Annotated in this window: 54 protein-coding genes and 1 tRNA gene (1 of these 55 cut by a window edge); 26 read left to right on the top strand and 29 right to left on the bottom strand. The window is 69.9% G+C overall.

Going from position 1 to position 55,531, the window contains the following annotated elements:
- Positions 1–817 carry the 3' portion of a TauD/TfdA dioxygenase family protein gene (locus ACFW16_RS15515; protein WP_380306452.1) on the top strand. It extends 56 nt beyond the left edge of the window, so only the last 817 of its 873 coding nucleotides appear in the window; the start codon falls outside the window, past its left edge; its stop codon occupies positions 815–817.
- A 152-nt stretch (positions 818–969) separates the two neighbouring features.
- On the opposite strand, the gene ACFW16_RS15510 is transcribed toward ACFW16_RS15515, so the two are convergent.
- From ACFW16_RS15510 to ACFW16_RS15495, 4 genes are all read right to left on the bottom strand, one after another.
- Positions 970–1,365, bottom strand: coding sequence for a RidA family protein (locus ACFW16_RS15510; protein ID WP_380306450.1), 396 nt, complete (start codon positions 1,363–1,365; stop codon positions 970–972).
- Between the two features lie 8 nt (positions 1,366–1,373).
- The gene (locus tag ACFW16_RS15505) at positions 1,374–2,195 is read right to left on the bottom strand and encodes a carbohydrate ABC transporter permease (protein ID WP_380306448.1); all 822 of its coding nucleotides are present in this window, start codon (positions 2,193–2,195) and stop codon (positions 1,374–1,376) included.
- Between the two features lie 173 nt (positions 2,196–2,368).
- The gene (locus ACFW16_RS15500) at positions 2,369–3,262 is read right to left on the bottom strand and encodes a carbohydrate ABC transporter permease (RefSeq protein ID WP_380306446.1); all 894 of its coding nucleotides are present in this window, start codon (positions 3,260–3,262) and stop codon (positions 2,369–2,371) included.
- A gap of 187 nt (positions 3,263–3,449) precedes the next feature.
- A complete protein-coding gene (locus tag ACFW16_RS15495; protein ID WP_380306444.1) occupies positions 3,450–4,688 on the bottom strand; it encodes an ABC transporter substrate-binding protein in 1,239 nt (412 codons plus the stop codon).
- A gap of 316 nt (positions 4,689–5,004) precedes the next feature.
- Here ACFW16_RS15495 and ACFW16_RS15490 point away from each other — a divergent pair, with 316 nt between their 5' ends.
- From ACFW16_RS15490 to ACFW16_RS15455, 8 genes are all read left to right on the top strand, one after another.
- A complete protein-coding gene (locus ACFW16_RS15490; protein ID WP_380306442.1) occupies positions 5,005–5,793 on the top strand; it encodes an SDR family oxidoreductase in 789 nt (262 codons plus the stop codon).
- A gap of 14 nt (positions 5,794–5,807) precedes the next feature.
- On the top strand, positions 5,808–6,875 hold the full coding sequence (locus tag ACFW16_RS15485; RefSeq protein ID WP_380306440.1) for an ABC transporter ATP-binding protein: 1,068 nt from the start codon (positions 5,808–5,810) through the stop codon (positions 6,873–6,875).
- A 175-nt stretch (positions 6,876–7,050) separates the two neighbouring features.
- A complete protein-coding gene (locus tag ACFW16_RS15480) occupies positions 7,051–8,373 on the top strand; it encodes an amino acid deaminase (protein ID WP_380306438.1) in 1,323 nt (440 codons plus the stop codon).
- 169 nt (positions 8,374–8,542) lie between these two features.
- Positions 8,543–9,478: an SIS domain-containing protein gene (locus tag ACFW16_RS15475; protein WP_380306436.1), complete on the top strand. Its 936-nt coding sequence runs from the start codon at positions 8,543–8,545 to the stop codon at positions 9,476–9,478.
- Entirely contained in the window at positions 9,471–10,925 is a 1,455-nt protein-coding gene (locus tag ACFW16_RS15470) for an amidohydrolase family protein (RefSeq protein WP_380306434.1), read from the top strand. The genes ACFW16_RS15475 and ACFW16_RS15470 overlap by 8 nt, the downstream gene beginning before the upstream one ends.
- Before the next feature lie 215 nt (positions 10,926–11,140).
- Positions 11,141–11,920, top strand: a complete 780-nt coding sequence (locus ACFW16_RS15465; RefSeq protein ID WP_380306432.1) for a WYL domain-containing protein — start codon at positions 11,141–11,143, stop codon at positions 11,918–11,920.
- Between the two features lie 247 nt (positions 11,921–12,167).
- Positions 12,168–13,313 carry a hypothetical protein gene (locus ACFW16_RS15460; protein WP_380306430.1) on the top strand — a complete coding sequence of 382 codons (1,146 nt, stop codon included), beginning with the start codon at positions 12,168–12,170 and terminating at the stop codon, positions 13,311–13,313.
- 93 nt (positions 13,314–13,406) lie between these two features.
- On the top strand, positions 13,407–14,300 hold the full coding sequence (locus ACFW16_RS15455; RefSeq protein ID WP_380306429.1) for an ATP-grasp domain-containing protein: 894 nt from the start codon (positions 13,407–13,409) through the stop codon (positions 14,298–14,300).
- A gap of 89 nt (positions 14,301–14,389) precedes the next feature.
- On the opposite strand, the gene ACFW16_RS15450 is transcribed toward ACFW16_RS15455, so the two are convergent.
- Complete coding sequence (locus ACFW16_RS15450) at positions 14,390–15,898, bottom strand: argininosuccinate lyase (protein ID WP_380306427.1); 1,509 nt, start codon at positions 15,896–15,898, stop codon at positions 14,390–14,392.
- A gap of 196 nt (positions 15,899–16,094) precedes the next feature.
- Between ACFW16_RS15450 and ACFW16_RS15445 the strand changes: the two genes are divergently transcribed.
- A complete protein-coding gene (locus tag ACFW16_RS15445; protein ID WP_380306425.1) occupies positions 16,095–16,550 on the top strand; it encodes a DUF4126 domain-containing protein in 456 nt (151 codons plus the stop codon).
- Between the two features lie 12 nt (positions 16,551–16,562).
- On the opposite strand, the gene ACFW16_RS15440 is transcribed toward ACFW16_RS15445, so the two are convergent.
- From ACFW16_RS15440 to tpiA, 7 genes are all read right to left on the bottom strand, one after another.
- Positions 16,563–17,066, bottom strand: coding sequence for a DUF4262 domain-containing protein (locus ACFW16_RS15440; RefSeq protein WP_380306423.1), 504 nt, complete (start codon positions 17,064–17,066; stop codon positions 16,563–16,565).
- A gap of 60 nt (positions 17,067–17,126) precedes the next feature.
- Positions 17,127–17,561 (bottom strand): MAPEG family protein, encoded by a 435-nt coding sequence (locus ACFW16_RS15435; protein WP_380306421.1) that lies wholly within the window; start codon positions 17,559–17,561, stop codon positions 17,127–17,129.
- 29 nt (positions 17,562–17,590) lie between these two features.
- Entirely contained in the window at positions 17,591–18,208 is a 618-nt protein-coding gene (locus ACFW16_RS15430; RefSeq protein WP_380306419.1) for a YqaA family protein, read from the bottom strand.
- Positions 18,209–18,427: 219 nt separating this feature from the next.
- Entirely contained in the window at positions 18,428–19,060 is a 633-nt protein-coding gene (locus tag ACFW16_RS15425) for a 2-dehydro-3-deoxy-6-phosphogalactonate aldolase (protein ID WP_380306417.1), read from the bottom strand.
- A gap of 1 nt (position 19,061) precedes the next feature.
- The gene (locus ACFW16_RS15420) at positions 19,062–19,961 is read right to left on the bottom strand and encodes a 2-dehydro-3-deoxygalactonokinase (protein WP_380306415.1); all 900 of its coding nucleotides are present in this window, start codon (positions 19,959–19,961) and stop codon (positions 19,062–19,064) included.
- A 21-nt stretch (positions 19,962–19,982) separates the two neighbouring features.
- A tRNA-Pro gene (locus tag ACFW16_RS15415) sits at positions 19,983–20,059 on the bottom strand.
- Between the two features lie 95 nt (positions 20,060–20,154).
- Entirely contained in the window at positions 20,155–20,910 is a 756-nt protein-coding gene (gene tpiA / locus ACFW16_RS15410) for a triose-phosphate isomerase (protein WP_380306413.1), read from the bottom strand.
- Between the two features lie 166 nt (positions 20,911–21,076).
- Here tpiA and ACFW16_RS15405 point away from each other — a divergent pair, with 166 nt between their 5' ends.
- The 10 genes from ACFW16_RS15405 to ACFW16_RS15360 all read left to right on the top strand — a co-directional run bounded on the left by ACFW16_RS15405 (position 21,077) and on the right by ACFW16_RS15360 (position 32,171).
- Complete coding sequence (locus tag ACFW16_RS15405) at positions 21,077–22,948, top strand: peptidyl-prolyl cis-trans isomerase (protein WP_380306411.1); 1,872 nt, start codon at positions 21,077–21,079, stop codon at positions 22,946–22,948.
- Positions 22,949–23,155: 207 nt separating this feature from the next.
- Positions 23,156–24,694 (top strand): anthranilate synthase component I, encoded by a 1,539-nt coding sequence (gene trpE / locus ACFW16_RS15400; RefSeq protein ID WP_380306409.1) that lies wholly within the window; start codon positions 23,156–23,158, stop codon positions 24,692–24,694.
- Positions 24,695–24,803: 109 nt separating this feature from the next.
- Entirely contained in the window at positions 24,804–25,388 is a 585-nt protein-coding gene (locus tag ACFW16_RS15395; protein ID WP_380306407.1) for an anthranilate synthase component II, read from the top strand.
- Positions 25,385–26,410: an anthranilate phosphoribosyltransferase gene (gene trpD / locus ACFW16_RS15390; protein ID WP_380306405.1), complete on the top strand. Its 1,026-nt coding sequence runs from the start codon at positions 25,385–25,387 to the stop codon at positions 26,408–26,410. Before ACFW16_RS15395 ends, trpD begins: the two co-directional genes overlap by 4 nt.
- The gene (gene trpC / locus ACFW16_RS15385; RefSeq protein ID WP_380306403.1) at positions 26,407–27,228 is read left to right on the top strand and encodes an indole-3-glycerol phosphate synthase TrpC; all 822 of its coding nucleotides are present in this window, start codon (positions 26,407–26,409) and stop codon (positions 27,226–27,228) included. Before trpD ends, trpC begins: the two co-directional genes overlap by 4 nt.
- A complete protein-coding gene (gene moaC / locus ACFW16_RS15380; protein ID WP_380306401.1) occupies positions 27,225–27,707 on the top strand; it encodes a cyclic pyranopterin monophosphate synthase MoaC in 483 nt (160 codons plus the stop codon). The genes trpC and moaC overlap by 4 nt, the downstream gene beginning before the upstream one ends.
- Positions 27,704–28,903, top strand: a complete 1,200-nt coding sequence (gene glp / locus ACFW16_RS15375) for a gephyrin-like molybdotransferase Glp (protein ID WP_380306399.1) — start codon at positions 27,704–27,706, stop codon at positions 28,901–28,903. Before moaC ends, glp begins: the two co-directional genes overlap by 4 nt.
- Before the next feature lie 130 nt (positions 28,904–29,033).
- Positions 29,034–29,762: a transcriptional repressor LexA gene (gene lexA, locus ACFW16_RS15370; RefSeq protein WP_380306397.1), complete on the top strand. Its 729-nt coding sequence runs from the start codon at positions 29,034–29,036 to the stop codon at positions 29,760–29,762.
- A 122-nt stretch (positions 29,763–29,884) separates the two neighbouring features.
- Positions 29,885–31,126 carry a PQQ-dependent sugar dehydrogenase gene (locus tag ACFW16_RS15365; RefSeq protein ID WP_380306395.1) on the top strand — a complete coding sequence of 414 codons (1,242 nt, stop codon included), beginning with the start codon at positions 29,885–29,887 and terminating at the stop codon, positions 31,124–31,126.
- 28 nt (positions 31,127–31,154) lie between these two features.
- On the top strand, positions 31,155–32,171 hold the full coding sequence (locus tag ACFW16_RS15360; protein WP_380306393.1) for a LacI family DNA-binding transcriptional regulator: 1,017 nt from the start codon (positions 31,155–31,157) through the stop codon (positions 32,169–32,171).
- On the opposite strand, the gene ACFW16_RS15355 is transcribed toward ACFW16_RS15360, so the two are convergent.
- The gene (locus ACFW16_RS15355; protein ID WP_380306391.1) at positions 32,168–32,788 is read right to left on the bottom strand and encodes a TetR/AcrR family transcriptional regulator; all 621 of its coding nucleotides are present in this window, start codon (positions 32,786–32,788) and stop codon (positions 32,168–32,170) included. The two genes, ACFW16_RS15360 and ACFW16_RS15355, sit on opposite strands and share 4 nt — an antisense overlap.
- A gap of 84 nt (positions 32,789–32,872) precedes the next feature.
- Here ACFW16_RS15355 and ACFW16_RS15350 point away from each other — a divergent pair, with 84 nt between their 5' ends.
- The gene (locus tag ACFW16_RS15350; RefSeq protein WP_380306389.1) at positions 32,873–33,583 is read left to right on the top strand and encodes an NIPSNAP family protein; all 711 of its coding nucleotides are present in this window, start codon (positions 32,873–32,875) and stop codon (positions 33,581–33,583) included.
- An 80-nt stretch (positions 33,584–33,663) separates the two neighbouring features.
- On the opposite strand, the gene ACFW16_RS15345 is transcribed toward ACFW16_RS15350, so the two are convergent.
- The gene (locus ACFW16_RS15345) at positions 33,664–34,791 is read right to left on the bottom strand and encodes a Gfo/Idh/MocA family protein (RefSeq protein WP_380306388.1); all 1,128 of its coding nucleotides are present in this window, start codon (positions 34,789–34,791) and stop codon (positions 33,664–33,666) included.
- Between the two features lie 115 nt (positions 34,792–34,906).
- On the opposite strand from ACFW16_RS15345, the gene ACFW16_RS15340 reads away from it, so the two are divergent.
- Positions 34,907–35,764 carry a phytanoyl-CoA dioxygenase family protein gene (locus ACFW16_RS15340; protein WP_380306386.1) on the top strand — a complete coding sequence of 286 codons (858 nt, stop codon included), beginning with the start codon at positions 34,907–34,909 and terminating at the stop codon, positions 35,762–35,764.
- A gap of 4 nt (positions 35,765–35,768) precedes the next feature.
- Here the strand turns inward: ACFW16_RS15340 and ACFW16_RS15335 are convergent, their stop codons facing one another.
- Complete coding sequence (locus ACFW16_RS15335) at positions 35,769–37,898, bottom strand: ComEC/Rec2 family competence protein (protein ID WP_380306384.1); 2,130 nt, start codon at positions 37,896–37,898, stop codon at positions 35,769–35,771.
- A 104-nt stretch (positions 37,899–38,002) separates the two neighbouring features.
- Between ACFW16_RS15335 and gltX the strand changes: the two genes are divergently transcribed.
- From gltX to ACFW16_RS15315, 4 genes are all read left to right on the top strand, one after another.
- Complete coding sequence (gltX, locus tag ACFW16_RS15330) at positions 38,003–39,409, top strand: glutamate--tRNA ligase (protein WP_380306382.1); 1,407 nt, start codon at positions 38,003–38,005, stop codon at positions 39,407–39,409.
- Positions 39,410–39,594: 185 nt separating this feature from the next.
- Positions 39,595–40,911 carry a citrate synthase gene (locus tag ACFW16_RS15325; protein ID WP_380306380.1) on the top strand — a complete coding sequence of 439 codons (1,317 nt, stop codon included), beginning with the start codon at positions 39,595–39,597 and terminating at the stop codon, positions 40,909–40,911.
- Positions 40,904–41,116, top strand: a complete 213-nt coding sequence (locus ACFW16_RS15320; protein ID WP_380306378.1) for a hypothetical protein — start codon at positions 40,904–40,906, stop codon at positions 41,114–41,116. Before ACFW16_RS15325 ends, ACFW16_RS15320 begins: the two co-directional genes overlap by 8 nt.
- Before the next feature lie 91 nt (positions 41,117–41,207).
- A complete protein-coding gene (locus ACFW16_RS15315; RefSeq protein ID WP_186002474.1) occupies positions 41,208–41,345 on the top strand; it encodes a hypothetical protein in 138 nt (45 codons plus the stop codon).
- 10 nt (positions 41,346–41,355) lie between these two features.
- Here the strand turns inward: ACFW16_RS15315 and lpxB are convergent, their stop codons facing one another.
- From lpxB to rpsB, 14 genes are all read right to left on the bottom strand, one after another.
- Positions 41,356–42,522: a lipid-A-disaccharide synthase gene (lpxB, locus tag ACFW16_RS15310; protein WP_380306375.1), complete on the bottom strand. Its 1,167-nt coding sequence runs from the start codon at positions 42,520–42,522 to the stop codon at positions 41,356–41,358.
- Positions 42,522–43,349, bottom strand: a complete 828-nt coding sequence (locus ACFW16_RS15305) for an LpxI family protein (RefSeq protein ID WP_380306373.1) — start codon at positions 43,347–43,349, stop codon at positions 42,522–42,524. The genes lpxB and ACFW16_RS15305 overlap by 1 nt, the downstream gene beginning before the upstream one ends.
- Entirely contained in the window at positions 43,339–44,148 is an 810-nt protein-coding gene (gene lpxA, locus ACFW16_RS15300; RefSeq protein WP_380306371.1) for an acyl-ACP--UDP-N-acetylglucosamine O-acyltransferase, read from the bottom strand. Before lpxA ends, ACFW16_RS15305 begins: the two co-directional genes overlap by 11 nt.
- A complete protein-coding gene (gene fabZ, locus ACFW16_RS15295) occupies positions 44,145–44,618 on the bottom strand; it encodes a 3-hydroxyacyl-ACP dehydratase FabZ (protein ID WP_380306369.1) in 474 nt (157 codons plus the stop codon). Before fabZ ends, lpxA begins: the two co-directional genes overlap by 4 nt.
- 1 nt (position 44,619) lies before the next feature.
- Positions 44,620–45,642: a UDP-3-O-(3-hydroxymyristoyl)glucosamine N-acyltransferase gene (gene lpxD / locus ACFW16_RS15290; RefSeq protein ID WP_380306367.1), complete on the bottom strand. Its 1,023-nt coding sequence runs from the start codon at positions 45,640–45,642 to the stop codon at positions 44,620–44,622.
- Positions 45,643–45,766: 124 nt separating this feature from the next.
- Positions 45,767–48,058: an outer membrane protein assembly factor BamA gene (bamA, locus tag ACFW16_RS15285; RefSeq protein ID WP_380306365.1), complete on the bottom strand. Its 2,292-nt coding sequence runs from the start codon at positions 48,056–48,058 to the stop codon at positions 45,767–45,769.
- A 151-nt stretch (positions 48,059–48,209) separates the two neighbouring features.
- A complete protein-coding gene (gene rseP, locus ACFW16_RS15280; protein ID WP_380306363.1) occupies positions 48,210–49,325 on the bottom strand; it encodes an RIP metalloprotease RseP in 1,116 nt (371 codons plus the stop codon).
- 48 nt (positions 49,326–49,373) lie between these two features.
- On the bottom strand, positions 49,374–50,534 hold the full coding sequence (locus tag ACFW16_RS15275; RefSeq protein ID WP_380306361.1) for a 1-deoxy-D-xylulose-5-phosphate reductoisomerase: 1,161 nt from the start codon (positions 50,532–50,534) through the stop codon (positions 49,374–49,376).
- Positions 50,531–51,346, bottom strand: a complete 816-nt coding sequence (locus ACFW16_RS15270; RefSeq protein ID WP_380306359.1) for a phosphatidate cytidylyltransferase — start codon at positions 51,344–51,346, stop codon at positions 50,531–50,533. The genes ACFW16_RS15275 and ACFW16_RS15270 overlap by 4 nt, the downstream gene beginning before the upstream one ends.
- On the bottom strand, positions 51,336–52,070 hold the full coding sequence (locus ACFW16_RS15265; protein ID WP_380306357.1) for an isoprenyl transferase: 735 nt from the start codon (positions 52,068–52,070) through the stop codon (positions 51,336–51,338). The genes ACFW16_RS15270 and ACFW16_RS15265 overlap by 11 nt, the downstream gene beginning before the upstream one ends.
- 8 nt (positions 52,071–52,078) lie before the next feature.
- Complete coding sequence (gene frr / locus ACFW16_RS15260; protein ID WP_380306550.1) at positions 52,079–52,600, bottom strand: ribosome recycling factor; 522 nt, start codon at positions 52,598–52,600, stop codon at positions 52,079–52,081.
- A gap of 38 nt (positions 52,601–52,638) precedes the next feature.
- Positions 52,639–53,364 carry a UMP kinase gene (gene pyrH / locus ACFW16_RS15255; protein ID WP_380306355.1) on the bottom strand — a complete coding sequence of 242 codons (726 nt, stop codon included), beginning with the start codon at positions 53,362–53,364 and terminating at the stop codon, positions 52,639–52,641.
- 40 nt (positions 53,365–53,404) lie between these two features.
- The gene (tsf, locus tag ACFW16_RS15250) at positions 53,405–54,331 is read right to left on the bottom strand and encodes a translation elongation factor Ts (protein ID WP_380306353.1); all 927 of its coding nucleotides are present in this window, start codon (positions 54,329–54,331) and stop codon (positions 53,405–53,407) included.
- Positions 54,332–54,436: 105 nt separating this feature from the next.
- A complete protein-coding gene (rpsB, locus tag ACFW16_RS15245; protein WP_380306351.1) occupies positions 54,437–55,231 on the bottom strand; it encodes a 30S ribosomal protein S2 in 795 nt (264 codons plus the stop codon).
- Positions 55,232–55,531 lie beyond the last annotated feature (300 nt).

Genomic DNA, 55,531 nt, shown 5'->3' with positions numbered 1-55,531 from the left:
CGACATCGATCTCGCCGGCCCGGTCGACGACACGCTCTTCGCCGCGATCCGCCAGGCCCTGGACGACCATCTGGTGATCCATCTGCACGGGCTCGACCTGGCGCCGGAGGATCTGGTGGCGCTGACCCGCCGCTTCGGCCCCATCAGCCGCGCGCCCTACATCCGGCACATGGACGAGCATCCGGACGTCGTCGCCGTGAAGAAGGCGGCCGACGAGCGCAAGGTCAGCACCTTCGGCAACGCCTGGCACTCCGATTTCAGCTTCCTCGACCAGCCGCCGATGGCGTCGCTGCTCTATGCCAGCCAAGTGCCGAGCCATGGCGGCGACACGCTGTTCGCCAACATGGTTGAGGCTTACGAGGCTCTGTCGGACGGGCTGAAGGCGGTGCTGGACGGGCTCGACGCCCTGCATGCCGGCAAGCCCTACGGCACCGGCGGCGTGCCCGGGAACGTCGCCGTCTCCCGCTCGATCGGCATCGAGCGCAACCGGCCGGAGGCGGACCGCGAGGTCGCGCATCCGGTGGTGCGGGTGCATCCCGGCACCGGCCGCAAGGCGCTGTTCATCAATTCCATCTACACCCAGCGCTTCGCCGGCATGACGGTGGAGGAGAGCAAGCCGCTGCTCGACTTCCTCTACGCCCATGCGATCCGGCCGGAATTCACCTGCCGGCTGCGCTGGAAGGCGGGCGACCTGGCGATCTGGGACAACCGCTGCACCCTGCACTACGCCGTCAACGACTATGACGGCCAGGACCGGCTCCTGTACCGCACCATGGTGCAGGGCGAGCGGCCGGTCCCGGCGGTGCCGCGGGCTTAAGGACTCATCGCGAGGCGTCCCTTTCTATTGTCATTGCCGGGCTTGACCCGGCAATCCAGGGGCCACCGAGAACCGCTCTGGCCGCCCCTGGATCCTCGGGTCAAGCCCGAGGATGACAATGAAAATGGAATAAAGACCTAAGCCAACGCGCCTCAGCCCGCCGGCTTGTATGCGATCGCCTCGATCTCGACCTTGCAGTCGATCATCATGTCGGCGCGGACGCAGGAGCGCGCCGGCCGGTCGCCGGTGAAATAGCTGTCATAGGTGCGGTTGAAGGCGGCGAAGTCGCGGGTGTCGTCGAGCCAGGCCGTGACCTTGATCACGTCGTCCAGCGTGCAGCCGGCCAGGGCCAGCGCCGCCTGGACGTTCTTCATCGTCTGATGGGTCTGGATCTCGATGCCGCCGGCCACGACCACGCCGTTCTCGTCGAACGGCACCTGGCCCGAGACATAGACGTAGTCGCCGGCCCGCACGGCCTTGGAGAAGGGCAGCTTCTGCCCGCCGGCGCCGGTGACGGTGGTTCCGAAATGCTCGCGCTTGCTGCTCATGGTTCTTCCTATTTGACGGCGCCGAGGGCCAGGCCGCGCACCAGATAGCGCTGCAGCCAGGCGAAGACGATGGCGACGGGGATGGTCGCCAGGAACGTCGCGGCCATGACGTGATGCCACTCGATCGTATAGCGGCCGGCGACGAGGGAGAAAATCTTGATCGGCAAGGTGTGCGTCTCCGGCGCGCGCAAGAGGCTCAGCGCGACGGCGAACTCGTTCCAGGCGTTGATGAAGGTGAAGATCGCGGTCACCACCATGGCCGGCGCCGCCAGCGGCAGGAACACGCGGATCACGGTGCGGAAGCGGGACGCGCCCTCGAGCCACGCCGCCTCCTCCAGGTCCAAGGGGATGGTGGCGAAATAGCTCTGCAGCATCCACACGGCGAAGGCGATGTTGAAGCCGGCATAGACCAGCACCAGCGAATCGACCGAGCCGACGAGGCCGAGCCAGGCGACCAGGCGGAACAGCCCGATCACCAGCACGATCGGCGACAGCATCTGGGTGACCAGCAGGAAGTCGCGGTAGAGGCCCTGCCCCGGGAAGCGGTAGCGCGACATGGCATAGGCGGCGGGGATGCTGACCGCCAGCGCCAGCAGCGTCGCCAGGGTCGAGGCATAGAGGCTGTTCAGCAGGGCGGTGCCGAAGCCGGTCGCCTGCCACATGGTGACGAAGTTCTCCCAGGCGATCCGGCTGGGCAGCCAGGACGGGTCGGCCGACATCACCTCCGCCGCCGGCTTCAGCGCGGTCGCGATCATCACCGCGAAGGGGAACAGCACCACCAGGATCAGCGGCGACAGCGCCAGCCAGCACAGGATGCTCTTCTTAAGCATGGCGTTCGGCGGGTTGAGCCAAATTTCTATTGTCATTGCCGGGCTTGACCCGGCAATCCAGGGGCCACCACGAGCCGCTCTGGCCGCCCCTGGATCCTCGGGTCAAGCCCGAGGATGACAGTTGGCGGCCTGCCTGCACCCGGCCCATCGCCGTTTCCGATCGCGCCCGACTCCTAGCCATCGCGCTCGCCCTTCATCGCCATGCGCAGATAGATCAGGGTGAAGACCAGGAGGATCGCGAACATGATCAGCGAGATCGATGCCGCCTCGCCCATCTTCCCGAGCGTGAAGGCCAGCTTGTACAGGTAGGTGACCAGGATCTGCGTCGAATCCGACGGTCCGCCCCCGGTCAGCACCCAGATGATCGGGAAGGAGTTGAAGACATAGATGATGTTCAGCACCACCGCCATGTTGATGAACGGCCGCATCAGCGGCAGCGTCAGGGTGCGGAAGCGCTGCCAGGACGAGGCGCCGTCGGTCGACGCCGCCTCGTAGATGTCGCTGGGGATCGACGACAGCCCGCCCAGGAAGATCGTCACCGTGAACGGGATCGACACCAGGATCCCGATCAGGATCTGGATCGGGAAGGCGGTGGCGGCCGAGGCCAGCCACACCACCTTCTGGTCGATCAGGCCGAGATCCTGCAGCGTCAGGTTCAACAGGCCGGATTCGCCGTTCAGCGCCCAGCGCCAGACGATCGCCATCATGGTCAGCGACACCGACCAGGGCAGCATCACGATCACCCGGGCGAGGCCGCGGCCGTAAAACTCGGTGTTCAGGATCAGCGCCACCGGCACCGAGACCAGCACCGTTCCGGCCACCACCGCGGCGGTCCAGATCAGCGTCCGCCACAGGCTGTCCAGAAACAGCGGGTCGGCCAGGACGCTCTGAAGATTGACCAGGCCGGTGAAGTCGCGCAGCTGGCCGAAGCGGTTGACCTGGTGCGAGGCGACCGTCAGCAGGTCCCACACCGGATAGGCGATGATGAAGGCCGCCAGCAGGAAGCTCGGCAGGATCAAGAGGATCGGCGTCAGGCCGGGCAGCCGCGCGGCCAGGGGCGCCGACATCGGAACGGTCTGCCTCTCGGTCTCGGTCGTCACTGCCTGTCCTTGATGTGCCCGGCCCGGTTCACCGCCGCCCGCATTGTCCCAAGCTGTCATGCCCGGGCTTGACCCGGGCATCCAGAGTCTGTCGAGACCCTCTGGATTGCCGGGTCAAGCCCGGCAATGACAGAAAGAAGGAAAGGCAGAGCCCCTACTTCGCGCCCAGCACCCCGTTTGCCTGCTCGGCGGCGGCCTTCAGGGCCTCCTCCGGCTTGGCCTCGCCGAGATAGATCTTCTGCAGCGCCCGGCCGGTGGCGTCGGCGATCTCCTCCCACCCGGCGATGGTCGGGGCGAACTTCGCGTCCGGCAGCATCGCGGTGAAGACCTTGAGGTTCGGGTCGTCGGTGAAGTACGGCAGCTTGGCCACCGCCTGGTTCTCGGTCAGGAAGCCCTCATTGACCGTGAACTTCTCGCGCCAGTCGTTCTGGAACAGGAAGTCCATGAACTTCCAGGCCTCGTCCTTCACCTTCGAGTTGTCGAACAGCACGATCGAATCCGTGACCGCGTAGGTGGCCGAGGTGGTGCCCTTCGGCACCGGGGCCACGCCGTATTTCAGGTTCGGCGCCTCGGCCTTGATCTGGCTGGCCAGGAACGGCGCCGTGAACATCATGCCGATGCGGCCCTGCTTGAACAGGTTCTGCACGTCCTCGCGGTTGTAGGCGGTGACGCCCGGCTCGGTCAGCCCGTCGTCGATCAGCTGCTTGTAGAGGGTCGCGGCCTTGATCGCGGCCTCGCTGTCCACCCCGCTCTTGCCGTCCACCACGATGTCGCCGCCGAAGCTCCACATCGCGTAGTAGAAATAGACGTCGGTCTCGATCTCCTTGCCCTGCAGGCCGAAGGCGTAGGTGTCCTTGAGGCCCAGCGCCTTGATCTTCTTGGCGTCCTCGACCAGCTCGTCCCAGGTCGCCGGCGGGGCGGAGAGGCCCGCCTTCTCGAAGATCTCCTTGTTGTAGTACATGGCCCGGGCCGAGGAGGCGATCGGCAGGCCGTAGGTCTTGCCGTCCAGCACGCCCGGCGCGAAGAAGGTCGGGATGAACCGCGCCTTGAAGTCGTCGGTCATGTAGCCGTCGAGCGGCGCGACCACGCCCTGCTGCACGAAATCGACCAGCCAGCGGGTGCCGATGATGGCCAGGTCGGCATTGGCGTTGCCGGAGATGTCGGTGGTCAGCTTCTGCTGCAGCACGTCCCAGGGCACCACCTCGATCTTGATGTCGGTGCTGGGGTTGGCGGCCTCGAAGGCCTTCGCCGCCTCCTCGAAATAGGGGCCGGTCTTGGAGCTGTACTCCGCCACCGTCACCCGCACCTCGGCGGCGACGGCCGGCACGGCGGCCAGCGCCGCCAGGATCGAGGCGCCCGCGCCGAGGAGCACGGACCGGAACGCATGCTGCATGGAGAGCCTCCTGTTTCGGCGGCACGGGGCCGCGCGAGGTCGCACTTGGAAACCGGAAAGCCGGGGGGCGGCCGCGCCCGGCTTTTCGCCGGAACCGCCCCTGCGTGTGACTCTCTTACAATCCCCGGCGGGGCGCAATTCGGAAGTGCCGCATCGGCCCATTTTCTTCCGCTATTCCGCAGCAAAGCTGAAAACTTCAGACGACTTCCGGCTCCGGGCCGATGCTGCACTGCACAGGCGCGACGGCTGTCTTGTAAGTTTCAAACATTGGGCTACCATCGGCCTTCAGCCCCCTCTCCCTGCCGGAAAGACAGCCATGACGCGCTTCCAGACCGTTCTCGTCACCGGGGCGCTCGGCGGCATCGGCGGGGCGATCGTCGACCATTTCGCGGCGGCCGGGGCGACGCTGATCCTGTCCGACCGCGACGCGGCGGCGCTCGATGCTCAAGTCGCGACGCTGGCCGAGGCCGGCACCAAGGCCGCCGCCGCTCCGGCCGACCTGCGCGACGCCCAGGGCACCCGCGCCGCGATCGAGGCCGCCGTCGCCCGCACCGGCCCGGTCGACATCGTGGTCAACAACGCCGGCGGCGGCGACCGCGGCAGCCTGGCCACGACCACGGCCGAAAGCTGGGCCGCCGACGTCGAGCTGAACCTGAACGGCGCCTACCATGTCGTCGCCGCGGTGATCGACGGGATGAAGGAGCGGCGCCGCGGCAGCATCGTCAACATCAGCAGCGTCAACGGTCTGCAGGCGCTGGGCCATCCGGCCTACAGCGCCGCCAAGGCCGGGCTGATCAGCTACACCCGCGCGCTGGCGGTGGAATACGGGCCGTTCGGCATCCGCGCCAACGTCATCTGCCCCGGCACGGTGCGCACCCCGATCTGGCAGGAGCGGGTCGACCGGAAGCCGGAGATCTTCGAGTCCCTGCGCAGATGGTACCCGCTGCAGCGGGTGGCCGAGCCGGCGGACATCGCCAAGGCCGTCGCCTTCCTGGCCTCGGACGAGCTGGCCGGCTTCATCACCGGCGCCATGCTGCCGGTCGATGGCGGCCTGACCGCCGGCAACCGGGTGATGGCGGGCGAGCTGACGCTGGAAGACTTCTGAGGGAGGCCCGACCCATGGCGACGGTGCGGCTGGACGGGGTGGTGAAGCGCTACGGCGAGGCGCAGGTGATCCATGCGGTCGACCTCGACATCGCCGATGGCGAGTTCGTCGTCCTGGTCGGCCCGTCCGGCTGCGGCAAATCCACTTTGCTGCGCATGATCGCGGGGCTGGAGACCATCTCCGGCGGCGACCTGCTGATCGGCGGCACCCGCGCCAATGACGTGCCGCCCCAGAAGCGGAACATCGCCATGGTGTTCCAGTCCTACGCCCTGTACCCGCACATGACCGCCCGGCAGAACATCGCCTACGGCCCCAGGCTGCGCGGCGAGCCGAAGCCGGAGATCGAGGCCAAGGTCGGCAAGGCCGCCGGGATCCTGAACCTGTTCGACTATCTGGAGCGACTGCCGCGCCAGCTGTCCGGCGGCCAGCGCCAGCGCGTCGCCATGGGCCGGGCCATCGTGCGCGACCCCGCCGTGTTCCTGTTCGACGAGCCGCTGTCGAACCTGGACGCCAAGCTCAGGGTGCAGATGCGCACCGAGATCAAGGCGCTGCACCGCCGCCTGGGCACCACCATCGTCTACGTCACCCACGACCAGATCGAGGCGATGACGCTGGCCGACCGGATCGTGGTGATGAATGGCGGGCGGATCGAGCAGCAGGGCGTGCCGCTCGACCTCTACGACCTGCCGGCCAACATGTTCGTCGCCGGCTTCCTAGGCTCGCCAGCCATGAGCTTCCTGCCCGGCCGCTACCGCCGCGGCGCCGGCGGGCCGGCAGTGGAGGCCGAGGACGGCACCCGCCTGCCCGCCCCCGACCGCGCGGCCCAGGACGACCAGCCGGTGCTGCTGGGCGTGCGGCCGGAGCATTTCAGCCTGGCCGAGGACGGCAACGGCGTGCCGGTGACGATCGATCTGGTCGAGCCGACCGGCGCCGAGACCCATCTCTACGGCACCCTGGCCGGCACCCGCGTCGCCGCCGTGATCCATGGCCGCCGCCGGGTGGCGCCGGGCGACGTGGTGCCGCTCGCCCCCCTTGCCGCCCACGCCCATTTGTTCGACGCGGCCTCCGGCCGGCGGCTGTAGGGGATGACGATGGACAGTACAGCTCCAGCTTTCCCTTTCCTGTCATTGCCGGGCTTGACCCGGCAATCCAGGGGCCACCCGGAGCGGCCTCGACATCTCTGGATGCCCGGGTCAAGCCCGGGCATGACAACGGGATATTGAGCGGAACAGGTCGTTACGAACGAAAGACGAATTGATGTTCACCCCCTCCGTGCTCGCCCTCGACCCGATCCTCGACTCACCCGTCGACGGCGCCAGCAAGGGCCTGCCGCCCGGCCTCGAGCCGATCCCGTTCCGCAGCATCGGCGACCAGGGCTGGAACGCGCTGTCCGGCGACCTGCCCTTTCCGCAGGCGCTGCTGAAGCGGTCGGTGCTGGAGCGCAACGCCCGCTGGATGCGCGACATCCTGGCCGAGACCGGCGTCGCCCTGGCGCCGCACGGCAAGACCACGATGAGCCCGCAGCTGTTCGACCTGCAGCTCGCCAACGGCTCCTGGGGCATCACCGTCGCCACCGCCCAGCAGTTCGAGGTGTGCCGGCGCTTCGGGGTGAAGCGGATCGTCATCGCCAACCAGCTGGTCGACGCCGCGGCGATGCGCTCGGTGCTGGCGGCGCTGGCCGCGGACCCGGAGCTGGAGGCGTTCTGCCTGGTCGATTCCGTCGCCGGGGTGCGCCGCCTGGCCGAGGCCGCCCGGGCCATGCCGCCGCGCCGCCCGCTGGGCCTCCTGGTCGAGCTCGGCATGGCCGGGGGCCGCACCGGCTGCCGCACCGCCGCCGAGGCGCTGGAAGTGGCCAAGGCCGCCACCGACGCGCCCGGCCTCGCCCTGCGCGGCGTCGAGGGCTATGAGGGTCTGGTCGTCACCAAGGATGCCGCGGCGGACGAGATCGCCGTCACGGGCTTCCTCGACCGGTTGGCGGCGCTGGCGGCGGAGATCGATGGCGCCGGCCTGTTCGCCGCCTTGTCGACCGACAACCCGGTGCTGCTGAGCGCCGGCGGCTCGGCCTATTACGACATCGTCGCGCGCAGGCTCGCCGAGGTCCGGCTGTCGCGCCCGACGCAGGTGGTGGTGCGCAGCGGCTGCTACCTGACCCATGATTCCGGCCAGTACACCCGGCTGTTCGAGCACATCCTCCGTCGCATCCCGGCCGACTGGCGCCGGCACGGCGACCTCGAACCCGCGCTGGAGGTTTGGTCCATGGTGCAGTCGCGGCCGGAGCCGGGGCTGGCGCTGCTGACCATGGGCAAGCGCGACGTCTCCTACGACATCGAGCTGCCGATCCCGACCCTGTGGCGCCCCGCCGGCGCCGCCGCATCGCAGCCGGTGCCGGCCGGCGCGGTGCTGACCGCGATGAACGACCAGCACGCCTATCTCAAGCTGCCCGAGGGCTTCGACCCGCAGGTCGGCGACCTCATCTGCTGCGGCATCTCCCACCCCTGCACCACCTTCGACAAATGGCAGGTGATGATGGTGGTCGAGGACGACTACCGCGTCTCGGGCGCGATCCGGACGTTTTTCTGATGAACGGCGTGTCGCAGGAGCGGCCCCGGAAGGAGATCGCTTCGAACCCAAACAAGTCTTCCCTCCCCTCGCGGGAGGGGGCTAGGGGGAGGGGGGACAAGGAAAAAGCATGGTCGAGCCGTTTCCAAAAGATCTCGCGACGCCCTCACCACCCCCCCGAGCCTCTCTGATGGCCTATGTGGTCGACATCGTCTCGCGCCTGCGCCGCATGGAGGCCTCGCTGCGGCCGTCCGAGCAGCGGGTGGCGGAGGCGGTGCTGGCCGATCCCGGCTTCGCCACCCGTGCCAGCATCGCCGAGCTGGCACGCCGCGCCCGGGTCAGCGAGCCGTCGGTCACCCGCTTCTGCCGCGCGCTCGGCTGCGACAGCGTGCGCGACTTCAAGGTGCGGCTGGCGCAGAACCTGGCCGTCGCCAGCCCCTATCTGGAATCGCGGCCATCCGCCGCCCTGGAGGCCGGCGCGCCGCCCGACGACGTCGCCCAGCTGGCCGACCGGGTGCTGGACAGCGTGATCGAGGCGGTGACCGCCGTGCGCAACCAGCTCGACCCGCAGCCGCTGCGCCAGGCGATCGAGGCGATCGCCCGCGCCCGGCGGCTCGACATCTACGGCGTCGGCGGCGGCTCGCATGCGGTCGGCCACGACGCCTATCTGCGCTTCTTCCGGCTGGACCTGCCGACCGATTTCCACGCCGACACCCAGCTGCAGCGCATGTCGGCCGCCACCCTCGGCCCGGATGACTGCGTGCTGGCGATCTGCAACTCCGGCCGCTTCCGCGACCTGGTGGAGAGCGTCGAGATCGCCCGGCAATACGGCGCCACCGCCGTGGCCGTCACCCGCCCGGACACGCCGCTGGCCCGGGCCGCCGAGATCGTCCTGGCCGTCGCCCCGCCCGAGGACAGCGACATCTTCAAGCCGACCGCGTCGCGCCTGGCCCATATGGCGGTGATCGACGTGGTTGCGACCGGCGTGGCCATGCGCCGCGGCCCGGTGGCGCTCGAAAGCCTGCGCCGGGTCAAATACACTCTCAGCCAGATCCCCACCCTCGACGAGCCGGCCGCTCCCCTTCCGCCCCGGCCCCGCCCTGTCCGACGGAAAGCCCATGCCTGACCATCCGCGCTACGACCTGCTGCTTCGCAACGGCACCGTGATCGACGGCTCCGGCGCGCCCCGCATCCAGGCCGACGTCGCCATCCTGGGCGACCGCATCGCCACCGTGGCCCCGACCGGCAGCATCGCCGCCGACCGGGCGAAGGACAGCATCGACGTCGCCGGCCGCGTCGTGGCACCCGGCTTCATCGACGTGCACACCCATGACGACCGGGCGGTGATCGACGGCCCGGACATGCTGCCGAAGATCAGCCAGGGCGTGACCACGGTGGTGGTCGGCAATTGCGGCATCAGCCTGTCGCCACTGACGCTGAGGGGCGCCGCGCCCCCGCCCCTGAACCTGCTGGGCGACGAAGCCGCCTACGAGTTCCCGAGCTTCGCCGACTATCGCGGCCGGCTGGACCGGGTGGTGCCGGGCGTCAACGTGGCGGCGCTGATCGGCCATTCCTCGCTGCGCATCGGCACCATGGCGGATGTCGGCCGCAAGGCGGATGCCGGCGAGATCGATGCCATGCGCCGCCTGCTGGCCGACAGCCTCGACCAGGGCGCCATCGGCTTCTCCACCGGCCTCTACTACAAGCCGAACGCGGCGGCCGATGCCGACGAGGTGGCGGCGCTGGCCGAGCTGCTGGCCGACCGCGGCGGCGTCTACGCCACCCATATGCGCGACGAGCACGACAAGGTGCTCGACTCCCTGGAGGAGAGCTTCTCGACCGCCCGCCGCGCCAGGGTGCCGGTGGTGATCTCGCACCACAAATGCGCCGGGCCGCACAATTGGGGCCGCAGCCGCGAGACCCTGCCGGTGATCGAGGCGGCAGCGCGCCACCAGCCGGTCGGGCTCGACGCCTATCCCTACACCGCCGGGTCGACCGTGCTGGACCCGGACCATGTCACCGGCGACATCCGCATCATGGTCGCCTGGTCCAAGGCGCAGCCGGAGATGGCGGGCCGCGACCTGGCCGACATCGCCGCGGAATGGGGCTGCACCGAGAAGGAGGCGGCGGTGCGGCTGCACCCGGCCGGCGCCATCTACTTCCAGATGGACGAGGCCGATGTCCGCCGCATCCTGTCGTTCCCGCTGACCATGATCGGGTCGGACGGGCTGCCGCACGACAGCCACCCGCATCCGCGCCTGTGGGGCACCTTCCCGCGCGTGCTGGGCCATTACAGCCGCGACCTCGGCCTGTTCCCGCTGGAAACGGCGGTGCATAAGATGACCGGCCTGTCGGCGATGCGCTTCAACCTGCCCGACCGCGGCCTGGTGCGCGAAGGCCACGCCGCCGACCTGGTGGTGTTCGACCCGAACCACATCGCCGACGCCGCCACCTTCGAGGCCCCGAAGACCCCGTCCCGCGGCCTCGACTTCGTGCTGGTCAACGGCCGCCTGTCCTGGCGCGCGGGAGAGACCGAGGTGGACCGGGCGGGGCGGCTGCTGGTGAGGGCGTAGCAGGCACGGCCGACGAGCAGAGCCGGGATAGCGTCGACCCAGATCCACCGATGCGGCTTGCCAATTCTTGTGGCGTTGGAGTTGGTAATGCCGCCCCAGTTGCCGAATCGCCTCGTCGCTTAGGAAGCAAACATCCCCTATACTGGCAGGGCAGCTTGTGCTTTTGCGCAAGCCGCTCCGATTGTCGACCAATGCATTTCAATGGAGCCATTTCAATGAGCCTGCGCGCGATTCTCGCCGCTCATGCCCGCGAGGCAACCTACCCAGCACCAATTGCGCCCAAAGGGATTCTCATCACAGTCCCATCCGAGGATGAGGCGTTCGAGCCACGGCTTCAGGCCGCACCAATCGAGACCAGCGGCCGAATGCTGGTGATCGAGTATTCAGATTCGAAAGGAGAGTTAAGTTGCAGGCGCATCACTTTTCGACGAATTGAACATCTCCCCTCCACCAACGATGATGGTCGTTACTATCTCATCGGCTGGTGCCATGAACGGCGTGCCCTGCGAAGCTTCCGTGTCGACCGGCTGCTATCACTGATGGACGGACGGACAGGCGAGATCTTCGAGCCGATCGAGTCTGGCATCGAACTCCTGTCAGAAGCAGGGCTTGTTTCCAGATCAGCACCAACGCGGGCGCCCGCGCGATCAGCCCGATCGCTGCTGCGCGACGGCCTGAAGATCTTGACGTTCTTGGCGAGGTGCGACGGCGCCGCCCACCCGTCGGAGATGGAGATCATTGCCGATTATTGCCGCGAGCGTGCCGCCCAAGCCGGGCTGGGTGTCGATGGTTCGATCATCGAAGGCATCCTCGATGAAGCCGATCGTCTGTATCCGGATGTCGATACATTCCTCGACGCAGCTGAGCGGGCCTTCCGAGATCAAGCCCACGGTGCACTGCTCATCAACGAAGCTCGGGCTCTGATCATCGCGGATGGCACGTTGCATGAACGAGAGGTCCAGTTCCTGCGCGAGCTAGATGCGTTCGCCGGCTGAGATAGAAAGAGTCCTACTCTCTTCAAAATACTCCATTCTTCTTGGCGTCATTCCCGCGAAAGCGGGAATCTCTTCCCGATTAGAGCGTAGAGAGATCAGCGCTTTCGCGAGATGGCAGGGTGGTGGGCGCTTCAGCCTGCCCAACCGCGGCCTGGTCCGTGAGGGCCACGCCGCCGCTTCGGCTCGTCTGGCCGAGATGCGATCGAAACGGCTATGATCCCTCGTCGGCCATGTCGGAGGGGGAGTCATGGTTGCGTTCAGGGCAAGAAGAGCCGGTTTGCGCCTGCGGCTGGCGGCATATCTTTGTTTTCTGGCTCTGGCCGCTTGCGGAAAGGGCGAGGATGCCAAGCCATCCGAGCCCGAGCTGGTCTCCTATGACCTCCCTTCCACAAACCCGGTGCGGGAGATCGGGGCGACCCAGGCTCTGACCGCCGCGGGCCGTCTCTGGCTGGTCGGCCGGGGTGGAGGCTTGGCATCCTTCGGACTCGCAGACAATTCCCGGCAAGACGCCTTCACCAGCGGCGTCATGTTCCTGACGAAGTCCGACGGAGCGCTTTGGGTGCTGAGGTCGACCGAGGTGCGATATCGAGAAGTGGAGGATCCTCCGACACGCATCCCGATCGGGGGCACCTTCGTCGCTTCCAGATGGACTGGAGAGTCGTTCGAGGATTCGGCCCCGCTGAGGCTGTCCGAAATGCCGACGGTCCTGGCCATATCCGCGGATGGGGCACGGATTGTCGTCTCGCCGAGCCGGATCAACATCTTGCCGGCCGGATCCCGTCGCTGGGCATCCCGGAAGCTGAAAGGAGCTGACGAGCCTCTGGGCCCGCCCTCCACGGCAGCAATCGCAACGATAGGCGACGATCTTTATTTGGGCTTCAATTTCGGCGAGTGGGGTGGCGGCCTCCGCAAGGTGTCCCTCTCCACCGGCGTCGCCCGCAACATCGCATACAAGATCGGCCAGGATTCCTGTGACGGATGCGAATCCATCACCGGCATCATTGCCGATCCGACCTCCCCGGGCTGCATCCTGGCCTCGGCCGGCCTGATCCACATGATGTCCTGGGGCCGGATCCTTCAGATCTGTGACGATCGGGCTACGGTCAAATTCGAGAAGACCTTCACTGTCAAAGAAGGGGGGAAGTCGTTTGAAATGAGTGTTCCGTTCTTCGGACTCGCAGCGGCACCGTCTGGCGGCTTCTGGGCGATCGCCCCCGGAACGCTTTACCGGTTCGCAGGCGGGACGCCGAAGGAATACCCCCTGCCCGAGCCCAAAACAGTGGACGGCTTGCTCATCAGCCGCGATCTGCCGGGCGTCATCATTGTCTACACCAATGCGAACCAAGCTTTTTCCTTGAGCGGCACGACGCCGATGCTCGTCGCTCTGGACTAACGAAGGGATTTCGATGCTGCTCCAGGCAGTCTCGATCGGGGCCGCCGCCGGTTTGCGAGTGACGGCCTCGTCGCGGTATTGAGGGTTGGCCGCATGTCCGGACCCTACATCCTTCTCTGCGCCGATCCGCTGGCGCCGCGAATGCCGGATCCGGCATTCCGTGAGGAAGCGGAGATCGCGGATCGCCTCAGGCTGAACCGGCTGCTGGTCGACCATGACGTCCTCGAGCGCAGCCCCGATGCTGCGGCGGCCCTGCGGCGCGCCGCGATCGGCGGCCCCGGCGCGGCCGTCTATCGCGGCTGGATGATGTCAGCAGAGGCTTATGGTCGGCTTTTCGCCATCCTGTCCGATCGTGGCGTCCTTCTCCTCAATACGCCCGAGCAGTTTGCGGCCTGCCACCATCTGCCCGCGGCCCATGCCGTTGTCGGCCGCTGGATGCCGCAGACGGTCTGGATCGACCGGGACCGCATCGGTGACGACGCAGCGCTGTGGGGGGCGCGGGCCCCGTTCGGCGACGCGGCGGTGACGGTCAAGGACTGGGTCAAGTCGCAGGCCGCCGGCTACTGGTCCGAAGCCTGCTTCATCCCTAGCGCCGCCGATCGCGCGGCCGTCCGGCGCGTGGTCGACCGGTTCATCGAGTTGCAGGGCGACAGCCTCACCGGCGGCCTGGTCTTCCGCCGATATGTGCCGCTCGTCACGAGCGATGGCGCGGCCGAGGAATGGCGCTGCTTCGTCCTGGATGGCCATGTCCTGGGCTGTTGGCCACGCGTCGCCCTCTCGGCGGCCGCCGAAGCCCCGCCGCCGGACCTGCTGCAGGCCATCGCCCAGGCACTGCCGAGCCGCTTCGCCACGGCCGATGTCGCGCGGCGACAGGACGGCGGCTGGCTGCTGATGGAGACCGGCGACGGGCAGGTCTCCAGCTTCCCCGCCGGTGCGGCAGCCGAGACCGTGCTGGCCTCGGTCGCCGCCTCCCTGCGCGCCGCCTGACGCCCCCCACCCGCCGGCCGGGAATTCCAGCCGGGCCGTCGCCAGGATCGTCGCCTGGATCGAGGCCGTGGCCGTTGCGCCCCCGCCCCTCACCGCATCAGCTTGGCGAAATCCCCGTCGAGCCGGGCCAGGGCGGTGTCGATGAATTCGCGCCGCTCCTTGATCCAGGAATCCTGGTCCGCGAGCTCGCTTCTGGCCTTGGCGATCATTCGCTCCATTTCCGCAGGCTGCGGCCCGCCGGTCGTGCTGCGCGCCTTCACGATCGCCACCGGGTCGAGGGCGGCGCGGAACTCCGCCTCGGCCATCGGCAGCGCCTGCGGATACTTCGTGCCGGCAACGGCCTCGGCGTAGATGCGCTGCGCCTCGGCATAGGGGAAATCCAGCGGCTTGATGGCGTTCTGCTTGGCGTAGCTCACCACCTCCGACGCGAAATGATGGCCCTCGCGGAACGGCAGGCCGTATTGGCGCATCAGGATGTCGGCCAGCTCCTGCGAGGCCGTCCAGTCGCTGTTCAGCTCCTCCAGCGCCCGGTCGCGGTTGATCACCAGGGCCTTCAGCACCTTGTCGAGATCCTTCAGCGTCTTGATGCCGGCCTCGACCATCGCCGTGTTCTGGTCGACATCCTTCGGATCCGACATGCCCGGCGTGATGTTGTGCGTCTGGATGACCGGCCCGAGCGCCAGCGTGATCGCCGTCGAGGCATCGCTGCGGGTCGAGTTGAGCAGGCCCGGATTGCGCTTCTGCGGCATCGCGCTCGACACATAGGTGTTGCCGCCCCCCTCCTCCAGCAGGATCCAGGGCCGCGACCCGGCATATTGCGTCATGATGTCCTCGACGAAATTGCCGGTGTGCAAGGCGATCGCCGTGACCACCGCCCCGACCTCGACCGGTTCGTCCATCGAGGAGATCTGCGAGGCGTCGTAGGCGTTGTCGACCAGCTGCGCGAAGCCGAGATAATCGGCCATGCGCTGGCGGTTCAGCGGCCACCCGGTGCCGTTGAGCACCGTCGTGCCCATGGCGGACCGGTCGATGCGCGCATAGGCCTGGCGGATGCGTTCGGCATCGCGCGCCAATCCGGCGGCATGGCCGAGCAGGTAATGGCCGAAGCTGTTCGGCTGCGCGGCGACCCCATTGGTGTAGTTGGGGACGATCGTGTCGGCATGCGCCGCGGCCAACTCGACCATCGTCTTGGCCGTGACGTTGAGCTGCGCGGCCAGCTCCAGCAGATCGTCGCGCAGGATCGCCGCGCGGTAGGTGGCGTGCATGTCCTGGCTGGAGCGGCCGGCATGCAGCAGCGTGACATCCATGCCGCCGGCCTTGATCAGCAGCGGCTCGAAGGTGATCACGGTGCCCGGCCGCCTGGCCCCCTCCTTGTTTCCGTCCTCGATGACCTTGGCGATGGCCGCCGCGATTCCCGGCGTCAGCTGTTTGTCGAGCAGGCCCTCGTCGGTGTTGATGACGGCGGTCGCCTTGTTGATTTCCCCGAGCCAGAAGAATTCGTCGCGCTCGGCGGCACAGGCGCCGGCCGGCCACAGCGATGCCGCGGCGATGGCGGACATCAGCAGGCTGCGCTGGAGCGACGTTGTCGCGTTGGTCATGGCAATTCCTCCCATGTGGAATTGGAGAGTCTATCTGACGGATAGTGCAATGACCGATAGGCCTCGGGTCCTTTCCCGGCACGATCGCCAGACGGAGCGAAACCCGACGGTATCGACAGGCCGGCGACGATCGCGGAGGATGGCGGCCGATTTTCAACCGGCCGTCCGCGGCCGCGCATTTCCGGGGGAGATTTCGATGCTGGTCCTGGCCTTCCTGATCGGGTGCGTCGCCGGGCTGCGGACGATGACCGCGCCGGCGGCCGTCAGCTGGGCCGCCCATCTCGGCTGGCTGCCGCTCGAGGGCACCGGGCTGGGCTTCCTCGGCGCCGCGGTCACGCCCTGGCTGCTCACCGCCGCCGCGATCGCCGAGCTGGTGGCCGACCAGCTGCCGCGGACGCCGAGCCGCAAGGTACCGATGCAGTTCGGCGCCCGCATCGTCAGCGGCGCGGTCTGCGGCGCCGCCTTCGGTATCATCGGCGGCCAGATGTGGGTCGGGCTCATCGCCGGCGTCATCGGCGCGGTGGCCGGGACGCTGGTGGGGGCCGAGCTGCGGTCCCGCCTGGCCCGGGCCGCCGGCCGCGACCTGCCGGCCGCCCTGCTGGAAGACGCGGTCGCGATCGGCGGGGCGATCTGGATCGTCGCATCGGTGTAGCCGGGCGGACGCCTAGGACTTCAAGGACTGGATCCAACCCGCCGGCGAAAGATCCGGCTGCAGCGCCGGCGGAGGCTCGTACCGGCCAGCCTCCCACGGGAAGGCACCTCGCTTGTCCGGCCAGACCAGCTGCAGGCAGGGGAAGTCGTCGTTGCCGTAGAACCAGCGGCTCCAGCCGACATGCTCGGCATAGTGCTGCTTGTCGACAGGCATCAGATAGGCGTCGGTATTCGCGAAGACGTCCGAGAGCCGGACACCGACCGGGAGGACCCGGCCTTTCTGGAGATCGCGGTAGAGATCCCACAGCACCCGGCCGGCAACGTCTTGCGAGAGGGAGAAGGCGATGATCTCGGGATGCCGGAGCGTCAGCCAGAACCCGGTGGAGTAGGAGAATTCCGGATTCTCGTCCTCTTCGAACACACCCGTGTGGTGCCAGCCATGCTCGCGCATGATGGCGACAAATCTCCGCTCCTGCGGGTCCAGCGCATCGACAGGCGCGTCCAGGGCTGTGGCCATGTTCGATGCTGATCTCGCGGGTGTCGGTAAGTCAACGGGCCGCCACTCAAGCCCCCGAAATCACACCGGCCCCACCCCCGCCGGCAGGATGCGCAGGGCGAAGAGCACCCACATCGCCAGCAGCAGCACGAAGCCGGCGGCGTAGGCGCCGAAGCGGGGGCCCAGGCGGTTCGCGCCGGTGTGCACCGCCACATGCAGGATCCGGCTGGCGACGAACAGCCAGGACATGATCACGAACAGCAAATCCGCCTTCTTCGTCATCATCGCCAGGATCACCAGCACGAAGAACAGCAGCGGCAGCTCCAGCTGGCTGTGGAAGCTGTTGGCGATCTGGGTGGCCCGCGCCGGCCAGGCCGGCTGGCCGAGGGCGATGTCGCCCGGCCGCACCTCGCCCCGCCGCAGCGCGTCGGCGCGCTCACGCAGCAGCCAGACCGCCAGCAGAAAGGTCAGTGCCACCTGCACGAACACCGGGAGGAGGATGGCTTGCACGGTCATGGCCGGACTCTCCGCGGTTCGGGCAACCCTCACACCTGGGTCATCACCGCGAAGCCGAGGGCGACGAGCACGAGGAATCCCCAGAAGGCCCAGTTCAGGTACTTCTCGAGGTAATGCCGCACCTGGTCGCCATAGATCCGCATCAGCACCGCGATCAGGAAGAAGCGCAGGCCGCGCGAGGCGATCGAGGACAGGATGAAGGGCACGATCGGGAACTGGGCGACGCCGCTGGTGATGGTCACCAGCTTGTAGGGGATCGGCGTCACCCCCTTGGCCAGGATGATCCAGCTGCCCCATTCGGCGTATTTCTGCTGGAACTCCTGGAACCCGGCCTGCAGCCCGTAGAGGTTGATCAGCCAGGAGCCGACCGTCTCGAACAGGAAATAGCCGATGGCGTAGCCGACCAGGCCGCCCAGCACCGAGGCCACGGTGCACAGCCCCGCCAGCCACCAGGCCCGCCGCGGATTGGCGAGCATCATCGGGATCAGGACCACGTCGGGCGGGATCGGGAAGAACGAGCTCTCGGCGAAGGACACGCCGGCCAGCGTCCACTGCGCCCGCGGCCCGTGCGCCGCCCGGATCAGCCGGTCGTATTGCCGCCGGATGAAGCCCGGCTGTTCGAGCTGAACGCCACCGTCCTGCACCACGCGCCGATCCTTTACCTGTTCGCCCCTGCGACGGTGATAAACGCCGTGCGCTCCGGTGTCACTGCCGGGAATGGGCGTATGCTCTGATGCCGCCCTCCCCAAAACTGTCATGCCCGGGCTTGACCCGGGCATCCAGGGAATGTCGAGGCCGCTCTGGGGGGCCCCTGGATTGCCGGGTCAAGCCCGGCAATGACAGAAGGGAGGATCGCGCCTCTTAAATCAGCCCTGCAGCGATCGCCAGGCCTGGGCGAAGGACGCTGCGGTGGCGGCGACCTCGGTCGCAGTCATGCCGGGCTTGTAGAGGGCGGAGCCCAGGCCGAAGCCGGTGGTGCCGGCATCGCGATAGGCCGCCATCCGGTCCGGCGTGATGCCGCCGACCGCGATCAGCGGCACCGAAGCAGGGACCACCGCCCGCCAGGCCTTGACCACGGCGGGCGGGACCGCCTCGGCCGGGAAGATCTTCACCGCGTCGGCCCCGGCCTTCAGCGCCGCGAAGGCCTCGGTCGGGGTGGCGGCGCCGGGGGCGCAGACCAGGTTCAGGCGCTTCGCCTCGGCGATCACCTCGACATCGGCATGCGGCATCACGATGAGGTTGCCGCCCGAGGCCTGCACCCGGGCCACGTCCTCGCGCTTCAGCACCGTGCCGGCGCCGATCAGCGCCTCCCGGCCGAATCGGTCGGCCAGGCGGCGGATGCTGTCGAAGGGCCGGGGCGAGTTCAGCGGCACCTCGATGCAGCGGAACCCGGCCTCGACCAGGGCGGCGCCGATGGCCTCGACCTCCTCCGGCGTCACGCCGCGCAGGATGGCGACCAGGGGCAGCCCGGCGAGGGCGTCGTGCAGGGAAAGGCTCATCTCACACCAGCTCCGCATGCTTGGCCAGGCGCCACAGCGCCTTGACCGTGGTGTCGGCCGGGGCGATGCGGCTGCGCAGCCCCGCGGCCTCGATCGCCTCGGCGTAGCGGGCCGACAGCTCGGCGCCGCCGACGATGGTGACCTCCTCCGGCGCGGCGCCGGTGGCGGCGGCCACGGTGGCGCGGGCGTCGGCCACCTCGGCCCCGATCAGCAGGCCGGAGAGATAGGATCCCGCCGCCTTCGGCTCTAGCTCGCCGAACAGACCCAGGGTGCGGGCGCTGAACAGCCGGCGCAGCAGGCCGCCGCCGGCCGAGGCGCCGACCGTGAGGCCGCGGCGGAAGGCCGGCTGGTCATAGGCGCGGCCGTCCATCAGCCGGCCGAGGATGCTGTGCTCGGCCAGGACGGCGAAGGCCTCGCCGGTCATCGAGGTGGCGAACCAGGCGATCTTGCCGTCCTCGGCCAGGGCCCATTTGCTGTGCGTGCCGGGCAGGACGTAGAGGCGTCGGCCGGCGGCCGGCGCGTCGCCGAGGATCTGCACCTCCTCGCCGCGCATCACGTCGGGGATGCCGTCGGCGTCGACCCGGCTGACGCCGGGGACGATTCGCAGGGTCACGCCCAGCGAGGTCGGCACCTCGATCAGGCCGGCGACCAGCGCCGCCTCGTCGGCCGGGCAACGGGCGTAGGGCGCCTCGGCCCAGCCCTGGCGGCTGCCGATCATGCCGGAGGCGATGGCGGCGGTGGGAAGCCAGCGTTCCGCCACCTGGCGGAACACGGCATCGAAGTCGCCGCCGGGAACCTTGAGGATGCCGAGCGGGGCCGCGGCCTCGTCCCGCACGGCGCCGTCGGCGTCGAGCAGCCAGGCGCGGAGCGAGGAGGTTCCCCAGTCGAGGGCGACGAGCATGATCGAGAGTCCGGAAGAAAATGGTCGGAGCGGCGAGATTCGAACTCGCGACCCCTTGCACCCCATGCAAGTGCGCTACCAGGCTGCGCTACGCTCCGACCGGGGGCCGCCGCCGGGCAGAACCGGGCGGCGAGCGGGCGGGACTATAGCCACCGCCCCGCCCCTATGCAACGACGATGCTGAGGCGATGCGGTCAACCGGCGCCGGCCTCGGCGATCGCCCAGAAGTCGTCGGCCTTCAGGCTGGCGCCGCCGACCAGGGCGCCGTCGACATTGGGCACCGCCAAGAGTTCGGCCGCATTGCCGGGCTTGACCGAGCCGCCATAGAGGATGCGGATGCCCGCCGCCTCGGCCGGGACATGGGCGCCCAACGCCGCCCGGATATGGGCGTGCACCTCGGCGACGTCGGCCGCGGTCGGGGTGCGGCCGGTGCCGATGGCCCAGACCGGCTCATAGGCGATCACCGTGTTCTCCGCCGTCGCCCCGCGCGGCAGCGACCCGGCGATCTGGCGGCTGCACACCTGCAGCGCCCGGCCCTCGTTGCGCTCCGCCTCGGTCTCGCCGATGCAGATGATCGCGACCAGCCCCTCGGCCTGGGCCGCCGCCGCCTTCTCCGCCACCACCAGGTCGATCTCGCCGTGGTCCTGGCGCCGCTCGGAATGGCCGACGATGACGTGGCTGCAACCGAGATCGGCCAGCATCCGCGCCGCGATGTCGCCGGTATGGGCGCCCTCCTGCGCGCTGTGGCAGTCCTGGCCGCCGACCAGGAGGCCGCTGCCCTGCACCGCGTCGGCGATCGGCGCGAGGATGGTGGCCGGCGGGCAGACCAGCAGGTCGAAGGCCGGATCGACCGTGCGGGCCAGCCGCAGGGCGAGGTCGCGGGCCAGCGCCGTGCCCCCGGTGCGCAGCAGGTTCATCTTCCAGTTGCCCGCAATCAGCTTCCGCGCCATCGGCCTCTCTCCGGCTGGTCCTCAATGTCGCCCTTCATGTACCAACCCCGGCGCCATGACGCTACGGTCACGCCTTGTGCATTGCTGCCCGGCAAGGCCGCACCTATGATGCGCCGCCCAACCGCCCGGGAGACCGGCGCGGCCTCGCCCTTTGTTTACGGTCGTCATGCTGCAGATCCTCCGCCACAAGGCCGGCTCCATCATCGTCAAGGTGCTGTTCGTCCTCCTGATCCTGAGCTTCGCGGTCTGGGGCATCGGCGACATCTTCCGCAACCGCGGCCAGTCCGACACGGTGGCGACGGTGGGTGAGCAGACGATCAGCCTGCAGCAGCTGGACAGCCAGTTCCGCTCCCTGGCGCAGAGCCAGCAGCTGCCGCTCTCCGTCGCCCAGCAGCTCGGCCTGCCGGCGCGGGTGCTGGACAGCATGATCTCCGGCTTCCTGTACGACCAGCTGGCCGCCGATCTCGGCTACGACCTGTCGACCGACGCGGTCGCCGACGCCGTGCGCGTCGACCCGCGGTTCCGCGACCCGGCCACCAACCAGTTCAGCCGCGATCGATTCCTGCAGATGCTGCAGGCCGGCGGCACCAACGAGGCCGGCTTCATCGCCTATCAGCGCGGCCAGATGCAGCAGCAGCAGGTGATGCGGGCGCTGTTCAGCGGCGCCGAGCCGCCGCAGGCGCTGGTCGACCCGATCTATCGCTATCGCCGCGAGGCGCGGGTGGCCGATACGATCACGCTGCGCAACGCCGACCAGACCGGCGTGCCGCAGCCGACCCAGGCCGATCTCGAGGCCTATCACAAGGACCACGGCGACAAGTTCCAGTCGCCCGAGTACCGGACGCTGAGCGTCGTGCTGCTGAACACCGACGAGTTCGCCAAGAATGTGACGGTGTCGGAGGACGAGGCACGCACCCAATACGACAAAAACCCGGCGAATTATCAGATGCCGGAGATGCGCCGCTTCGACCAGGTGATCGCCCCGACCAAGGAGCTGGCCGACCAGATCGCCGCGGCGGTGCGCGGCGGCAAGGCGGTGCAGCAGGCGGTGGACGAAGCCCGAAACGCCGCGGTCAAGCTGATCCCGGTCGACCTGACCGCCAAGTCGGCGATGCCGATCCCGGCCCTGGCCGATCCGGCCTTCACCTTGACCGAGGGCCAGACGACCGATCCGGTGCAGTCGCCCTTCGGCTGGCACGTGCTGGTGCTGACCGGCGTCCAGCCGGCCCGCACGGTGCCGTTCGAGGAGGCCCGGGCCGAGATCGAGGCCCAGCTGAAGCAGAGCAAGGCGGCCGACGCCCTGTACGACGCCGCCAACAAGTTCGAGGACGCGCTGGCCGACGCCGTGCCGATCGACAAGGCGGCGCAGGAGTTCGGCTTCACCGTCACCGCGGTCCCGGCCGTGGCCCAGGACGGCACCACCCAGAGCGGCCAGCCGTTGCCGCCGCTGCCCGGCCAGGCGCAGATCCTGCAGGCCGCCTTCCAGGCGCAGCAGGGCGATGTCAGCCCGATGGGCACGATCGACGACAAGACCTCCTTCATCGTCCGGGTCGACAGCATCGTGCCGCCAGCGACCGAGCCGCTGGCCAAGGTGCGGGACGAGGTCGCCGCGGCCTGGACCGAGCAGAAGCAGGCCGAGGCGGCTGCTACCTTGGCGACCGACGTCGCCAAGCGCCTGTCCACCGGCGAGGCCGCGGCCGACGTGGCCAAGGCGGTCGGCGGGCAGTATGCCGAGACCCCGGCGCTGTTGCGCGACGGCAGCAATGCCGGCGCCGTTCCCGCGGCGCTGGTGCGCGACCTGTTCGCCGCCCAGGTCGGCGGCACGGCGACGGCGGAGACCCCGGGCGGCCGGGTGGTCGCCCGCCTGACCAGGGTCGAGCCGGCCAAGCCCGACGCCACGGCGGAAGCCGCGGTGAAGCAGGATCTGCGGCGCGGCCTCGCGGTCGATATCGGCGGCGGCCTGGACCAGGCGCTGCGCGCCCGCTACGGAGTCACCATTGACCAGGCGGTTCTCGCCCGGTTGAACTACCAGGAATGATGTCGATGATCCCCCTCGCGGCGTCGCAGCGCCCCTGCGCCGGACCTGGTCCGGCGGCCCCGTTCTCTCCGCGCGGAGAGGCGAAGGGCTGGCGCTGGCCGGCGGGGACTGCAGCCCGGGGGCGCCGGGCAGGCGGCGGGGAGCGATGGCGTGGCGGCGACCGCTCCGCCCCCGCCCATCCCGCTCCCCTCATCGCAGGTCACCACCATGCCGGATTCCACGGCTTTTGACGCCTTCGCCGACACCTACCACGCCGGCAAACCCCAGGTCGTCTGGACCCGCCTCGTCTCCGATCTCGACACCCCGGTCTCGGCCATGCTCAAGCTGGCCGGGGACGAGCCTTATTCCTTCCTGCTCGAATCGGTCGAAGGCGGCGCCATCCGCGGCCGCTACAGCGCCATCGGGCTGCGCCCCGACCTGATCTGGCGCTGCCGCGGCGAGACGGTCGAGATCAACCGCAAGGCTCTGGCCGACCTCGACACCTTCACGCCGGTCGACCGCAAGCCGCTCGACAGCCTGCGCGACCTGATCGCGGAATCGCGCATCGACCTGCCGCGCGGCTTCCCGCCGCTGGCCGCCGGGCTGTTCGGCTATCTCGGCTACGACATGGTCCGGCAGATGGAGGCGCTGCCCGACACCAATCCGGACACGCTGGGCGTGCCGGATTCGATCATGATGCGGCCGACCATCGTCTGCGTCTTCGACACCATCGCCGACGTCGTCACCATCGTCACCCCGGTGTTCCCGGACCCGGCGGTGACGGCGGAACAGGCGCATGAGGCGGCCTGCGAGCGGCTGTCGGACGTGGTCGCCCGCTTCGAAGCCAGCCTGCCGCACCGCGAGGCGACGGCCGAGGGCACCGTGCCGGCCCTGCCCGAGCCGAGCTCGAACATGACGCGGGAGGAGTATCACGCGGTGGTCGAGCGGGCGAAGGAGTACATCCGCGCCGGCGACATCTTCCAGGTGGTGCTGTCGCAGCGCTTCTCGCTGCCCTTCACCCTGCCGCCCTTCGCCCTGTACCGGGCGCTGCGGCGGCTGAACCCGTCGCCCTTCCTGGTGTTCCAGAACTTCGGCGACTTCGCCATCGTCGGGTCGAGCCCGGAGATCCTGGTGCGGCTGCGCGACGGCGAGGTCACCATCCGGCCGATCGCCGGCACCCGCCCGCGCGGCGCCACGCCGGAGGAGGATGTGGCGCTGGAGCAGGACCTGCTGGCCGATCCGAAGGAGCGGGCCGAGCATCTGATGCTGCTCGACCTCGGACGCAACGATGTCGGCCGGGTGGCGCAGATCGGCTCGGTCAAGGTGACCGACCGCTTCATCGTCGAGCGCTATTCCCACGTCATGCACATCGTCTCCAACGTCGTCGGCCGGATCACGCCGGACAAGGACGCGGTGGCGGCGCTGGCCGCCGGCTTCCCGGCCGGCACCACCAGCGGCGCGCCGAAGGTGCGGGCGATGGAGATCATCGACGAGCTGGAGGTGGCGCGGCGCGGCATCTATGCCGGGGCGATGGGCTATTTCGGCGCCAATGGCGACATGGACACCTGCATCGCCCTGCGCACCGCGGTGGTGAAGGACGACACGCTCTATATCCAGGCCGGCGGCGGCGTCGTCGCCGACAGCAGCCCGGAGGGCGAGTACCAGGAGACCCGCAACAAGGCGCGGGCGCTGGTGCGCGCCGCCGAAGATGCGGTACGCTTCGCCAACCGGCCGCGCAACGGCAACCGGCCCATGGGTCATGTCTAGAGATCGCATCCTTTCGCAGCAGCAGCATCGCCCCCTGCTGCATCGATGGTGAGGCCGGCCGGATCGCCGCCGCTCCTCCCCATTCCCACGCCTCGAAAGGGCGACTCCCATGCTTCTGCTGATCGATAACTACGACAGCTTCACCTACAACCTGGTGCATTACCTCGGCGAGCTCGGGGCCGACACCGAGGTCCGCCGCAACGACGCGCTGACGGTCGACGAGGCGCTGGCGCTGCGGCCCGACGGCATCGTCATCTCCCCCGGCCCCTGCGACCCGGACAAGGCCGGGATCTGCATGGACCTGATCCAGGCCGCCGCCGGCCGGGTGCCGGTGTTCGGCGTCTGCCTGGGCCACCAGGCGATCGGCCAGGTCTTCGGCGGCAGGATCGTCCGCGCGCCGGAGCCGATGCACGGCAAGATCAGCCCGGTGCACCACCATGGCGGCGGCGTTCTGGCCGGGCTGCCCGACAATTTCGAGGCCACCCGCTACCATTCGCTGACGATCGAGCCCGACAGCATGCCGGACAGCCTGGAGGCCACGGCCTGGACCGAGGACGGGGTGATCATGGCGCTGCGGCACAGGACCCTGCCGATCCACGGCGTGCAGTTCCATCCGGAGAGCATCGCCTCGCAATACGGCCACAAGATCCTGCAGAACTTCCTGGCCATCGCCGAGCGGCGGAACGCGGCATGACCACCGAGATGCGACCCTTCATCGCCAAGGCGGCCCTCGGTCGCCCGCTGGACGCCGCCGACGCCCGCGCCGCCTTCGAGATCATCATGTCGGGCGAGGCGACGCCGGCGCAGATCGGCGGCTTCCTGATGGCGCTCAGGGTCCGCGGCGAGACGCCGGAGGAGATCGCCGCCGCCGCCCGGGTGATGCGGGACAAGGCGGTGACCATCGACGCGCCGGACGGCGCCATCGACTGCTGCGGCACCGGCGGCGACAATTCCGGCTCCTTCAACGTCTCGACCGCCGTCTCCTTCGTCCTGGCCGGCGCCGGGGTGCCGGTGGCCAAGCACGGCAACCGCGCCGCCTCCAGCCTGACCGGCGCGGCCAACGTCCTGGCCGAGCTGGGCGTCAATGTCGAGGCGCCGCCCGAGGTGATGCGCGAGGCGCTGTGGGAAGCCCAGATCGGCTTCCTGTTCGCGCCCCTGTATCACAGCGCCATGCGCCATGTCGGCCCGGCACGGCAGGAGCTGGGCACCCGCACCATCTTCAACCTGCTCGGCCCCCTGGCCAACCCGGCCGGGGTGAAGCGCCAGCTGCTCGGCGTCTTCGCCGAGGCCTGGGTCGAGCCGGTGGCGCAGGCGCTGAACCAGCTGGGCAGCGAGACCGCCTGGGTGGTACATGGCAGCGACGGGCTCGACGAGATGACCACCACCGGCCCGACCGCGGTGGCGGAGCTGCGCGGCGGCCAGATCCGGCGCCTGACCGTGACGCCCGAGGATGCCGGGCTGCGCCGAGCGGTGCCCGAGGACCTCAAGGGTGGCGATCCCGCGACCAACGCGGCCGCCCTGCGCGCCGTGCTGGGCGGGGCGCAGGGCGCCTATCGCGACATCGTGCTGCTGAATGCCGCAGCCTGCTTCATCGTCGCCGACCGGGTCTCTACACTGACCGACGGCGCCGCCCTCGCGGCCCGCACCATCGACGACGGCTCGGCCGCCCATGTCCTCGAGCGGCTGGCCCGGATCACGAGCCAGGGAACGGCATGAGCGACACCCTCACCCGCATCGTCGCCGACAAGCGCCGGCACATCGAGGCCCGCAAGGCGGCGGTGCCGCCGGCCGAGATGAGGCGGCTGGCGGATCTCGCCGACCGGGCCGCGCCGCCGCGCGGCTTCGTCGCGGCGCTGCGCCGGGCCCAGGCCGAAGGCCGCTACGGCCTGATCGCCGAGATCAAGAAGGCCTCGCCGTCGAAGGGGCTGATCCGCCCGGATTTCGACCCGCCGGCCCTCGCCCGTGCCTATCGCGACGGCGGCGCCACCTGCCTGTCGGTGCTGACCGACGTGCCGTATTTCCAGGGCGCCGACGAGTACCTGACCGCCGCCCGCGCTGCCGTCGATCTGCCGGTGCTGCGCAAGGACTTCATGATCGATCCCTACCAGGTCGTCGAGGCCCGGGCGCTCGGCGCCGACTGCATCCTCCTGATCATGGCGGCGCTGGACGATGCCACCGCGCGGGAGCTGGAGCAGGCGGCGATCGACATCGGCCTGGACGTGCTGGTCGAGGTGCATGACGCGGCCGAGCTGGACCGGGCCTTGAAGCTGCGCTCGCCGTTGCTCGGCATCAACAACCGCAACCTCAAGACCCTGCAGGTCGACCTCGCCACCACCGAGGCGCTGGCGGCGCAGGTGCCGGGCGACCGGCTGCTGGTGGCCGAGAGCGGGCTGTCCGCCCCGGCCGACCTGGCCCGGATGGCCCGCGTCGGCGCCACCACCTTCCTGATCGGCGAAAGCCTGATGCGCCACGACGACGTCGCCGCCGCCACCCGCTCCCTGCTCACGCCGGACGCGAGGTCCTCGGCGGCATGACCGGCGAGCTGACCCATTTCGATTCGGCCGGCCAGGCGCGCATGGTCGACGTCTCCGGCAAGGACACGACGGTGCGGGTGGCGCGGGCCGGCTGCCGGGTGGAGATGAAGCCGGAGACGCTGGCCCTGATCGCCTCCGGCGGCCATGCCAAGGGCGACGTGCTGGGCATCGCCCGCATCGCCGGCATCATGGCGGCCAAGCGCACATCCGACCTGATCCCGCTGTGCCACCCGCTGCCGCTGTCCAGCGTCGAGCTGGCGCTGCGCTGCGACGCCGAGCACAGCCGGGTCGAGATCGAGGCCACGGTCAAGGTCACCCATCGCACCGGGGTGGAGATGGAGGCGCTGACCGCGGCCTCGGTCGCCGCCCTGACCGTCTACGACATGTGCAAGGCGGTCGACCGCGGCATGGTCGTGACCGACCTCCGGCTGCTGCACAAATCCGGCGGCCGGTCGGGCACCTGGGAGGCCCAGCCATGATCCCGGTCGCCGAGGCCCGCGCCCGCATCCTCGCCGCCTTCGCCGCCCTGCCGGCCGAGACCGTGCCCCTGCCCGCCGGGCTGGGCCGGATCCTGGCCGAGCCGGTGGCGGCGCGGCTGACCCAGCCGCCGCTCGACGTCTCCGCCATGGACGGCTGGGCGGTGCGGGCCGCCGATGTCGCCGCCGTGCCGGCGACGCTGCGGCGGATCGGCGAGGTTCCGGCCGGCGGTCGCTTCGAGGGCTCGGTCGATCCCGGACAATGCGTCCGCATCTTCACCGGCGCGCCGCTGCCGGACGGCGCCGACGCCGTGGTGCTGCAGGAGGACACCGACGCCGAGGGCGACCGGGTCACGGTGCGCGAGGGCGTCGCCGCCGGCCGCCATGTGCGCAAGGCCGGCCTCGACTTCCGCGCCGGCGAGGTGCTGCTGCAGCCCGGCCGGCGCCTGACCGCGCGCGACATCGGCATCGCCGCCTCGGCCAACCATCCCTGGCTGCGGGTGCGACGCCGGCCGCGCGTGGCGGTGCTGGCGACCGGCGACGAGATCGTGCTGCCGGGCGAGGCGCTGGGCCCCAGCCAGATCGTCAGCTCCAACACCCATGCCCTGGCCGCCCTGATCCGCAGCTGCGGCGGCGAGCCGGTCGATCTCGGCATCGCCCGCGACAATGCCGACTCGCTGGCGACGCTGGCGGCCGGCGCCCATGGCGCCGACCTGATCGTCACCACCGGCGGCGCCTCGGTCGGCGAGCACGACCTGATCCGCTCGGTGCTGGGCGAGCGCGGCCTGGCGCTCGACTTCTGGAAGATCGCGATGCGGCCGGGCAAGCCGCTGATCTTCGGCCGGCTTGGCGACACGCCGCTGCTCGGCCTGCCCGGCAACCCGGTATCGACCATGGTCTGCGGCTGGCTGTTCCTGCGCCCGGCGGTCTGGGCCCTGCAGGGGGCCGAGGCGCCGGAGAACCGCGTCACTGCGACGCTGGGCCGCGACCTGCCGGCCAATGACGGGCGCGAGGATTATCTGCGGGCGCGGATCGAACGCACGGATTCCGGTTATGTCGCCACTCCGTTCCCGACCCAGGACAGCTCGATGCTGTCGCTGCTGGCCGCGGCCGACGGGCTGGTGATCCGCCCTCCCCGCGCCCCGGCTGCGGCGCGCGGCGGCGCCGTGGAGGCGGTGCTGTTCGGCGACGGGATCTGACGCGCCGATCGTTACAAGGAAGTAAAGAACCGACGGTGCCACAGTTAGGCGCTTGTGTTTTTGTTTTGTTCCTCCTAATGTTCTCTCCAGGGATTCGGCCGCGCCGCGGCCTCTGCGAACGGAGGATGCCTTGCTGACGCGAAAGCAACAGGAGTTGTTGTTGTTCGTTCACCGCCGCCTGGAGGCGGACGGCGTCAGTCCATCCTTCGACGAGATGAAGGATGCCCTGGCCCTGAAGTCGAAATCGGGCATCCATCGACTGATCACCGGCCTCGAGGAACGCGGTTTTATTCGGCGGCTGCCGCATCGGGCGAGGGCGCTGGAGGTGCTGCGACTGCCGGACTGCCTGAAGTCGGACGCGCCGGCGACGGCCCCGGCCGAGGACGACAATGTCGTTCCCTTCCGGCCGGTGCGGTCCGATGCCGCCCTGCCCGGCCGCAAGCTGGAACGCGCCGATCTCGCCGGCCCCGAGCACGGCGTGCGCCTGCCGCTCTATGGCCGGATCGCCGCCGGCATGCCGATCGAGGCGCTGCGCGACCATTCCAATTATGCCGAGGTGCCGGTCTCGCTGCTCGGCCCGGGCGAGCACTACGCCCTGGAAGTCGCCGGCGACAGCATGGTCGAGGCCGGGATCCTGGACGGTGACACCGTCATCATCAAACGTTGCGACGCGGCCGATCCCGGCATCATCGTGGTCGCCCTGGTCGACGACAACGAGGTGACGCTGAAACGGCTGCGCAAGAAGGGCGCCTCGGTCGGGCTGGAGGCCGCCAACCCAGCCTATGAGACCCGCTACTTGCCCTCCGATCGCGTCCGCATCCAGGGGCGTCTGGTCGGGCTGCTGCGGACCTATTCGTAAGATCAGGCGACGACCGACCCGACGGGCCGCTGCAGGCTGCCCGCGGGCGCAGTCCGGACTTGCCGGATAGTGCTTTGTCCGGTCCTCTGTGCAGCGTTCCGCAACGCACCGGACGTCCGTGCATGATTCCGCGCCGATCGCTGCTTCGCCTGCTGGCACTCGCCCTGCCCTGTGTCGGCATCTTCGCCGGCGTTCCGGCACAGGCCGCCGGCATCTACCGCACCTCCGGCGACTGCGACGGCTTTCCGAAGGTCTCGCTTCGCACCCCCGACGGGCTCTGCGTCGGCCTCGTCGCGTCCAGGCTCGGCTTCACGCGCGGCGTGGCCGTGATCGGGGACGACATCTACGTCGCCGACATGGGCAGCTGGGAGAAGGGACGAGGCCGGCTGCTGCGCCTCCCCGAGGGCGGGCGCGGGGCGCCGCAGGTGCTGCTGACCAGGCTGGACCGGCCGAACGGCCTGGTGCCGACGGCGGACGGGACGCTGCTGCTCGGCCTGGCCGGCCGGGTCGTGTCCGTCGACCCGAAGGCAGAGCAGCCGGCCGCCGCGCTGCGCGACGTGGTGACCGGCCTGCCGAACGATGGCCGCCATCCCCTCGCCGCACTGGCCCTGGCGTCGGACGGCGCCCTCTTCGTCAATGTCGGTTCCGCGACCGATCACTGCGAGCGCGCCGACGATTCGGCCCCGGATCCCGCCAAGCCCTGCCCGGAGACCGGGGGCACGCCGCCGCGCGGCAGCGTCCTGCGCGTGGCGGCCGACGCCCTTCCCGCGGATGCCCGCACGCTCGCCCCTTTCGCCCGCGGGCTGCGCAACAGCATGGCGCTCGCGGTGCTGCCGAACGGCACGCCGCTGGCCCTGGTGAATGCGCGGGACGCCATCGACCAGGCCGATCCCGGCCTGTCCGACGAGGCGCTGCCGCATGATTTCTACACCGTGCTTCGCGAGAACGCCGATTACGGTTGGCCCTATTGCTACGATGACCGCAAGCCCAGCCCCGAATACCCGCATTTCGACTGCAGCCGGGTCGAGGTGCCGACCCTGCTGCTGCCGCCGCATGCCGCGCCCCTCGGCATGCTCGTCTATCGCGGATCGGCGCTGCCGGGCCTCGAGGGCCGGGTGCTGATGACCTATCACGGCTATCGCGACACCGGGCACCGGGTCGTGGCGCTGGCGATCGACGATCGGGGCCTTCCACAGGGCGAGCCGCAGCCGCTCGTCTCGGGCTGGGACGCCGCCAAGGGCGTGAGGCCGCAGGGCGCGCCGCTCGGCTTGGCCGAGCTGGCGGATGGCAGCGTCCTGATCAGCGAGGACCACAACGGGACGCTGCTGCGCCTCGCCCGCGCCCGGCCGGCCGCGTCGCCTTGATCGGGCGCGGACTCGAGGGCGGCGGGCCATGAGCGGCCGGACCCGGCATCGGGCCGGCGGCGCCGAACGGGTCACGGCGCAGCAGGTCGCCGAGGCGGCCGGCGTGTCGATCTCGGCCGTTTCCCGCACCTTCACCAAGGACGCCAGCGTCTCGCCCCGGATGCGGGCCCGCGTGCTGGCCGCCGCCGAGGCGCTGGGCTATCGCCCCAACCAGCTGGCGCGCAGCCTGATGACCGGCCGGACCGAGCTGGTCGGGCTGGTCTCGAGCCATTTCGCCAATCCCGCCTTCATGGACGTGTTCGACCTGTTCACGCGGGAGCTGCAGCGCCGCGGGCTGCGGCCGCTGATCGCCAACCTGTCGGAGGACGGCGGCGCCGGCTCCGCCCTCGACATGATGCTACAATACAGCGTCGACGCGGTGCTGATCGCCACCTCCGCGCCGCCGGAGGGCTTTGCCGAGTCCTGCGCCCGCGCCGGGCTGCCGGTGGTGCATGTGTTCGGCCGGGCGGAGGCGTCGGTGCCGGTGGTGACGGTCGACAATGTCGCGGGCGGACGCCTGGTCGCCGAGGCGATGCTGGCGCGCGGCCTGCGGCAGCTGGCCTTCCTGGGCGGAGCCGCGGCCGATTCGTCGTCGATCGACCGCGCCGCGGGCTTCGCCCAGGGGCTGACAGCGGCAGGCCTGCGGCCCCTGGCCGTGGAGTTCGCCGGCGACTATTCGCATGAGCACGGCCGCCGCGGCCTGCACGCCTTGCTCGACCGGTACCGGCCGCAGGCGGTGTTCTGCGGCGACGACATTCTCGCGCTCGGCGCCCTCGACGCCTGCCGCGAACGCGGTCTGGCCGTGCCAAAGGACATCGGCATCGTCGGCTTCGACGACATGACGCTGGCCGCCTGGCCCGGCTATCGCCTGACCACTGTCCGCCAGCCGATGGCCGAGATGGTGCGCCACGCCATCGGCCAGATCGCCGCCCGGCTCGCCGATTCCAACCACCGGATCGAAGGCCGGCTGTTCGACATCGCCCTGGTCGAGCGCGACAGCCTCTAGGCGCCGGTTCTCAACCCTTCCAGATACCGCATCAGCTGTCGCGCGCAGGCTTCCAGCGGCGCGGCGTCCTGCTGCGCCTTGGCCTGGGCCATCGCCCCGGAATAGGCGGCGACGATGAAGGCGGCGAGGTCGTCGGCATCCGCCAGGGCCAGCCGGCCGGCCGCCTGGTCGGCGCGCAGCCGCGCGGCAAGCGCCGCCCGCCAGGCCGCGAACACCGCATCCATCGCCGCGCGGAACTCCGGATCGGCCAGGGACAGCTCCAGCGCCAGGTTGTTCAGCGGACAGCCGGAGACGGCGCCGCGCCGCCGCAGCCCCGCGGCGATCCGGCCGAACACGCCGGCGATGCCGTCGATCGCGTCCGGCGCCGTGCGGACCGGCTCGATCCAGGTCTCCTCCACCTCGCCCGCCACCCGGTCGCGGATGACGGCGAGGCCGAGCGCCTTCTTGGTCGGAAAGTGGTGATACAGCGCCCCGCCGGTCACCCCGGCCTCGCGCATCAGCTCGTGCATGCCGGTGCCCTGGTAGCCACGGGACTGGAACGCCTCCGCCGCCACGTCCAGCAGGCGCCGGCGCGTGCCCTCGGGGTCGTAGCTGCGCTTCTGCCTGCCGTCGGTCATGCGCCCACCGTAGCAGATTGACTCAACCGGACAATCAGTCTGTTCTGAAACCGGACAACCGGTCTGTTTGACGGAGGGGCGATCATGAACGGGACCTTCAGCCCGATCGTGGAGTTGCGACGATACACGCTGCATCCGGGGCAGCGGGACGTGCTGATCACGCTGTTCGACCGCGAGTTCGTCGAGACGCAGGAGGCGGCCGGGATGGATGTGATCGGCCAGTTCCGCGACCTCGATGCGCCCGACCATTTCGTCTGGCTGCGCGGCTTCCCGAACCTGCGGTCGCGGACGGAGTCACTGCGTGCCTTCTATGGCGGACCGGTGTGGCAGGCGCATCGCAGCGCCGCCAATGCCGCCATGATCGATTCGGACGACGTGCTGCTGCTGCGGCCGGCGCGTCCACAGTCCGGCTTCCTGCTCGGCCGCGACCGCCCTGCCCCGGGCAGCGATGCGGGCTCGGACGGACTCATCGTGGCTACGACCTGGCACCTTCGGCCGGAGGCGGAGGCCGGGTTTCCGAAGGTGTTCGATGCCGTTCTGATCCCCATGCTGCGCGATGCCGGCATGCCGGTCCTGGCCAGCTTCGTCAGCGAGCACGGCGAGAACGGCTTCCCGGCCCTGCCGGTGCGCGAGGACGCCCGCGCCTTCGTCTGGTTCTCCCGCGTCCCGGACCGGGCTGCCTATGAGCGCCATGGCCTCGTCCCCGGCCTCGCCGAGGCGCTGCGGCCGCATCTGGACCGGCCGCCGCAGGTCGCGCTGCTGTCGCCGACCGCGCGGTCGCGGCTGAGGCCGTAGGTTGGGTTCGCGCATGCGAACCCAACATCGCGCAGCCCGAGCCATTGTTGGGTTCGCGTGCTGCGAACCCAACCTACGCCTTATATCTCCGAGATCCGCACCCACGTCCGCTCGCGGGCCGAGCGCAGGGCGGCGGCGGTCACGCGGTCGACCTCCCAGCCGTCGCGGAAGGTCGGCCAGACCGGGCGGCCGGTGGCCACCGCCTCCAGGAAGTCGCGCGCCTCGATCGCGATCTGCTCGTTGTAGCCGGTGCCGTGGCCGACGCCCTGGTTGAAGGCCAGGTAGTCGGGATGCGCCGGCCCGGTCAGCAGCCGCTGGAAGCCCTGGCGCGCCGCCGGCCGCGCGGCGTCGTACAGCCACAGCTCGTTCTGGTTCTCCTGGTCGAAGGCCAGGGCGCCCCTGGTGCCGGTGATGCGGTAGGTGTAGCCCATCTTCCGGCCGGCGGCGACGCGGCTGAAGCTGAGAGATCCCGTGGCGCCGTTGGCGAAGCGCAGCAGCATCTGGCCCTGGTCGTCGTTCTCCACCCGCTCCTCGCCCTCGGGCCCCGGGCGTGTCGCCCGGACGATATTCAGGTCGGCGACCAGCGAGTCGATCGGCCCGACCAGGCGCAGGCAGGCGTTGACGATGTGCGGGGCGACGTCGCCCAGCGCCCCGGCCTCGGTGCCGGTGGCGATCCGGGTGCGCCAGGAGGCCGGCGCCCGCGGGTCGTGCAGATAGTCCTCGACATGCTCGGCGGTGACCTGGACCACCTCGCCGATCTCGCCGGACTCGATGATCTGCTTCGCCAGCTGGCTGGCCGGGGTGCGGATGTAGTTGAAGCCGACCATGGTGGCGACGCCCGCGGCGTCCGCCGCTTCCACCATCGCCTTGGATTCGGCCGGATCGCAGCCCAGCGGCTTCTCGCAGAACACCGGCTTGCCCAGGCGCAGCGCCTCGGTCGCCATGGCCAGATGGGTGCGCGGCGGGGTGGCGATGATCACCGCGTCGACCGCCGGGTCGGCCACCAGCGCCCGCCAGTCCGCGGTCGACCGGTTCCAGCCCCAGGCTTTGGCATGGGCGGCGGCGCCCTCCTCCGTCGTGCTGCAGATCATCTCGCAGACCGGGACCAGCGGCGGCTGGAACGCCGTTCGCACCAGCTGCAGGCCGATGCTGTGGGCCTTGCCCATGTAGCCGGCCCCGATCAGCCCGATGCGGAGCGTTCCCGTCATTCGCGTCCTCCCTGGTCCACGTGATCCTACCTCGCGGAACTCTACCGGTCCCGATCCGATTTGCAAGCGCTTGCAAATCGGATTACGCTACGGCATCCGACAGGGGAGGAACGGCATGAAGACCTACACACCGGACACGCTCGACCCGGCCGCGATCGTGGCGGAGCTGCTGGACGGCCCCGGCGCGGTGCTGCTGCGCGGCCTGTTCACGCCGGCCGAGATCGCCGAGGCGCGGGCGGTGGTGATGCGCGAATCCGAGGGTACTGCCCCCAAGGTCACGCATTTCCAGGGCGCGGCCGAGCAGGAGGGCAAGATCGCCCTGCAGCGCCGGGTGTGGAACCTGCTGGCCAAGGGCGAGGTGTTCTCGCGCATGGCGGCGCATCCGGCGCTGATGGCGGTGATGCGCGCCTTCCTGGGCAGCGAGTTCATCATGGGATCGATCGCGGCCAACCGCATCCTGCCCGGCGGCCCGGGCCAGGAGCCGCATATCGACTACCCCTACTGGGACCTGCACAAGCCGGAATCGCATCCGGTGCGAATCAACGCCGCCTTCCCGCTGAACGCCCAGGCGACCATCCTGCTGGACCCCTTCACCGAGGAGACCGGCGCCACCGCCTATGTACCGGGGACGCAGAAGGAATTGCGCTACCCGGCCGAGCGCGACCGCTTCCACGAGCGCTGCGCCCGCATGCTGGGCGAACCGGGCGATACCGTGGTGTTCTTCGGCGCGGTCTGGCACTGCGCCATGCCGAACCGGTCGCGGCAGGACCGCTCGGCGATCCTGATCCAGTACCTGCCGAAATTCGTGAAGCCGATGGAGGACATGCCGGCCGCCCTGCCCCGCGCCTTCGTCGAGCAGGCCAGCCCCGACCTGCGCCAGCTGCTGGGGCTGAACTACCCCTATCCGGAGGTGCTGGACGCGGCCAAGGCCGGCAACGCCGAGGGCCGCACGATGATGGCGACGGCCCGCTGACCGGTCATTCGGACGCCGCCGCCCGGAACGGGGCCGGCGCCCAGGGGCGGTCGCCGACCGCCTCGGCCACGGTGGCGACCTCGGGCTTCGGGCCCGAGAGATCGACGGCGATGCTGCCGCTGCGGCGCAGGTCGAAGCGGTCCCAGACGCCGAAGCGCGGCCGGCACCAGCGCGGCGCCACCAGGGCGGTGATCACGAGATCGGCACCGGCGCAGTCGTCGTCGAAGCCCTCGCCGCTGCGGGTGAAGGCGACCGTCCGGTCGCCGAAGCGGTAGAGGCAGCCGCGCGGGTCGCAAGCCAGCCGGTCGCCGGCGGCCGTCCCCTGCTGCGGCCAGGGCGCGTCCTCCGCCGCGGCTTCGGCCCGCAGCCAGATCTCGCGGATGAAGCGCTCGCTGCGGCGGGTGGAGAAGGAAAGCCCGCCCTCCGGCACCCGCACCGCCGCCAGCCGGCCGGTGCCGTCGACCAGGATCTGCGGCGACGGTGCGGTCAGCGCCGCGACCAGCACCAGCGGCAGGGCCAGCAGCCCCAGCAGGCGCAGCCGTCCCCCGGCCAGGCACAGCCACAGCCCGCCGACGGCGCCGGCGACCAGCCCCCAGGCCGGGATCGCCGGCACGGCGAAGGCGGCCAGCGGCCAGGCTGCGACGGTGTTCGCCACCCACAGCATCGCCTCGATGCCCCAGCCCAGCAGCGGCAGCATCCAGCCGTCGAGGCCCAGCAGCATGGCCGGATAGGCCAGCAGCACGCAGGGCATGATCCACAGCGAAGTCAGCGGGATCGCCATCAGGTTGGCGGCCACGGCCAGCGGCGCAAAGCGCTGGAAATGGAAGATGGCGAAGGGCGTGGTCGCGACCGTGGCGACCAGCGTCGTCAGCACGATGCCGCCGAGATAGAACAGGACCCGCCGCGCCGGCCCGGCCTCGGCCCGCCACCCGGCGAGATGCGGCCGCAGCGCCTCATAGGCCGCGATCAGGGCGATCACCGCGGCGAAGGACATCTGGAAGCTCGGCCCCGGCAGCGCCTCCGGCACCACCAGCAGCACCACCGTGGCGGCCAGGGCGACGAGCCGCATCGAGATCGCCACCCGGTCGGCCATCACCGCCAGCAAGACCACGCCGGTCATGACGCAGGACCGCACCGTCGGCACCGAGGCCCCGACCAGGATCGTGTAGCCGACGATGCCGAGCAGCGCGATGCCGGCCGCCCATTTCTTGATCGGCCAGCGCAGCGCCACGGGCTCGATCAGCACCAGGCCCAGCCGGACGGCGCCGAGCAGGAGGATCGCCACCAGGCTGATATGGATGCCGGAGATCGACAGCAGATGGGCCAGGCCGGAATCGCGCATCGCCTCGTTGGCTTGGTCGCTGATCCCGGCACGTTCGCCGGTCAGGAAGGCGACGGCGATGGCCCCGGCGTCGCCGGCGACCTGCGCCCGCACCCGGGCGGCGATCCCGTCCTGCAGCCGGGCCAGGCTGGACGGCGCCGGGTCGGCCGCGTCCAGCCGCTCCACCCGGCCCATGGCGAAGCCGGTGCCGCCGATGCCCTGGAAGAACAGCTGCCGCCGGAAGTCGAAGCCGCCCGGATAGGCCGGCCCGTCCACCGGCGCCAGCGTCGCCCGCACCCGGATCCGGTCCCCGGCCGCGGGCACCTGCTCCGCCCCGAGCAGCCGCAGCCGCACGGCCGCCGGTGTTGCCTCCGGCGCCAGCCCCTCCAGGATCAGGTCGCCAAGCACAACGCGCACGCCCTGCGGCAGCAGCTCGACCGTCTCAACCGTGCCGGTCACGAGGCCGCGCCGCTCGCGGTCGAGCAGCGGCGCCGCCACCGCCCGGCTGCGCAGCTCCGCCGCCAGGAAGCCCACCGCGACGGCCAGCAGCAATGCGGCGAAACACAGCGCCCGCGGCCGCCGGCGCAGCAGCAGGGTGAGCAGGCCGGACAGGACCAGCGCACCGAGTCCCGCCGCCAGCGGCGGCTCCCGCGGCAGGGCGAAATAAAGGCCGATGCCGGTGCCGAGGCCGCAGGGCACCAGCAGCACCAGCCGGCGCCGCACGCCGCCGGCCAAGGCGTCGAACAGCCCCGCCCAATCCGGCCGCGCGATGCCCCAGCCGCCCGGGCCGAGCCGCCGCAGCGACGCCCGCACGGATCCCGGAACTCCGACCGATGCCCCCGCATTAGCCATGGGCCAGAGGCCTATGCTATGGACCCTCTCGCACTGATCCTAGCAGCCCCTGTGGAATTTGGCCCATGACGGTCGTGACCCGCTTCGCCCCCTCCCCGACCGGCTATCTGCATATCGGCGGGGCCCGGACCGCCCTGTACAACTGGCTCTATGCCCGCCATCACGGCGGCGTCTTCCGCCTGCGCATCGAGGACACCGACCGCGCCCGCTCCAGCGAGGACGCGGTGCGGAAGATCATCGACGGGCTGGCCTGGTTCGGGCTGGATTGGGACGAGGAGATCGTGTCGCAGTTCGAGCGGCGCGAGCGGCACGCGGAGGTGGCGCGCAAGCTGCTGGCCGAGGGCAAGGCCTATCATTGCTGGTGCTCGCCGGCCGAGCTGGAGGCGATGCGCGAGCAGGCCAAGGCCGAGGGCAAGCCGATGCGCTACAACGGCTATTGGCGCGACCGCGACCCGGCCGAGGCGCCGAAAGGTGTTGATCCGGTGATCCGGCTGAAGGCACCGCAGGCCGGCGAGACCACGGTCGAGGACAAGGTCCAGGGCCCGGTCACCGTTCGCAACGACCAGCTCGACGACATGGTGCTGCTGCGCGCCGACGGCACGCCGGTCTACATGCTGTCGGTGGTGGTCGACGACATCGACATGGGCATCACCCAGATCATCCGCGGCGACGACCACCTGACCAACACCTTCCGCCAGGTGCAGCTGTACAATGCCATCGGCACGGCCCCGCCGGACTTCGCGCATATCCCGCTGATCCACGGGCCGGACGGGGCCAAGCTGTCGAAGCGGCACGGCGCGCTGGGCATCGAGGCCTATCGCGACATGGGCTACCTGCCGGCGGCGCTGCGCAACTACCTGCTGCGGCTCGGCTGGGGCCATGGCGACGAGGAGGTGATCCCGACCGAGAAGGCGATCGAGTGGTTCGACCTCGACGGCGTCGGCCGTTCGCCGTCGCGCCTCGATTTCGTCAAGCTGGAGAACCTGAACGGCATCTATATGCGCGAGACGCCGGACGCCGAGCTCTTGGAGCGGATCACGCCGAATCTGGAGGCGGCGCTCGGCCGCTCCCTCGACGACGCCGACCGGGCCATCCTGCTGCTCGCCATGAACGGGCTGAAGCAGCGCGCCAAGACGCTGGTCGAGCTGGCCGATAGCGCGCTGTTCTACCTGCGCGCCGGCCCGCTGCCGATCAATGAGGCGGCGCAGAAGATCCTGACCGACGACGCCCGCGCCCTGCTCGGCCGGCTGCTGGTGGCGCTGTCCGGCCTGAACGACTGGACCGAGGCGGCGCTGGAGGCCGAGGTCAACCGCGTCGCCGAGGCCGAGGGGCTGAAGCTGGGCAAGGTGGCGCAGCCGCTGCGCGCGGCATTGACCGGGTCGAACGTGTCCCCAGGTATCTTCGAGGTGGCCGCGATCCTCGGCCGGGACGAGACGCTGCGACGGATCCGCGATGTTGCAGGCGCCTCTTAGGAGGCACCAGCAACTGGTTGATCCGGATGAATAATTCGGGGAACGCCTAAAAAACAGGCGATCGGAATCCGTCGTCGGGAGGACCCAAGTCGCGTTGATCTTGCTCCGCCGGCCGACTATCCTCGCGACCGACGGAGCGGATGATCTGCGTTTCCAGTACGAAGCCCCCGCTCAAGGACATCGTCATGCCCGATACGAAGACCCCCGTGGCGCAGAAGACCGTCACGCTGACCGACAACTCGACCGGTAAGTCGGTGGAGTTGCCCGTGATCGACGGGACCATGGGCCCGAGCGTCATCGACATCCGCAAACTCTATGCCGAAACCGGGATGTTCACCTACGATCCCGGCTTCACCTCGACCGGCTCCTGCGACAGCCAGATCACCTTCATCGACGGCGACGAGGGCGTCCTGCTGCACCGCGGCTACGCCATCGACGACCTGGCGGAGAAGAGCAACTTCCTCGAGGTCTGCTACCTGCTGCTCCATGGCGAGCTGCCGAACGCGGCCCAGGCCGCGGAGTTCGAGCACACCATCACCCGCCACACGATGGTGCACGAGCAGATCCACCACTTCTTCCGCGGCTTCCGCCGCGACGCCCACCCGATGGCGGTGCTGTGCGGCGTCACCGGCGCGCTGTCGGCGTTCTATCACGACTCGACCGACATCCATGACCCGCGCCAGCGCGAGGTCGCGTCGCACCGGCTGATCGCCAAGCTGCCGACGCTGGCCGCCATGGCCTACAAGTATTCGGTCGGCCAGCCCTTCATGTACCCGCGGAACGATCTCAGCTTCGCCGAGAACTTCCTGTACATGACCTTCGCCGTGCCGGCGGAGCCGTACAAGGTGAACCCGGTGCTGTCCCGCGCCATGGACCGCATCCTGATCCTGCACGCCGACCACGAGCAGAACGCCTCGACCTCGACCGTGCGCCTCGCCGGCTCCAGCGGCGCCAACCCCTTCGCATGCATCGCCGCCGGCATCGCCTCGCTGTGGGGCCCGGCCCATGGCGGCGCCAACGAGGCGGTGCTGAAGATGCTGGGCGAGATCGGCACCAAGGACCGCGTCGGCGAATTCGTCAAGCGCGCCAAGGACAAGGACGATCCGTTCCGCCTGATGGGCTTCGGCCACCGCGTCTACAAGAACTACGACCCGCGCGCCAAGGTGATGCGCGCCACCTGCTACGAGGTGCTGGAGGAGCTCGGCATCAAGGACCCGCTGCTCGACCTCGCCATGGCGCTGGAGAAGATCGCGCTCGAGGACGAGTACTTCGTCGAGCGCAAGCTGTACCCGAATGTCGACTTCTATTCGGGCATCATCCTGAAGGCGATGGGCTTCCCGACCAGCATGTTCACCGTGCTGTTCGCGGTGGCCCGCACCGTCGGCTGGATCGCGCAGTGGACCGAGATGATCGGCGACCCGCACCAGAAGATCGGGCGGCCCCGCCAGCTCTTCACCGGCCACACGCCGCGCGACTTCGTACCGCTGAGCGGGCGTGGCTAAGCGAGGCACCCAGATCGACCGCACCGGCCCGAGCGCCCCAGGGCGCGCGGGCCGGCCGGTCGGCATTTCGACCATGCCGCGGCTGCGGGCGGTGCCCCGGGCCGCGAACACGAACCGGGCGCCGCTGCGCGCCAAGCTCCGCACCGCCGCCGCCATCCTCGCGGTCCTCGCCGGGGCCGCGCTGCTGACCTACCTGTTTTCCTGACACCCAGCTTTCCGCGGGCCGGATCGGGAACAAATCCCGGACTCCGGCCTTGACGGTGCATCGCCATCCGGCGTCGCCGCGGAGAGTCGCCATGACAAAGCTGATCTGTCTGCTATTGGTCGCGGCGGGCCTGGTGAGCGGCTGCGTCTATGCCGGGGATGGCCATCCGCGCGGCGGCTACGGCAACAATTTCTGCCCGCCGGGACAGGCCAAGAAGGGCAACTGCTGACCGGTCGGCGTCAGGTCCGGCGCCGCCCCTGGCGAATCACGTCGAGCACCACCTGCGCCGCCCGGTCGCCCGGCACGGCACCATCGGGCAGCAGCATCATCCGCGCCACCTCGTCATAAGCCGCCCGCTGGGCGGCAACGGCCGCCGGATCGGTCAGCAGCGTGTCGATCGCGGCGGTCAGCTTCTCCGCCGTGCAGTTCTCCTGCAGCAGCTCCGGCACCGCCGGGCGGTCCAGCATGATATTGACCAGGTTGGCGTATCGGGTCGTGAGCATGCGCCGCACGACGAAGGCCGAGAGCGGGTTGACGCGATAGGCGATGACGCTCGGCACCCGGGCCAGGCCCAGCTCCAGCGCCACCGTGCCGGAGGCGGCGAGCGCGGCGTCGCTGGCGGCGAAAGCATCGTATTTCTCGGCGTCGCCCTCGATCACGATCGGCTCGCCGGGCCAGGACGCGACTGCGTTGCGCACCGGCGCCACCACCGTGTCGACCGTGGGCATGGCCAGGCGCAGCCCGGGATGCCGCGACGCCAACGCCCGCACCGTCTCACCGAACACCGGCAACAGCCGCTGGATCTCGCCGCGCCGGCTGCCGGGCAGCACGGTCAGCAGCCTGGCGTCCGGGGCGATGCCGTGCGTCTGCCGGAACCGGGCGCCGTCGCCCTGCCCGGCCGCGGTCTCGATGATCGGGTGGCCGACATAGGTGGTGGGCAGGCCGTGGCGCTCGAACCAGGGCGGCTCGAACGGCAGTTGCACCATCAGATGGTCGATGAGCTTCGCCAGCTTGCGCGCCCGGCCCGGCCGCCAGGCCCAGACCTTGGGGGCGACGAAATGGACGATCGGGAAAGTCCGGTCCGCCAGCCGGGCCGCGACCCGGGCGTTGAAGGCCAGCCCGTCGATCGACACCATCGCGTCCGGCTTCGCCGCCAGCGCCGCCTCGGCGGTGCGGCGGATCCGATCGAACAGCCGCGGCAGCTGCGGCACCAGCTCGACCGCGCCCATCACCGCGATGTCGGCCAGCGGGAACAGGCTGTCCAGCCCCTCCGCCGCCATCCGGGCGCCGCCGACGCCGCTGAAGCGCACGCCGTCGCCGCAGCGCCGCTTCAGCGCGGACATCAGGCTGGCACCCATCAGGTCGCCCGAGGGCTCGGTCGCCACCAGGAAGACGTGGGGCGCCATCACTCGCCCTCCGCCAGGCAGAGCACGAAAAGGCCGTGCCGGTCGGCCGCCTGCCGCACCGCCTCGGCGTCGATGATCATGGCGCCGCCGGCCTCGACCACGATGCCGCGCAGCCCGGCGGCGGCGGCGAGCTCGACCGTGGTGACGCCGATCGTCGGCGGGTCCAGCCGCACGTCCTGCTGCGGCTTCTTGGCCTTGACCAGCACGCCGCCGGGGCCGGGCCGGGCCAACGGGCCGCAACGGCGCAGCATCGCGTCGGTGCCCTCTGCCGCCTCGACCGCCAGGACGTAGCCGTGCTGCACCACCGCGCCTTGGCCGATGTCGAGCCGGCCGATCTCGCGCGCGATCTCGCGCGCCTTGGCGATGTCGGCCCGGCCCATCTCGTCCGGTGCAGTCCTGGTCAGCAGGCCGGGCCGGGCCAGGAAGTCGTCGATCACCTCGTGCAGGGCGACGAGGTGGAACCCCTCCTCCTGCAGCACCCGGCGCAGCGCCGTCAGCAGCGCGTCGTCGCCGAGCGAGGAAAAGCCGATGCGGGTCAGGATCCGCACCGCCTTGAAGTCCGGCATCAGCTCGAACAGGCTCGGCCGGCGGATGTTGCCGACCGGGCACAGCGTGTGGGCGCCCTGGCGCTTCAGCTCGTCGATCCAGCGGCCGGCGGCGCCCAGCCGGGTCCAGAAATGCGGCACCCCGCCGCCCTCGACCAGGGCCGGGTCGGTCATGCCGCGATAGGCCACGACGACGAAATCCCGCCCGGCCCGGCGGCACGCCTCGACCAGCCGCCCGGGCAGCGGGCCCGCGGCGGCGAGAATGCCGAGCTTATCCGGCATGCCGTCGGCGGGCCGGCTGCATCACGTTGCGGCCGGAATCGGCGTCGATGAAGGCCAGGATGCGCTGCACCACCTCGTTGTCGCCGAATTTCTGCCGCGTCGTCTCGATGCGTTCGGCGAACTGCCCCTCGCCGTCGAACAGCGTGCGGTAGGCGGCCAGCAGCGACTGGATCTGCGGCTTGTTGAAGCCGCGCCGCTTCAGCCCGACCAGGTTCAGCCCGTTCAGCGTCGCGGTCTCGCCGATCGCCAGGCCGAAGGGGATGATGTCGTTGCGCACCGGCGTCATGCCGCCGACGAAGCTGTGGGCCCCCAGCCGCAGGTGCTGGTGGATGGCGCTGTTGCCGCCGATGATGACGTGGTCCTCGATCGTCACATGGCCGGCCAGCACGGCGTTGTTGGCCATGATGATATGGCTGCCGAGGATGCAGTCATGGGCGACATGCGTGTTCACCATGAACATGCAGTTGTCGCCGACCACGGTCTTCATCTTGTCGCCGCGCGTGCCCGGATTCATGGTCACGTGCTCGCGGATCACGTTGTTGGCGCCGATGATCAGCTGCGATTTCTCGCCGGAGAATTTCAGGTCCTGGGGCGGCAGGCCGAGCGAGACGAAGGGAAACACCTTCGTCTTCGGGCCGATGCTGGTGCGGCCGGCGACCACGACATGCGAGATCAGCTCGACCTCGTCACCCAGCTCCACATCGGGGCCGACGGTGCAGAACGGACCGATCTTGACGCCGGCCCCGAGCTTCGCCGCGGGGTCGACCAGCGCCATCGGATGGATGGTAACAGAACTCATAGATCGTCCATGATCATGGCGGCGAATTCGGCCTCTGCCACCAGCGTGCCGTCGACCTTCACCTCGCCTGCGAACTTCCAGACGTTGCGGCGCTGGTGCAGCTTGCGGACGTGAACGCGGAGGCTGTCGCCCGGCGTCACCGGCCGGCGGAAGCGGGCGCTGTCGACGGTCATGAAATAGACCAGCTTGCCCTTGGCGCTCTCGCCCAGCGTCGCGACCACCAGCACGGCCGCTGTCTGGGCCATGGATTCGACGATCATCACGCCCGGCATCACCGGGTAACGCGGGAAGTGGCCCTGGAAGAAGCCCTCGTTGATGGTGACGTTCTTGATCCCGGTGCAACTCTCGTCCGGCACCACATCGATCACGCGATCCACCAGGATCATCGGATAGCGGTGCGGGATCATCTCCATGATCTTGAGGATGTCCAGCTGCGACACGTTCTTCTTGTCGCCGGCGGCTCCGTCCATCTCAGTCGCCCTTCCCTTCGGCTAGACGCGCTAGCATGACCTGCTGCCGGAAAAACTGCCGCTTCGGGATCGCGGGGGCGCCCACCACCTCCGCACCGGGGTCGACGTCGCGCATCACCCCCGCATTCGCGGCGATCTTAGCCCCTGCACCAATGGTGAGATGGCCCGCGACACCAGCCTTGGCAGCCAGAACGGCGAAATCGCCCAACTTGGTGCTCCCCGCCACGCCTGCCTGCGCGACGATGACGGCGCCTCGTCCGACCTGCACGTTGTGCCCGATCTGCACCAGATTATCAATCATCGCCCCCCGGCCGATCACCGTGTCCGGACCGGCCCCGCGGTCGATGGTGGAGTTGGCGCCGACCTCGACATCGTCCTCGATGATGACGCGGCCCAGCTGCGGCAGGCGGACATGGCCCTCGGCGTCCATGGCGAAGCCGAAGCCGTCCTGGCCGATGCGGGCACCGGGATAGATCGTGACCCGCGCGCCGACGAGGCAATGGCTGAGCGATGCCCCCGCCCCGATCACGCTGCGGTCGCCCAGCACCACGCCGGCGCCGACCACGGCGTTCGGGCCGATCCGGCAGAAGGATCCGATCTCGGCCCCGGCCTCGACCACGGCGCCGGGCCCGATCTCGACCCCTTCGCCGATCCTGGCCGCCGGGTCGACCGTCGCAGAGGCCGCGATGCCGGGGCGCGCCAGCGGCGCCGGGAAGAAGGCCTGGGCGATCAGCGCATAGCCCTTGTAGGGCTTGGGCGTCAGCAGCAGCGCCATGCCGGCCGGCGCCCGGTCGGCCAGGGCCGGGGCGACCACGCAGGCGCCGGCCTTGCTGGCGGCGAAGGCGTCGACATATTTGCGGTTGTCGAGGAAGCTGATGTCGTCCGGGCCGGCCGCGTCGAGCGGCGCGACGCTGGCGATCGGCCGGTCCGGGTCAGCCCCCTGCGCCAGGGTCGCGCCGGCGATCTCGGCGAGGCGACCGAGCGGGAACGGACCGGCGCTGCGAAAGAATCGCGGATCGGGCATGGACGCACTCTCTGTTCACGGCTGGCGGGCGGCGGCGATCCCGCACCGATCAACGAAAGCGGCGCCGGCCTTCGCCGGCGCCGCGGATAGTCGGGCGACCGCGGAAGCGGACGGGTGCCGCCAATCAGAATCTCGTGCCGAAGCTGATGTGCAACTGCTCCTGCTTGTCGTAGTCGCGCTTGGCGAAGGGATAGGCGTAGTCGAGGCGGATCGGCCCGAAGGGCGAGGCCCAGGACACGCCGACGCCGGCCGAGGCGCGAAGCGCCGTGTCGTCGACGATGCCGGCGCCGTGATCGTCCGACCCCCACAGCGTGCCGAAATCGCTGAAGGCGTGGCCCTGCAGGGCGAATTCGCTGGGCAGGCCGAGCGGGAAGCTGAGTTCGACGGTGCCGAGGGCGAAATTGTTGCCGCCCAGCGCGTCCTTGTCGTCGGAATTGAGGTCGCGCGGGCCGATGCCGCCGGTCTGGAAGCCGCGGAACGAGTTGCCGCCCAGGAAGAAGCGGTCGTTGATCCGGACGTCCTCGCCGAGGCCGAAGATGTTGCCGACCTGGCCGCCGATGTTCAGCACCATGGAGTCGGTGACCGGGTAGTACCAGTCGGCGCTGAGCTGGGTCTTGAAGTAGTGCACGTCGCCGCCGAGGCCCGCGACCTCGTTCGAGAGCGTGATGCGGTAGCCGTCGGTCGGGTTGATGCGGCTGTCCAGCCGGTCATAGGTCAGGGTCTGCTGCACCGCGGAGGACAGCGTGTTGCCCTCCTGCTCCCTGATGAAGCGCGACGCGTCGTCGCTGACGTCCGAGATCTGCCGGTAGTTCAGGCGGTAGCGCAGGGTCTGCCGCAGGTTCTCGCTCAGCGGATAGCCCATGCGCAGCGCGAAGCCGGTGTTGGTTTCGTCGTAGGAGCTGAAGCTCTGGTTGTCGCGGGTGGTCCGGAACAGGTCGACGCCCGCCGCGAGGTTGCGGCCGAGGAAATACGGCTCGGTGAAGCTCAGGTCGATCTGCGAGGACACGCCGCTGAGCGAGGTCGACAGCCGCAGGTCCTGGCCGCGGCCGAGCAGGTTGCGCTCGCGGATGGTGACGTCGCCGAGCGGACCGTCGCTGGTCGAGTAGCCGACGCCGAGCTGCAGTTCGCCGGTCGACTGTTCGGCCACGGCGGCCTGGATCACCGTCTGGTCCGGGGCCGTCCCCGGGGTCGGCTTGATGTCGACCTTGCTGAAGAAACCGAGGTTGCGGATGTTGGTCTCGGACTTCTTGAGCCGCGAGGCGTTGAACGGGTCGCCTTCGGCCAGCTCGAACTCGCGGCGGATCACCTCGTCCGCGGTGCGGACGTTGCCGCTGATGTCGATGCGCTCGACGAAGACGCGCGGGCCTTCGGAGATCTCGTAGGTGATCGCGATCAGCTTCTCTTCGCGATTGCGCTGCACCGAGGGCTGGATGTCGACGAAGGCGTATTGCCGGTCGCCGAGATAGGTCGTCAGGGCCTGGATCGTATCCTCGACCGACTTGCTGGAATACCAGTCGCCTTCGTGGCTGACGATGACGGTCTGCAGCTCCTCCGGCGTCACGCCCGGCAGGGCGCTGTTGACGTCGATCTTGCCGAACTTGTAGCGCTCGCCCTCGTCGACCGTGAAGGTGATGAAGAAGCCTTCGCCGTCCGGCGCCAGCTCCGACACCGCCGAGACCACGCGGAAATCGGCGTAGCCGCGGTTCAGGTAGAAGCGGCGCAGCATCTCCTGGTCGACCGCCAGGCGATCCGGGTCATAGGTGTCGTTGGAGGCGAGGATGTTCCACCACTCGGTCTCCTTGGTCAGGATCTCGTCGCGCAGCTCGCCGTTGGAGAAGGCGCGGTTGCCGACGAAGTTGATCCGCTCGATCTTGGCCAGATCGCCCTCGCGGATCTCGAACACCAGGTTCACGCGATTCTGGTCGAGCTGGATGATCTTCGGCTCGACCGCGACGGCGAAGCGGCCGCTGCGGCGGTAGAGCTGCTGGATGCGGTCGGCGTCGCTCTGCGCCTTGGTCCGGGTGTAGACCTGCCGCGGGCGCCCCTCGATCTCCGCCGTCAGCTTGGTGTCGTCGAAGCGGTCGTTCCCCTCGAACGCGATCTCGTTGATGATCGGGTTCTCCTCGACGACCACCACCAGGCTCGATCCCTCGCGCCGGATCTGGACGTTGGAGAACAGGCCGGTCGCGAACAGGCTCTTGACGGATTCGTCGACGCCGCGGTCGCTGTAGTCGTCACCCGGCTTGATCGCCATGTAGGAGATCACGGTGGCGGGCTCGATCCGCTGCGACCCCTCGACCTTGACGTCGGCGATGGTCCCTCCGCCGCGGGTCTGCGCCGGCGCCGCCATGGGCGCGGTACCAAGAGCGACAGCCGCCACGGCCGCGAGCCAGAGTCGGGAGGTCACGGTCGACATCGGTTTCTGCTTTCCCCTCAAACTCACACCCATGCCTTTCGCCCCCGACAGACCGGGCGCGAGAGGTTTGACGAACGACCGCCGCCCCCAGCGTCAGCGGCTGCGGATCCCGGCGAGTCACCCCCGCCGCGATCCGGTAACACGTCCCGGCTCAGGACACCAAGCCTTTGAAAAAGGCCACTACCTTGAGTTGGACCAGGTCGTTCCAGGTCGCGAAGAGCATCAGGGTTAATACCAAAGCAAGCCCAAGGCGGAAACCGTATTCTTGGGCGCGCGCGCCGAGCGGACGGCCGCGGAGCGCCTCGATCGCGCAGAACAGCAGGTGGCCGCCGTCCAGCATCGGGATCGGCACCAGGTTGATCAGGCCGAGATTGATCGACAGGATCGCCATGAACCAGAGCAGCGCCACGATGCCGACCTGGTAGACCTCGCCCGACATCTGGGCGATGCGGATCGGGCCGCCGAGATCCTCGGTGCCGCGCTGGCCGGAGACCATCTGGCCGAGCGCCGAGGCGGTCATCGACACGATCTCCCAGCTCTCGCTGACCGACATCCGCGCCGCTTCGGCGACGCCATAGGGCCCGGTGTCGGCGGCGATGCCGAGGCGCCAGATGGTGGCCGAACCGCCATCGGTCGTCGGCACCGTCTCCTGCCGCGGGGTCAGGGCGAAGCTCAGCGCCTCGCCGTCGCGGTCGATGCCGATCGTCACGGCCTTGCCGCCGCCGTTGCGGACCGCGATGCCGAGCTCGGCGAAGCGGTCGACCGCAGTGCCGTCGATGCTGGTGATCCGGTCCCCCGACCGGACCCCGGCCTCGGCCGCGGCGCCGCCGGCCGAGACATCGCCCACCACCGCCGGCGGGAAGGGATGGCCGCCGATCAGGAACAGGAAGAACAGGGCGACGATCGAGAACAGGAAATTCGCGATCGGCCCGGCGGCGGCGATGGCGGCGCGCTGGCCCACCGGCTTGTGGTGGAACGACACCGCCCGCTGGTCTTCGTTCATGCCGTCCAGCGCCGCGCTCGCCGGGCTGGACGCCGCGTCGGCGTCGCCGAACATCTTCACGTAGCCGCCGAGCGGCACGACGCTGAACTTCCAGCGGGTGCCGTGCCGGTCGTTGAAGCCGAACAGCTCCGGCCCGAAGCCGATCGAGAAGGTCTCGACCCGCACCCCGTTGCGGCGGGCGACCCAGTAGTGGCCGAACTCGTGCACGAAGACGAGGACGGTCAGCACGACCAGGAACGGGATCAGATAGGTGAACAGCGTCATATGGTCCTCTCGGCCAGAGGGCCTATGTAGGCCCGCTCGCCCGCGAATTCAAAGCGCAGAGGCGCGCCGTCGCGCCTCTGCGTCGATGGCGAACACCTCGTCCAGAGTCGCCACAGCTTGTGCCGGAATCATGGCAAGGGTGCCTTCGACGATGCGCTCGATGTCGAGGAAGCCGATCCGCCCCTCCAGGAACGCCGCCACCGCCACCTCGTTGGCGGCGTTCAGCACGGTCGCGGCCGAGCCGCCCTGCCGCAGGCACTCCCGGGTCAGCCGCAGCGCCGGGAACCGCTCGGGGTCCGGGTGCTGGAAGTCCAGCCGGGCGATCCGGGCCAGGTCCAGCGCGGCGCAGGGCGTCTCCATCCGCTCCGGCCAGGCCAGGGTGTAGGCGATCGGCACCCGCATGTCGGGCACCCCCAGCTGGGCCAGCACCGAGCCGTCGGCGTAGTCGACCAGACTGTGGATCACCGACTGCGGATGGACCACGATCTCGATCCGGTCCTCCGGCATGGCGAAGAGGTGCGACGCCTCGATCAGCTCGAGCCCCTTGTTCATCAGGGTGGCGCTGTCGACCGAGATCTTGGCGCCCATGCTCCAGTTCGGATGCGCCACCGCCTGGGCCGGCGTGGCCGCCGCCATGCGCTCGCGGCTCCATTCCCGGAACGGTCCGCCGGAGGCGGTCAGGATCAGCCGCCGCACCTTCTCGCCGGGCTGGAACACCTGGAAGATGGCGTTGTGCTCGCTGTCCACCGGCAGCAGCGTGGCGCCGTGCCGCCGCACCTCGGCCATCATCAGCTCGCCGGCGCAGACCAGGCACTCCTTGTTGGCGAAGGCGACCATGGCGCCGCGCCGGATCGCGGTCAGGATCGGCTGCAGGCCGGCGGCGCCGACGATCGCGCCCATCACCCATTCCGCCGGCCGGGCCGCAGCCGCCACCACCGCCTCCGCGCCGCCCGCGGCCTCGATGCCGCTGCCGGACAGGGCGGCCTTCAGCGCCGGATAGGCCGCCTCGTCCGCCACGGCGGCGTAGCGGGCGCCGAGCTGCCGGGCGATCGCCGCCAGCCGCTCCGCATCCCTGTTGGCCGTCACCGCCTCGACCGTGAAGCGCTCCGGCGACCGGCCGATGAGGTCGACGGTGCTGGCGCCGACCGAACCGGTGGCGCCGAGGATGGTGACGGAGCGCGGAGCCTCCGGGGATGGGGCCGAGATCATCTGAAAGACGCATCCAAAAGGGCTGTGAACAGGGCGAAAAACGGCGCCGCGGCCAGCAGGCCGTCGATCCGGTCTAGCACGCCGCCATGGCCGGGGATCAGATCGCCGCTGTCCTTGACGCCGTAGTGGCGCTTGACCGCGGATTCGGCGAGGTCCCCGGCCTGCGCCACCAGGGCGAGCAGCGCGGCACCGGGGACGGCGAGGATCGCCGCACCGGCGCGGTGCAGCACCGCGATCGCGGCGGCGCCGGCCACGGCCGCCAGGCCGGCCCCGCCGATCAGCCCGGCCCAGGTCTTCTTCGGGCTCAGCCGCGGCGCCAGCCTGGGCCCGCCGATCCAGCGGCCGAAGATGTAGCCGCCGATATCCGTGGCCCAGACCACCAGCAGCAGCCAGATCACCGGCTGCCAGCCATCCTGGCGCAGATGCAGCAGCGCGACCACCGTCAGGCCGAGATAGGGCAGCCCCAGCGCCGGCATCCGGCCGGGCGTGCCGAGGCGCAGGTTGACGGCGACGTCGAAGGCCGCCGTCGCCGCGGCCAGCACGATCAGGCCGGCGACGGCGCCGGCGCAGCCTGTGGCGACGGTCACGGCGAGAATTCCGAGGCCGGCGGACACCCGGACCCAGCCGGGCGGCCGCCGCCGCAGCACCAGCCGCAGCCATTCGTCGACCCCGAGCACGCCGAGCAGCGCGACGATCACCGCGAACTCCCATCGGCCTACATAGACGGCGGCGAGGATCAGCGGTCCGAGAACGAGGCTGGAGAGGATCCGCAGCGAGAGGTTGCTGCGCTTCGCTTGAGGGCTATTGGCCACCGACAGCGCCATAACGACGTTCCCGTCGCCGGAACTCGGCGAGGGCGGACTCCAGGTCGGCATGGCCGAAATCCGGCCACAGCGTGTCGACGAAGACCAGCTCGGCATAGGCCGCCTGCCACAGCAGGAAGTTGCTGATCCGCTGCTCGCCGCTGGTGCGGATGATCAGGTCGGGGTCGGGCAGGTCGGCGGTGAACAGGCGGTCGGCGAACAGCCGCTCGTCGATCGCCTCCGGCGACAGGGCGCCCGACGCGACCTCGCGCGCCAGCCGGCGCGCCGCCTCGCTGATCTCCTGCCGGGCGCCATAGCTGAGCGCGACGGTGAGGTTGAGGCGGGTGTTGTCCTGGGTCAGCGTCTCGCTCTCGGCCAGGAGATCGACGATGTCCGGGGCCAGCCGGCCGCGGTCGCCGATGAAGCGCAGCCGCACGCCCTTCTTGTGCAGGGCCTTGAGCTCGCCGCGCAGGAAGAAGCGCAGCAGCTTCATCAGCTCGCCGACCTCGAGGATCGGCCGGCGCCAGTTCTCGGTCGAGAAGCCGAACAGCGTCAGGTAGCCGACGTCGAGCGCGATCGCGGCGTCGATGGTCCGCTGGACGGCGTGGACACCCTGGCGATGGCCGATCGCGCGCGGCAGGCCCTGGGCGGTCGCCCAGCGGCCGTTGCCGTCCATGATGATCGCGACATGGAGCGCGGGCTGGTCCTCGGCCTTGGGGGCGAAACGGTGCATCCCGGTGCTCAGACCTGGAGGATTTCTTTTTCCTTCTGCGCCGCCACGTCGTCGATCTCGCGGATGCGGGCGTCGGTCAGGCCCTGGATCTTGTCGGCCAGGCGCTTGTGCTCGTCCTCGGAGATCTCGTGGTCCTTCTCGGCCCGCTTCAGCGCGTCCATGCCGTCGCGGCGGACGTTGCGCACCGCGACGCGGGCGGCCTCGGCGTATTTGCCGGCGACCTTGGTCAGCTCGCGCCGGCGCTCCTCGCTCAACTCCGGCAGCGGTACGCGGACGGTCTGGCCTTCGGTCTGCGGGTTCAGGCCCAGGCCGGAATCGCGGATCGCCTTCTCCACCGATTTGACCGCGCTGCGGTCCCAGACGGTCACCGTCAGCATCCGCGGCTCCGGCACGCCGATGGTGCCGACCTGGTTCAGCGGCATCTGGGCGCCGTAGACGTCGACCGTGATCGGCTCGAGCAGGCTGATGCTGGCGCGGCCGGTGCGCAGACCGGCAAGATCCTTGCGCAGGGACTCCAGAGCACCCGCCATGCGGCGGGAGATGTCGTCGAGATCGGCTTTGGCCACGCTCAGCCCTCCTCGGTCACGATGGTGTAGCGTCCCTGCCCTGCGACCACCTCCGCGAACGCGCCATGCTCGTTGATGGAGAAGACCAGGATCGGGATCTTGTTCTCACGGGCCAGCGAGATCGCCGCATGATCCATGACGCGGAGATCTTTCGCCAGCACGTCCATATAGGTCAAGCGATCGAAGCGCTTGGCCCCGGCGACCCTGAGCGGGTCGGCGTCGTAGACGCCGTCGACCTGCTTGCCCATGAGCATGGCGTCGCAGCCCATCTCGGAGGCCCGCAACGCGGCGCCGGTGTCGGTGGTGAAAAACGGGTTGCCGGTGCCGGCGACGAAGATGACGACGCGGCCCTTCTCCATGTGCCGGATCGCCCGGCGACGGATATAGGGCTCGCACACCGTCTGCATCGGGATGGCCGAGACCACGCGGGTGTGCAGGCCCTTGTGCTCGCAGGCGCTCTGCAGCGCCAGGCCGTTCATCACCGTGGCCAGCATGCCCATGTAGTCGGCGGTGGCGCGCTCGATGCCGGAGGCGGCGCCGCTGATGCCGCGGAAGATGTTGCCGCCGCCGACCACCATGCAGATCTCGACGCCGAGGGCGTGGACCTGCGCGACGTCATCGGCGATGCGCCCCACGATCTTCGGGTCGATGCCGTAGTCCTGGTCGCCCATCAGGGCTTCCCCGGAAATCTTCAACAGCACCCGTCGATACTGGGCCGCCTTCGCCATGTCGCTCCACTCCCCTCAGCGCCGCCGATCTGGTTCCGGTTCAGCGGCCCAGCGTGGCCGCCACTTCCGCCGCGAAGTCGCCCTGGTCCTTCTCGATGCCCTCGCCGAGCACGAAGCGGACGAAGCCGGTCACCGCGACCGGGGCGCCGGCATCCTTGGCCGCAGCCTCGATCGCCGCGCGGACCTTGGTCTCGCCGTCCAGCACCCAGACCTGCTCGTGCAGCACCACTTCCTCGTAGTACTTGCGAATCCGGCCCTCGACCATCTTCTCGATGATCGCCTCGGGCTTGCCGCTGGCGCGGGCCTGCTCGACCAGCACGGCGCGCTCGCGCTCCAGGTTGCTGGCGTCGACATCGGCGATGTGCAGCGCGTCCGGCCGGGCCGCCGCGACATGCATCGCGACCTGCTTGCCGAAGGCTTCGAGCTTGGCCTTGTCGCCGGTCGATTCCAGCGCCACCAGCACGCCGATCTTGCCCAGGCCCGGGGCGACCGGGCTGTGGATATAGGCGGCGACGACGCCGTCCGACACCGACAGGGCGGCGCTGCGGCGCAGGCTGATGTTCTCGCCGATGGTGGCGACCAGGTGCGTCACCTCCTCGGCGGCGGTGCGGCCGGTGCCGGGATAAGCGCTGGCGGCCAGCGCCTCGACATCGCCGTTCGCCGCAAGGGCGAGGCCGGCCAGGGTCGAGACCAGGCCCTGGAACTTGTCGTTGCGCGACACGAAGTCGGTCTCGGAATTGACCTCGACCAGCGCACCGCGGGTGCCCTCGACGGCGGCGCCGACCAGGCCCTCGGCGGCGACGCGGCCGGCCTTCTTGGCGGCAGCCGCCAGGCCCTTCTTGCGCAGCCAGTCGACCGCGGCCTCCAGGTCGCCACCGCTCTCGCCCAGCGCCTTCTTGCAATCCATCATGCCGGCGCCGGTCTTCTCACGAAGCTCCTTCACCAGCGCTGCGGTGATCTCCGCCATATCGTCCTCGCATTCCGTTCGTTCGGCGCCGCGCCCCACCGGTCGCAGGCACCCTCATCGACAGAAAGGGGCGGCTTTCTGGGCCGCCCCTGGTTCGCTCTCGGCTCAGGCGGCCGGCTGTTCCGCCTCGCCGGTCTCGGCCGCCGGCGGCGGCAGTGCCTCCTCGGCCGGGGCTTCCTCCATCGCGCCGACATCGGCGCCGCTCGCGCTCATCTCGGCCTGGATGCCGGAGATGACCGCGCCGGAGAACAGCTCGCAGTAGAGCTCGATCGCGCGCAGCGCGTCGTCATTGCCCGGCACCGGGAAGGTGATGCCGTCGGGGCTGGAGTTGCTGTCGAGCACGGCCACGACCGGAATGCCGAGCTTCGCGGCTTCCAGGACCGCGATCGATTCCTTGTTGGTGTCGATGATCACCAGGATGTCGGGCAGGCCGCCCATGTCCCGGATGCCGCCCAGCGCCTTTTCGAGCTTGTCGCGCTCGCGGGTCAGGGTCAGCTGCTCCTTCTTGGTCAGGCCGACCGCGCCCTGGGCGAGCTGCTCGTCCATCTCCTTCAGGCGGCGGATCGACTGCGACACCGTCTTCCAGTTGGTCAGCATGCCGCCGAGCCAGCGGTGGTTGACGTAGTACTGGCCGCAGCGCTTGGCCCCGTCGGCGATCTTGTCCTGCGCCTGGCGCTTGGTGCCGACGAAGAGGACGCGGCCGCCATTGGCGACGACGTCGCGGACCGCGTCGAGCGCCCGGTGCAGCATCGGCACGGTCTGCTCGAGGTCGATGATGTGCACGCCGTTGCGCACGCCGAAGATGAACGGCGCCATCTTCGGGTTCCAGCGGCGGGTGTGGTGGCCGAAATGCGCGCCGGCTTCGAGGAGCTGGCGCATGGTGAAGGTCGGCGTAGCCATGGGTCGGAAGGTCCTTTTTCCGGTTGTTCCGCCGCGGGCCTTGCCTCCCGCCGCACCGCGGATTGCGGATATGGCGAAAGGCACCGGAGCGACCAAGCCACTGCCGTGGCAGGCCGCGATGCCCGCGTGTGGGATTGACGACGGCGCGGTTGATACGCCCTGCGCCCGGGAAATGCAAGTCGGGGGGGGGGGTGGGTTTGTGGTGGGGGGGGGATACAAACACCCCCCGCGGCGGGGGGGGGCCCCGCGCCCGCGGCCCCCCCCCGGCGCCGCCCCCCCACGCGGAGAGTAAAAAAAAAA

The organism is Inquilinus sp. NPDC058860, from assembly GCF_042743185.1.
In the GTDB taxonomy this organism is placed as follows: Bacteria; Pseudomonadota; Alphaproteobacteria; order DSM-16000; family Inquilinaceae; genus Inquilinus.
This window is presented reverse-complemented; position numbering and strand designations above follow the sequence as displayed.

Bases quoted from the DNA above. Each gene is read 5' to 3' on its own strand.
- ACFW16_RS15495 (WP_380306444.1), bottom strand. From the start codon at position 4,688: ATGCAGCATGCGTTCCGGTCCGTGCTCCTCGGCGCGGGCGCCTCGATC.
- trpD (WP_380306405.1), top strand. From the start codon at position 25,385: ATGACCACCGAGATGCGACCCTTCATCGCCAAGGCGGCCCTCGGTCGC.
- ACFW16_RS15450 (WP_380306427.1), bottom strand. From the start codon at position 15,898: ATGACCAACGCGACAACGTCGCTCCAGCGCAGCCTGCTGATGTCCGCC.
- lpxB (WP_380306375.1), bottom strand. From the start codon at position 42,522: ATGGCGCCCCACGTCTTCCTGGTGGCGACCGAGCCCTCGGGCGACCTG.
- ACFW16_RS15510 (WP_380306450.1), bottom strand. From the start codon at position 1,365: ATGAGCAGCAAGCGCGAGCATTTCGGAACCACCGTCACCGGCGCCGGC.
- ACFW16_RS15505 (WP_380306448.1), bottom strand. From the start codon at position 2,195: ATGCTTAAGAAGAGCATCCTGTGCTGGCTGGCGCTGTCGCCGCTGATC.
- trpC (WP_380306403.1), top strand. From the start codon at position 26,407: ATGAGCGACACCCTCACCCGCATCGTCGCCGACAAGCGCCGGCACATC.
- gltX (WP_380306382.1), top strand. From the start codon at position 38,003: ATGACGGTCGTGACCCGCTTCGCCCCCTCCCCGACCGGCTATCTGCAT.
- ACFW16_RS15360 (WP_380306393.1), top strand. From the start codon at position 31,155: ATGAGCGGCCGGACCCGGCATCGGGCCGGCGGCGCCGAACGGGTCACG.
- ACFW16_RS15325 (WP_380306380.1), top strand. From the start codon at position 39,595: ATGCCCGATACGAAGACCCCCGTGGCGCAGAAGACCGTCACGCTGACC.
- ACFW16_RS15425 (WP_380306417.1), bottom strand. From the start codon at position 19,060: ATGAGCCTTTCCCTGCACGACGCCCTCGCCGGGCTGCCCCTGGTCGCC.
- frr (WP_380306550.1), bottom strand. From the start codon at position 52,600: ATGGCGGGTGCTCTGGAGTCCCTGCGCAAGGATCTTGCCGGTCTGCGC.
- tsf (WP_380306353.1), bottom strand. From the start codon at position 54,331: ATGGCGGAGATCACCGCAGCGCTGGTGAAGGAGCTTCGTGAGAAGACC.
- ACFW16_RS15485 (WP_380306440.1), top strand. From the start codon at position 5,808: ATGGCGACGGTGCGGCTGGACGGGGTGGTGAAGCGCTACGGCGAGGCG.
- lpxA (WP_380306371.1), bottom strand. From the start codon at position 44,148: ATGAGTTCTGTTACCATCCATCCGATGGCGCTGGTCGACCCCGCGGCG.
- ACFW16_RS15265 (WP_380306357.1), bottom strand. From the start codon at position 52,070: ATGCACCGTTTCGCCCCCAAGGCCGAGGACCAGCCCGCGCTCCATGTC.
- ACFW16_RS15470 (WP_380306434.1), top strand. From the start codon at position 9,471: ATGCCTGACCATCCGCGCTACGACCTGCTGCTTCGCAACGGCACCGTG.
- ACFW16_RS15445 (WP_380306425.1), top strand. From the start codon at position 16,095: ATGCTGGTCCTGGCCTTCCTGATCGGGTGCGTCGCCGGGCTGCGGACG.
- ACFW16_RS15345 (WP_380306388.1), bottom strand. From the start codon at position 34,791: ATGACGGGAACGCTCCGCATCGGGCTGATCGGGGCCGGCTACATGGGC.
- glp (WP_380306399.1), top strand. From the start codon at position 27,704: ATGATCCCGGTCGCCGAGGCCCGCGCCCGCATCCTCGCCGCCTTCGCC.
- ACFW16_RS15490 (WP_380306442.1), top strand. From the start codon at position 5,005: ATGACGCGCTTCCAGACCGTTCTCGTCACCGGGGCGCTCGGCGGCATC.
- ACFW16_RS15460 (WP_380306430.1), top strand. From the start codon at position 12,168: ATGGTTGCGTTCAGGGCAAGAAGAGCCGGTTTGCGCCTGCGGCTGGCG.
- ACFW16_RS15305 (WP_380306373.1), bottom strand. From the start codon at position 43,349: ATGCCGGATAAGCTCGGCATTCTCGCCGCCGCGGGCCCGCTGCCCGGG.
- ACFW16_RS15455 (WP_380306429.1), top strand. From the start codon at position 13,407: ATGTCCGGACCCTACATCCTTCTCTGCGCCGATCCGCTGGCGCCGCGA.
- fabZ (WP_380306369.1), bottom strand. From the start codon at position 44,618: ATGGACGGAGCCGCCGGCGACAAGAAGAACGTGTCGCAGCTGGACATC.
- ACFW16_RS15355 (WP_380306391.1), bottom strand. From the start codon at position 32,788: ATGACCGACGGCAGGCAGAAGCGCAGCTACGACCCCGAGGGCACGCGC.
- ACFW16_RS15315 (WP_186002474.1), top strand. From the start codon at position 41,208: ATGACAAAGCTGATCTGTCTGCTATTGGTCGCGGCGGGCCTGGTGAGC.
- ACFW16_RS15475 (WP_380306436.1), top strand. From the start codon at position 8,543: ATGGCCTATGTGGTCGACATCGTCTCGCGCCTGCGCCGCATGGAGGCC.
- ACFW16_RS15420 (WP_380306415.1), bottom strand. From the start codon at position 19,961: ATGCTCGTCGCCCTCGACTGGGGAACCTCCTCGCTCCGCGCCTGGCTG.
- ACFW16_RS15465 (WP_380306432.1), top strand. From the start codon at position 11,141: ATGAGCCTGCGCGCGATTCTCGCCGCTCATGCCCGCGAGGCAACCTAC.
- tpiA (WP_380306413.1), bottom strand. From the start codon at position 20,910: ATGGCGCGGAAGCTGATTGCGGGCAACTGGAAGATGAACCTGCTGCGC.
- pyrH (WP_380306355.1), bottom strand. From the start codon at position 53,364: ATGGCGAAGGCGGCCCAGTATCGACGGGTGCTGTTGAAGATTTCCGGG.
- ACFW16_RS15365 (WP_380306395.1), top strand. From the start codon at position 29,885: ATGATTCCGCGCCGATCGCTGCTTCGCCTGCTGGCACTCGCCCTGCCC.
- ACFW16_RS15480 (WP_380306438.1), top strand. From the start codon at position 7,051: ATGTTCACCCCCTCCGTGCTCGCCCTCGACCCGATCCTCGACTCACCC.
- ACFW16_RS15435 (WP_380306421.1), bottom strand. From the start codon at position 17,561: ATGACCGTGCAAGCCATCCTCCTCCCGGTGTTCGTGCAGGTGGCACTG.
- bamA (WP_380306365.1), bottom strand. From the start codon at position 48,058: ATGTCGACCGTGACCTCCCGACTCTGGCTCGCGGCCGTGGCGGCTGTC.
- ACFW16_RS15395 (WP_380306407.1), top strand. From the start codon at position 24,804: ATGCTTCTGCTGATCGATAACTACGACAGCTTCACCTACAACCTGGTG.
- ACFW16_RS15350 (WP_380306389.1), top strand. From the start codon at position 32,873: ATGAACGGGACCTTCAGCCCGATCGTGGAGTTGCGACGATACACGCTG.
- trpE (WP_380306409.1), top strand. From the start codon at position 23,156: ATGCCGGATTCCACGGCTTTTGACGCCTTCGCCGACACCTACCACGCC.
- ACFW16_RS15500 (WP_380306446.1), bottom strand. From the start codon at position 3,262: ATGTCGGCGCCCCTGGCCGCGCGGCTGCCCGGCCTGACGCCGATCCTC.
- moaC (WP_380306401.1), top strand. From the start codon at position 27,225: ATGACCGGCGAGCTGACCCATTTCGATTCGGCCGGCCAGGCGCGCATG.
- ACFW16_RS15405 (WP_380306411.1), top strand. From the start codon at position 21,077: ATGCTGCAGATCCTCCGCCACAAGGCCGGCTCCATCATCGTCAAGGTG.
- rseP (WP_380306363.1), bottom strand. From the start codon at position 49,325: ATGACGCTGTTCACCTATCTGATCCCGTTCCTGGTCGTGCTGACCGTC.
- ACFW16_RS15440 (WP_380306423.1), bottom strand. From the start codon at position 17,066: ATGGCCACAGCCCTGGACGCGCCTGTCGATGCGCTGGACCCGCAGGAG.
- rpsB (WP_380306351.1), bottom strand. From the start codon at position 55,231: ATGGCTACGCCGACCTTCACCATGCGCCAGCTCCTCGAAGCCGGCGCG.
- ACFW16_RS15275 (WP_380306361.1), bottom strand. From the start codon at position 50,534: ATGATCTCGGCCCCATCCCCGGAGGCTCCGCGCTCCGTCACCATCCTC.
- ACFW16_RS15340 (WP_380306386.1), top strand. From the start codon at position 34,907: ATGAAGACCTACACACCGGACACGCTCGACCCGGCCGCGATCGTGGCG.
- lpxD (WP_380306367.1), bottom strand. From the start codon at position 45,642: ATGCCCGATCCGCGATTCTTTCGCAGCGCCGGTCCGTTCCCGCTCGGT.